The sequence below is a fragment of the Hydrogenophaga sp. PBL-H3 genome, assembly GCF_010104355.1.
In the GTDB taxonomy this organism is placed as follows: domain Bacteria; phylum Pseudomonadota; class Gammaproteobacteria; order Burkholderiales; family Burkholderiaceae_C; genus Hydrogenophaga.
This window is the reverse complement of sequence record NZ_CP044972.1, coordinates 3,488,560-3,544,330: the sequence shown is the minus strand read 5'-3', so window position 1 is coordinate 3,544,330 and position 55,771 is coordinate 3,488,560. Positions and strand designations below refer to the sequence as shown.

Here is a 55,771-nt window from a genome sequence, read left to right as displayed (position 1 = left end):
CAGCGCGTCATTGCCGACGCCGAAGAGCTGATGATGGCCACGGCGCACCAGACCGAAGGCAAGGTGGTGGAGCTGCGCGAGCGCATCAACGACAACCTGCGCCAGGCTCGCCACAAGCTGCTGGACGCGGAAGACGCGATCAAGGAAAAGACCCGCGAGGTGGCCCGCGCCACCGACGACTACGTGCACGAGCACCCCTGGCGTGCCGTGGGCACCGCCGCCGGCATCGGACTGCTGATCGGCTTGCTGATCAGCCGGCGTTGAACGATTCCGGCATGTCGGTGCCCCCGACCCGCCTGTCGGCCTCGCTCAAGGGGCTGACAGCCACCGTGCTGGAACTGCTTCAGCTCCGGCTGGAGTTGCTCAGCGTGGAAGCGCAGGAAGAAGTGCTGCGCGTCGGTGGCCTGCTGGTCTATGGCGCCGTGGCCGTGGCTTTTCTCAGCCTGGGGCTGGGCTTTCTGGCCATGTTGATCACCGTGGCACTGTGGGACACCCACCGCCTTGTGCCGTTGGCCTTGTTCTCTGGCCTGTTCCTGGGCCTGGGGTTCGTGGCGGCCTGGCTGGCGCGCGAACGGGTGCGCAATGGCACCCGGCTGTTCTCGGCCACGGTCAAGGAGCTCCAGCAAGACCGCGAGGGCCTTGGCTCATGAGCGCTGCGCCGGACCGTGCCGAACAACTCGCGCGCAGGCGCGAGTTGCTGGTGCATCGGTCTGGTCAATTGCGCAGCCGTGTGGCTGAGCAGATGCAGGTGGTGCAGCCGGCCTTGGTATGGGCTGATCGCTTGCAGGACGCCTGGCATTGGTTGCGCGCCAACCCCTTGGTGGTGGCGGGCGGCGTGCTGGCTGTTGCGTTGTGGCGGCCGCGCCGAGCGCTGGGGCTGGCCCTGAGGGCGTGGTCTGGCTGGAAGCTGTTGCAGCGTGCGCGCTCGGCGGGCAGCGCGGCGTCTCGCCTGCTCTGATCCACCTGTCCATGCCACCGAAGATTCCGCAATCGGTGCTGGTGGTGATCCACACGCCGGCGCTGGAGGTGCTGCTGATCGAACGCGCCGACGCACCGGGTTTCTGGCAATCCGTGACCGGCTCCAAGGACACCCTGGACGAGCCGTTCGAGCTCACCGCCGTGCGCGAGGTGGCGGAAGAAACCGGGCTGGACGCGCGAGCGAATGGCCACGCGCTTGTCGATTGGGCGCTGGAGAACGTGTACGAGATCTACCCGCAGTGGCGCCACCGTTATGCAGAGGGCGTGACACACAACACCGAGCATCTGTTCGGCCTGTGCATTCCCCGGGCCGTGCCGGTGCTGCTGAGCCCGCGCGAGCACCGCGCCCAGGTGTGGCTGCCCTGGCAGGAAGCGGCCGAACGCTGTTTTTCGCCGTCCAACGCCGAGGCCATTTCCTGGCTGCCCAGAATGATGGCCAGGGTGAACTGATCGCCTCGCGCCGCGCGGTGTGTTGGTGGCATGATTTGCCCATGAGCATTGTTCGCGTCGCCACCTACAACATCCACAAGGGCGTGCAAGGCCTGGGTCCGGCAAGGCGGCTGGAGATCCACAACCTGGCGCACGCGGTGGAACAGTTCGATGCCGACATCGTCTGCCTGCAGGAGGTGCGTCAACACAACCGCAAGCTCGAAAAACAGTTCACCCGCTGGCCCGACCTCGACCAGGCCAGCTACCTCACTCCAGACGGCTACGAGGCGGTCTACCGCACCAACGCCGTCACGCGCCACGGGGAGCACGGCAACGCGCTGCTGTCGCGCTGGCCGGTGATCGAGAGCAAACACTCCGACGTCTCCGACCACCGCTTCGAGCAGCGTGGTTTGCTGCATGTGCAGTTGCTGGTCGATGGCATCGACGTACACGTGGTGGTGGTGCACCTGGGCCTGATCCATGCCAGCCGCGAGCGGCAGGTGCAGCGGCTGGGCGAATACATCGCCACCGAACTGCCTGAGACCGCGCCGCTGATCGTTGCCGGCGATTTCAACGATTGGGGCGCGCAACTGCTGCGGCCCATGGCCGATCTGGGCCTGCGGACGTTTGAAGGCATCCGCCTGCCGACCTATCCCTCGCGCCTGCCACTGCTGCACCTGGACCGCATCTTCGTGCGGGGGCTGCGGCCGCTGTCGGCTCAGGTGCCGCACGGGCGCGCCTGGGCGCGCATGTCGGACCACCTGCCGCTGATCGCCGAGCTGGAACTGTGAACGCCACCAGCGTTTCGTTGCGCCGCTCGCGCGCGGTGCATGGCGCCCTGAGGGGCGGTCACCAGCTGTTGCTGCTGCAGGGTGGCGTGGAGTTCTTTCCCGCCATGGTCGAGGCCATGGACGCCGCGCGCCGCGTGGTGCACCTGGAGACCTACATCTTCGAATTCGCTGGCTCCGCGCTCAGCGTGGCCGAGGCGCTGGAGCGGGCCGCGCAGCGCGGTGTGGTGGTGCGGTTGGTGATCGACGGCGTGGGCACGCCAGCCATACCGAAGGCCTGGCAGGAAAGGTTCGATGCCGCCGGCGTGATGTGGCACATCTATGCGCCGCTGGGCCGCTTCGGCCTGCTGCTGCCCAGCCGCTGGCGGCGGCTGCACCGCAAGCTCTGCGTGGTCGATGGCACGGTGGGCTTTTGCGGTGGCATCAACATCATTGACGACCAGGACGACGTGGCCCTGGGCAAGCTCGACGCTCCGCGACTGGACTTCTCGCTGCGCGTGGCCGGGCCGCTGGTGCGCGACATGGCGGAGACCATGGAGCAGCTCTGGTGGCGGCTGCAGGCCGCGCGCAGCGCACGCCGGCGCGAGTTCAAGGCGGCTTGGGAGGCCTTGCGCGAGTCGCGCCCGGTGGGCGATTTCTCGCGCCTGCTGCAAAAGCTGGACACGGTCCGGACCAGCGGGCAGGGCGTGGGCAGCGACAGCACGTTTGGCGACACGGTCGCCGCACCCCTGGGCGTGGACAGTGCCCGCGCCACCCTGCTGCTGCGCGACAACGTGAGCCACCGCCACGACATCGAGCGCGCCTACCTCAAGGCCATCGGCGCGGCACGGCGCGAGATCGTGATCGCCAATGCGTATTTCATTCCCGGGCGCAAGCTGCGTCGCGCGCTCGTCCTCGCGGCCGCGCGGGGCGTGAGGGTGCGCCTGCTGTCGCAGGGCAAGTACGAGAACTTCTTTCAGTACCGCGCCGCGCGCCCGGTCTACCAGCGCCTGCTCAACGCCGGTATTGAGATCCACGAATACGCGCCGAGTGCGCTGCACGCCAAGGTGGCGGTGGTGGACGAGCGCTGGGCCACGGTGGGCTCGACCAACCTGGACCCGCTCTCGCTGCTGCTGGCGCGCGAGGCCAACGTGATGACCACCGACCAGCGCTTTGCCAGCCTGCTGCGCAGCCACCTCGATGGCCTCGTGCAGAACGCGGGTGACATGATCGATGTGCAGGCACTGAGCAGCCGGCACTGGTCGCAGCGCGTGCTCGACCGGATTGCGTTCGGCATCATGCGCGCCACGCTTTTTGTCACTGGTCATCGCTATTGATGACTGCCCCCACGCTCCACCGCTGCGCGGGTCGCTGCCCCCCGAGGGGGCTGATACGCCTTGGGGCGGCCCGGCGGCGGATCCCCGCATGAACGACGACCTGATCGTCCAGCGCCCGCAAGGCCTGTACTGCCCGCCGGGCGACTTCTACATCGACCCCTGGCGCAAGGTCGAGCGCGCCGTGATCACCCACGCGCACGCCGACCACGCGCGCCCCGGCCACGCGCACTACCTCGCCACCGCGGTGTCCGAAGGCCTGCTGCGCTCGCGGCTGGGGCAGGGCATCACGCTGCAGGGGCTGGCGTATGGCGAGGCGGTGGAGCACAACGGCGTGCGCATCTCGCTGCACCCGGCCGGCCACGTGCTGGGCTCGGCCCAGGTGCGGGTGGAGCACGGTGGCCGCATTTGGGTGGCCAGCGGCGACTACCGCACCACACCCGCCGGCGCCACGCCCGACCGCACCTGCACGCCGTTCGAATCCGTGCGCAGCGATGTGTTCATCACCGAGTCCACCTTCGGCCTGCCCATCTACCGCTGGCGACCGGATGCCGAGCTGTTTGGGCAGATCAACCAGTGGTGGGCCGACAACGCCGAGGCCGGGCGCGCCAGCGTGCTTGTGTGCTACAGCCTGGGCAAGGCGCAGCGCATCCTGGGCGGGGTCGATGCGTCCATCGGGCCCATCGTCTGCCACGGCGCGGTGGAGCCGCTCAACCGCGCCTACCGCGCCGCCGGCGTGCCCCTGCCCGAGACGCTGATGGTGAGCGATGTGACCGACAAGGCCAGCCTGCAGCGCGCGCTGGTGCTCTGCCCCGGCAGCGCACTCGGCACGCCGTGGATCAAACGCTTCGGCGATTTCTCCGACGCGTTCGCCAGCGGCTGGATGCAGGTGCGCGGCCAGCGCCGGCGCGGCGGGCACGACCGCGGTTTTGTTCTCAGCGACCACGCCGACTGGCCCGGGTTGTTGGGTGCCATTGGTGCCAGCGGTGCCGAGCGCGTGATCGTCACGCACGGCAGCGTGCCGGTGCTGGTGCGCTACCTGCAAGAGCAAGGTCTGCAGGCGGAGGGCTTCGACACCGAATACGGAGACGAACACGAAACCCGGGCCGAGATCGTGCCCGCTCCCGCAGCATGAAGCGCTTCGCCGACCTGTTCGCCGACCTCGACGCGACCACCTCGACCAGCGCCAAGGTCATTGCACTGCAGCGCTACCTGAGCGCGGTGGACGACGCCGATGCCGCGTGGGCTGTGTATTTCCTGTCGGGCGGAAAACCGCGCCAGCTGATCAAGACCGCGCAGCTGCGCGCGCTCGCCGAAGAGGCCTCTGGCCTGCCCGCGTGGTTGTTCGACGCGAGTTACCAGGCCGTGGGCGATCTGGCCGAAACCATCGCCCTGGTGCTGCCCGCACCCGCGAGCGCAGACGGCCTGGCGGTGAGCCTGAGCGACTGGATGGAGCAGCGCCTGCTGCCCCTGCGCGGGCAGGGCGACGAGGCGGTGGCTGTGGCCCTGCGCGCCTGGTGGCGCGAGCTGGACGCCACCGGACGTTTCCTGCTGGTCAAGCTGGTGGGCGGTGGCTTTCGCGTGGGGGTGAGCAAACTGCTGGTGCAGCGCGCCATTGCCCAGCATGCGGGGTTGGACGCCAAGCAGGTGGCCGCTCGCATGATGGGCTTCAGCGATGGGAAGCGACTGCCGACCGCCACGCAGTACCGGGCGCTGCTGGCACCGGCCGAGGCGCCGGGCTTCGAGCATGCGCAGCGAGAGCCCAGCCAGCCGTATCCGTTTTTTCTCGCCAGCCCCTTGGGCATGGACGCCAGCGACGATCTGCTGGACATGGAAGTCGCCAGCACCAGCGTCGCACAGGCCATGCAGGCGCGCCTGGGTCCGGTCAGCGACTGGCTGGCCGAGTGGAAGTTCGACGGCATCCGCGGCCAGATCGTCAAACGCGCTGGCCAGGTGTGGGTGTGGTCGCGCGGCGAAGAGCTCATGAGCGACCGGTTCCCCGAGCTGCAGGCGCTCGCGCAGCGCTGGCCCGACGGCACGGTGGTCGATGGTGAGATCCTGGTCTGGCACGACGGCGATGGTGTCAGCGCCTTGCCGGGCAGCGACCGGCCCGGGCGGCCCGGGCCGTTTGCCTTGTTGCAGCAGCGCATTGGCCGCAAGACGCTGAATGCCAAGGTGCTGGCCGACGCACCGGTGAGCTTCATGGCCTACGACCTGCTGGAAGCCTGCGCGCAAGACCTGCGCGCCTTGCCACAGACCGAACGCCGCGACCGTCTGGAGGCATTGGCCATGGCGATGAACGCAGCGACCGGCATGCACCTGTGGCTGTCGCCGCGCGTCGAAGGCAGCGACTGGCCCGCGCTCGCCGAACAAAGGTCAAGGGCGCGCGAACTCGGTGTGGAGGGGCTCATGCTCAAACACCGCCACAGTGCTTACGGCACCGGCCGGCAGAAGCGCTGGGCAGGCCCGGGCACCGACACTGAAGACGCCGTGCTGGCCTGGTGGAAATGGAAGATCGATCCACTGAACATCGACGGCGTGCTGATCTACGCCCAGGCCGGTCACGGCCGCCGCGCTTCGGTCTACACCGACTACACCTTCGCCGTGTGGAACCGCGCGCCGGCCAGCGCCGAAGAAGCCCAGGCCGTGGTGGACGCCATCGCCCGCCGCGAACCCGCTGTGCCAGGCGCGTTGCAACTCGTGGCCTTCACCAAAGCCTACTCGGGCCTGACCGACGAAGAGTTCAAGGCGGTTGACGCGGTGATCCGTCAGCACACGCTGGAGAAGTTCGGTCCCGTGCGCAGCGTGCGGCCCACGATGGTGTTTGAACTCGCCTTCGAAGGCATCGCCCGCAGCACCCGTCACAAGAGCGGTGTGGCGCTGCGTTTTCCGCGCATGCAGCGCATCCGCTACGACAAGCCGCTGCACGAGGCGAGCACCTTGCAGGAGCTGGAGCATTTGCTGGCGAAAACCCCAGCGAAAATCGGTCAAGACGGCTGAGCCTCCCTGGCGGGAAATCGGGTGATAGCATGCCCCATGCTGATGAAATCCGACACCCCCATGACGCCTTCAACCCCCGACGAGGACATCGGAACGCCCGTCTCCGTCAAGATTCGCGAGCGCGTGAAAGCGGCGCGCCAGCGCTTCCATTCCAACGACAACATCGCTGAGTTCATCCAGCCCGGTGAGCTCGATCTGTTGCTCGACGAGGTGGCCGAGAAGATGAAGGGAGTGCTCGAAGCGATGGTGATCGACACCGAGAACGACCACAACACCGGCGACACCGCGCGCCGCGTGGCCAAGATGTACATCAAGGAAGTGTTCAATGGCCGCTACGTCAAAGGACCGGCGGTCACCGAGTTCCCCAACGCCGAACATCTCAACGAGCTGATGATCGTCGGCCCCATCACCGTGCGCAGCGCCTGCAGCCACCACTTCTGTCCGGTGATCGGTCGCATCTGGATCGGCGTGATGCCCAACGAGCACACCAACGTGATCGGCCTGTCCAAATACGCGCGCCTGGCCGAATGGATCATGGGCCGTCCGCAGATCCAGGAAGAAGCGGTGGTGCAACTGGCCGACCTGATCCAGGAGAAGACCCAGCCCGACGGCCTGGCCATCGTGATGGAGGCCAGCCACTACTGCATGGCCTGGCGAGGCGTGAAGGACATGGACAGCAAGATGATCAACTCGGTCATGCGCGGCGTGTTCCTCAAGGACCCCAACCTTCGGCGCGAATTCCTCTCGCTCATCCCACGCTGATCTCAAGCGCATTCAAAGACCATCCAGAAGAAGAACACCATGCTCGTCCGCCTCCTCTACGTCAGCCGCGCTGTCGAAAAAGACTCCCCCCGCGTCATCGAGTCCATCCTCGAATCTTCGCGTTCGCACAACATGGGCTACGGCATCACGGGCGTGCTGTGTTACGGCGGTGGTGTGTTCCTGCAGGCGATCGAAGGCGGGCGCAGCGCGGTCAACACGCTCTACAACCACATCGTGGCCGACGAGCGCCACACCGGTGTGGAGCTGTTGCACTACGAAGAAATCACCGAGCGCCGCTTCGGTGGCTGGACCATGGGCCAGGTCAATTTGTCCAAGCTCAACACCTCCATCGTGCTGAAGTACTCGGAGAAGCCCGAGTTCGACCCGTACGCGGTGTCGGGCAAAGTCTCCCTGGCCCTGCTCGAAGAGCTGATGGCCACCGCGAGCATCATCGGAAGGGCTTGACGCATTGAGGGACTCCCCCCTGCGCCGCTGCGCGGCTTCCCCCCTCTCTGGCGCGCCTGTGGCGCTGGGAAGGGGGACGGCACCTCGGGCCGGCGGAGCCGGACCCTTGTTGCCCCTGGACCAGACTTCCCCTCACGCGCCGTGTCCCTGACCGCGCTCGGTCTGATCGTTCTCGCGGGCCTGATCCACGCCGGCTGGAACATCGCCGTCAAGAAGGCCGGCGGCGATGCGCGCTTCGCCTTCTTCAACGCCTTTCTCATGATGCTGGTGTGGGCGCCACTGGGCTGGTGGGTGGGGCGCGATGTGGTGCCCGGCTGGGGCCGTGTTGAGTGGCTGCTGGTGCTGGCCAGCGGTGTGCTGCATGTTTTCTACTACGTGATCCTGCTGCGCGGCTACCGCAAGTCCGACCTCACGGTGGTCTATCCCATGGCGCGCGGCACCGGACCTTTGTTGTCGTCGCTGGTGGCCATCGTGTTGCTGGGCGAACAGATCTCGGCCCTGGGCGTGGTGGGTGTTGCGGGCGTGGTGGGCGGCGTGTTCCTCATTGCCGGCGGCCCCGGCCTGCTGCGGGCGGCACACGACCCGATGGCGCGCAAGCGCGTGCACAAGGGCATGGTCTACGGTGTGGTCACGGGTGTGTTCATCGCGTCCTACACGGTGGTCGATGGTTATGCGGTCAAGGTGGTGCTGATGTCGCCCATCCTGGTGGACTACATGGGCAACTTCGTGCGCGTGGCACTGCTGGCGCCCAGTGTGCTGCGCGATCTGCCCACGGCTCGCCGGCTGTGGCATGCGCAGTGGCGCTATGCCTTGCTGGTGGCGGTGGTCAGTCCGGTGGCCTATGTGTTGGTGCTCTTTGCCATGCAGCAGGCACCGCTGTCCCACGTGGCACCCGCGCGCGAAGTGTCCATGTTGTTTGCTGCCCTCATCGGTGGTCAGTTGCTCGGCGAAGGCGACCGGCTGGCGCGCCTGCTCGGGGCCATGTTGATCGCTGCCGGCGTGATGGCGCTCGCGCTGGGATGATCGCGGCATGACCGTTCACTCCTTGCCCACCTTGCTGGGCTGCGACTTCACCAGCGCACCGAGCCGCCGCAAACCCATCACGCTGGCCGTGGGCCGCGCGGACCGCCACCGCGTCATCTTGAATGGCATGGAGCGCTTCGAGACACTGGATGCCTGGCAGGCGCGCATGTCCGCGTCCCAGCAGTGGGTGGGTGGGTTCGACCTTCCGTTCGGCTTGCCGCGCGAACTTGTCACCACCCTGGGCTGGCCCACCGACTGGGCGGCCTGCATGGCCCACTACGCCAGCCTCAGCCGAGAGGCCATCCGCGAGTCGTTTGCCGGCTTTTGCAATGCGCGCCCGGTGGGCGAGAAGTTCGCCCACCGCGCCACCGACGGGCCAGCCCGTTCCAGCCCGAGCATGAAGTGGGTCAACCCGCCGGTGGCGTTCATGTTGCACGCGGGTGTGCCGCGCCTCATGGCCGCTGGCCTCACCTTGCCCGGCCTGCTGCCCGGCGATGGTTCGCGCGTGGGCCTGGAGGCTTACCCAGGCCTGCTCGCGCGCAGCGTGCTCGGCACCACGTCGTACAAAAGCGACGACAAGGCCAAGCAGACACCCGATCGGCTGATCGCGCGCAAGACCCTCATCAACGCACTGGAAAACGGCCAGGCACCGCTGCTGCAGGCCAGCGGCCTGCGCTTGAAGCTCACGCACGCCCAGCGTGATCAGCTCGCCGACGACGCCAGTGGCGACAGCCTGGATGCCGTGCTCTGCCTGCTTCAGGCCGCCTGGGCGCAGGCGCAGCACGAAGCGGGTCATCCGCGCTGGGGTCTGCCCGAATTCGATCCGCTGGAAGGCTGGATCGTGAGCGCCTGAAGCACCGTCGCCAACACCCCTGCTCCCTACAATGGCCGCGAGCCATGCGTCACATCCCACACCATGAACACCACCCCGAACGAACTTCCCCATTTGCCCGAATTGCCCACCGGTTTGCGCTTTGCTTTTGTTGAAGCCTCGTGGCATGCCGACATCGTTCACCAGGCGCGCGATGCGTTCTTCGAAGAAATGGCGCGCGGTGGTTTCAAGGCCGATACCATCGATGTTTTCGATGTGCCCGGCGCGTTTGAGATTCCGCTGCACGCACAGCGACTGGCCCGTTCGGGTCGCTACGCTGCGGTGGTGGGCAGCGCGCTGGTGGTGGACGGCGGCACCTACCGCCACGACTTCGTGGCACAGACCGTGGTGCAGGCGCTGATGGACGTGCAGCTGGACACCGGCGTGCCGGTGATCTCGGCCGTGCAGGCGCCGCACCACTTTCACGAACACGTGGAACACCGCCGCTACTTTATGCGGCACTTCGCGGTGAAGGGCACCGAGGCCGCACAGGCCTGCCTGCAGACCGTGGCCGGCTTGCGGCGGCTGGACGGTTTGTTGTCCTCCTGAGGGCGGCCAGTCGGCTGTAAGGCTTTTGGTCGGTCACAGACGAACCAGAGTCTCGTTGGAAGGAATGCAACATGCCCGACACCACCCGCCCCACTCGTCGTCTCCGCACAGCGATGTTCATGGCATCGCACCTGTTGGCCGTGCTCGTGGGCTTTGCCGCCGGCATCTATGCACTGCCCATCCTCATCGCCCCGGACGGTCCCAGTGCGGACCAGGTGGCGCAGGCCGCAGCGGGTGGCATGTACCGCGGCGAGTTCCGCCGCGACTTGAAGGACAGCGACCCCTTGCACTGGGGCGAAGGCATGGTCACGATCAGCCCGCAGCAGATTGCGTTCACCGGGCGACTGGCGCCCGGGCCCGACTACAAGCTCTACCTCTCGCCCGAATTCGTGGAGACCGAGGCCGATTTCCAGCGGCTCAAGCCCACCATGCTGCGCGTGGGTGATGTGAAGACCTTCGAGAACTTCATCGTGACCTTGCCCGCAGGCACCGAGCCTTCGCGCTATACCAGCGTCATCGTGTGGTGCGAAACCTTTGGCCAGTTCATCAGCGCCGCGCGTTACCGCGATCCGACCTGAATGCTTCGGGCAATTGATGCATCATGGCCCCCTGTGCTGCGTCGAGGCCGCTCTGGTCCATCGACGGAAGCGCTTCTTCACGGAACGGAACTTCTCATGAACACAGCCAAACTGGTCGGCATCCTCCTCATCGCTGCGGGCGCCATCGGCCTGATCTACGGCAGTTTCAGCTACACCAAGGACACCTCGGCCGTGAAGCTCGGCCCGCTGGAGCTCACCGTGAAGGAAAAGGAAACCGTCAATGTGCCGGTGTGGGCCGGCGTTGGCGCCATCGTGGTGGGCGTTGCACTGCTGGTGATGGGTGGCAAAAAGGGCTGATGGCCAGGGCATCTGTTTCTCTGCCGATGCCGCGCAAGCCGGCTCTCACGCTCCCACACGAACCATCCACCGCGCCGCCGGCATCCGCGGCGCTCTGGATGGCTTCGCGTCACTGGTCACCCTTCGAATTTCAACGCGACGTCTGGTCTGCCATCGGTGCAGGCCACAGCGGTCTGCTGCACGCCACCACCGGCTCGGGCAAGACCTATGCGGTCTGGCTCGGATTGATCGAACGTCTGCGCCAGACCTTGCCCGCAGACAGACCCGCGCCCATGTCGGTTCTCTGGATCACGCCCATGCGCGCCCTGGCGGCCGACAGCGCGGCGGCCTTGCGTGCTCCACTGGCCGATCTCGCACCCGGCTGGACGCTGGGCCTGCGCACCGGTGACACGCCCAGCGCGGAGCGTGCCCGACAGGACCGGCGCTGGCCCACCGTGCTGGTCACCACGCCCGAATCGCTCTCGCTTCTGCTCGCGCGCACCCATGCACCCGCCGAGCTGGCCGGTGTGTGCGCGGTGGTGGTGGACGAATGGCACGAACTCATCGGCAGCAAACGTGGCGTGCAGGTGCAACTGGCGCTGGCGCGATTGCGACGCTGGCAACCCGGCCTGCTGGTGTGGGGCATGAGCGCGACCCTGGGCAATCTCGATGAAGCCTTGAAGGTGCTGTGTGGTCCGAACGGCGCCCGACTGGTGCGCGGGCGTGTCGACAAGGCGCTGACCATCGACACATTGATCCCCTCCGATCCAGGCCGCTACTCCTGGGCGGGCCACCTGGGTGCGCGCATGCAGGAGCCGGTGGTGCGCGAACTGGACACAGCGAGTACAGCGCTGGTGTTCACCAACACCCGCAGTCAGGCCGAGATCTGGTACCAGATGCTGCTGGCCCTGCGGCCCGAATGGGCCGGGCAGGTGGCCTTGCACCACGGCAGCCTGGACAAAGGCGTGCGCGAGTGGGTGGAGCAAAGCTTGAAGTCGGGGCAGCTCAAAGCCGTGGTCGCCACGTCCTCGCTTGATCTGGGCGTCGACTTTCTGCCGGTCGAACGCGTGCTGCAGATCGGGTCGGCCAAGGGCGTGGCGCGCTTGTTGCAGCGCGCCGGGCGCAGCGGGCATGCGCCGGGCAGGCCGAGCCGGGTCACGCTGGTGCCCACCAACACGCTGGAGCTGGTGGAAGCGGCCGCCGTGCGCGAAGCGGCCCTGGCCAGGCGCGTGGAGAGCCGGCGCAGCCCCGAACAACCGCTGGATGTGCTGGTGCAGCACCTGGTCACCGTGGCGCTGGGCGGCGGTTTCACACCCGATGAACTATTCGACGAAGTGCGCAGCGCATTCGCCTACCGAGACCTGACACGCGAATCGTTTGACTGGGCGCTGGCCTTCTGCGAGCGTGGCGGCGAGAGCCTGAGCGCCTACCCCGACTACCACCGAATCCAGCCCGATGAGGCCGGTGTGTACCGCGTGCCCGACACACCGCAGGGCCGCGCCACGGCGCGCCGCCACCGCCTGGGGGTGGGCACCATCGTGAGCGATGCGTCGCTGCAGGTGAAGTACATGAACGGCGGGCGCATCGGTTCGATCGAAGAGGGCTTCATCGCGCGCCTGCGCAAGGGCGACTGTTTCGTCTTTGCCGGGCGTTTGCTCGAATTCATCCGTGTGCACGAGATGACGGCCTGGGTGAAACGGGCCGAGAAGAGCAAGGGCGCCGTGCCCTCATGGCAGGGCGGCAAGATGCCCTTGTCCACCGAGCTGGCCGAAGCCGTGCTGGCGCAGATGGCCCTGGCCGCTGATGGCCGCTTTGAGTCACCCGAGATGCAGGCGGCGCGCCCCATGCTCGACACCCAGGCCCGCGTCTCACGGCTGCCCAGGGCGGGCGAGCTGCTGCTGGAGCACATGCGCTCGCGCGAAGGTCATCACCTGTATCTGTACCCGTTCGCCGGGCGGAACGTTCACCTGGGGTTGGCCAGCCTGCTGGCCTGGCGGCTGGCGCGTGAGCAGCCCAACACGTTCAGTCTGTCGGTCAACGACCACGGCCTGGAGCTGCTGAGCCGTGAGCCCGTCGACCTCTCGCGCCTGACGGACCGATCGGTGTTCAACCTGGACGATTTGCTGGAGCACGTGATGGCGTCGCTCAACGCGGGTGAACTTGCCCAGCGCCGCTTTCGCGAGATTGCTCGGGTGGCCGGACTGGTCTTCAACGGCTACCCGGGCGCGCCCAGGAGCCTCAAACAACTGCAGGCTTCCAGCGGTCTGTTTTTCGAGGTGTTTCGCCAATACGACCCGGGCAACCTGCTGCTCGGTCAGGCCGAGCGCGAGGTGCTCTCGCAGGAACTGGACATCGAGCGGCTGCGCACTTGCCTGCAGAGCATGGCCGCCCACAAGCTGCACAGCGTGGCGCTGGAGCGCCCGAGCCCGATGAGCCTGCCGCTGATGGTGGAGCGGCTGCGCGAGCGGCTGAGCACCGAACAACTCTCCGCGCGGCTGGACAAGCTGCTGCGCGACATGGACAAGGCAAACGCAAACGCATGAAGGGCTGGTCGACGGGATGGTGTGTGTTGCTGATGGTGATGAGCGCCAGCGCGCAGGAGGCTGTGCCTCAGGACGAGGCCTACAGCGCGCGTGTCAGCCGCGTGTTTGATGGCGACACCGTCTGGGTGAAGCCGTTGGCCGGTGGCAAATACCGCAAGCTGCGCCTGGACGGTATCGATGCCCCCGAGATCTGCCAGGCAGGCGGCGAAGCATCGCGCGACGTGCTGGCGCGTCGGGTGCTGAATCAGGTGGTGGAGGTGCGTGTGCGCGCACAGGACGACTATGGGAGGGGCGTGGCCCGCCTCATGCACCAGGGCGACGATGTGGCGGCGTGGATGGTTTCCAACGGACAGGCCTGGTCGTACCGCTGGCGGCGCAGCCTGGGGCCGCTGGAGGCCGAGGAAACCGCAGCGCGCGAACGCCGTCTCGGCCTGTTTGGTGCGGTTGCGCCCGAATTGCCACGCGATTTCCGAAAACGCCATGGGCCGTGCCCCCTGCCGCCGCGCGGCTGACCGGGTCCGGGAGGCTCAGTGTGGCTGGCCGCACACCGCACATTGCGGGTTTTGCGGCAGGGTGATTTCGGTGAAGGCAAGGTCTCGGCCATCCAGCATGAGCAGTTTGCCGGTGAGGCGCGAGCCCAGGCCGGTGAGCAGCTTCAGCGCCTCGGCCGCCTGCATGGTGCCCACGATGCCCACCAGCGGCGCGAACACGCCCATGGTGGCGCAGCGGGTTTCTTCGAGGTCGGCCGATTCGGGGAACACACAGGCGTAGCAGGGGTTGCCGGGTGCGCGCGCATCGAACACGCTCAATTGCCCGTCCATGCGGATCGCGGCACCCGACACCAGGGGCTTGCCGTGTTTCACGCAGGCCCGGTTGATCGCGTGGCGGGTGGCAAAGTTGTCGGTGCAGTCCAGCACCACATCGGCCTGTGCAATCAGCTCGCCCAGCAAGGCCTCGTCGGCCCGCTGCACGATGGGCGTGACCCGCACGTCCGGGTTGATTGCGGCGATGGCCTCCACGATGGATTCGGCCTTGGGGCGACCCACCCGCGCGAGGTTGTGCGCGATCTGGCGCTGCAGATTGGTCTCGTCGACCACGTCGTGGTCCACCACCGTGATGCGGCCCACGCCCGCACTGCCCAGGTACAGCGCCACCGGCGAGCCCAGGCCACCCGCGCCGATGATCAGTGCGTGCGATGCCAGCAAGGCCTCCTGGCCTTCGACGCCGAGTTCGTTGAGCAGGATGTGGCGCGAGTAGCGCAGGAGTTGTGCGTCGTCCAAAAGCGTCACAGCGGGCCCTCAGCCCGCTGTGTCCTCAGTTTTCTTTTTTCTCTTCCGGACGCAGTGTCTGGCTCTTGCTCACCATGACCGGACGGCCCTTGAGCTGGTTGATGGCCTGCACCAGCTGGAAGTCCTTCTCCGTGCCGAACTCGGGCACCAGGCGCTGCCCCGGGTTCTTGCGGGCTTCTTCTTCGAGCCGTTTGCGCGCCACTTCGCGTTCTTCGCTGCGCGCCTGCTCGGCGGCACGCAAGGCGTCCGTCATGGGCGCGGCGGTGGCCTTGGGGTCTTTGCCGTTGGTCAGGCTGTTCGACAGATCGGCTTCGCGGGTGCGCAGCGCGGAGAACACATTGCCCTCCAGCGTTTCGTCCACCAGCACGTCGGGCACGATGCCCTTGCCCTGGATGGACGTGCCCATGGGCGTGTAGTAACGCGCCGTGGTCAGCTTCAGGCCGGTGTCGGGTCCCAGCGGACGCACGGTCTGCACCGAACCCTTGCCGAAGGTCTGGCTGCCCAGAATGGTGCCGCGCTTGTGGTCTTGCAGGGCACCAGCCACGATTTCGCTGGCCGAGGCCGAGCCTTCGTTGACGATCACCACCAGCGGCACACGCTTGAGCGCGCCTTTGGTGCTTTCAGTCAGGCGCTTGATGGGGTCGGTGCCGCCGCGGCGCAGGTAGTGCTGCGGAATCGCCTTGTAGATGAACTTGCTGTCTTCAAGCTGGCCATTGGTTGACACCACGGTAACGTTCTCAGGCAGGAAAGCGGCGGACAGGGCCACGGCTGCATCGAGCAGGCCACCCGGGTCGTTGCGCAGATCCAGCACCAGACCTTTGAGGTTGGGCTCGGTCTTGTAGAGGTCTTCCACCTTGCGGGCGAAATCTTCGATGGTGCGTTCCTGGAACTGCGACACACGCACCCAGGCGTAGCCCGGCTCGACCACACGAGATTTCACGCTCTGGGTCTTGATCTCTTCGCGGGTGATGGTCACCGGGAAGGTGCGGTCCTCGTCCTTGCGGAAGATGGTCAGCAACACCTTGGTCTTGGGCTCGCCACGCATGAGCTTGACGGCGTCGTTGATCGACAAGCCTTTGACGTTGGTGTCGTCGATCTTGGTGATCAGGTCGTTGGTCTTGAGGCCGGCGCGGAAAGCGGGCGAATCCTCGATGGGCGAGACCACCTTGACCAGGCCGTCTTCCATGGTGATCTCGATGCCCACGCCCACGAATCGACCGCTGGTGCCTTCGCGGAATTCCTTGAACGACTTCTTGTCGAAGTACTGGGAGTGCGGGTCGAGGCTGGACACCATGCCGCTGATGGCTTCGGAGATGAGTTTCTTCTCGTCCACCGGCTCCACGTAGTCGGTCTTGACCATGCCGAACACAGCGGCGAGCTGCTGCAGCTCTTCGAGCGGCAAGGGCGCCAGCGTGCCACGCGCCACCGCCTGCAACTGGACCGTGGTCAGCGCACCCGCGACCGCTCCAATGGCCACCCAGCCTGCAATCTTCAGCTTGTGACTCACCTGTTTTGCCATTGAATTACCCCAGTAATGACGCCCATGCCGGGCTACCTGACCCGGACGCGGGTCAATATACACCTATGAGCATCGGGAATCGGTTCGGTTCCCCAATGCCCGGCCCGGCGCCCGGGCCGTCCCGATCGCCGGTTGTCAGGCCTTGCCTTGCGCCGCCACCGCAGCGGCTGCGCGGGCCGCTGCCTCGGCGTCGCCCAGGTAGTAGCTCTTGATCGGCTTGAGGTCGGCGTCGAGCTCGTAGACCAGCGGAATGCCGTTGGGGATGTTGACGCCCACGATGTCGTCGTCGCCGATGCCGTCGAGGTACTTCACCAGCGCGCGGATGCTGTTGCCGTGGGCGGCCACCACCACGCGTTTGCCGGCCTTGATGGCGGGTGCCATGGCTTCGTTCCAGAACGGCAGCACACGGGCCACGGTGTCCTTGAGGCACTCGGTCAGCGGCACTTCCTCAGGTTTGAGGCGGTCGTATCGGCGGTCACCCCGCTCGCAGCGGGGGTCGGTGGCTTCCAGGGAGGGTGGCGGCGTGTCGTAGCTGCGGCGCCAGACCAGCACCTGGTCATCGCCGTACTTTTTGGCGGTGTCGGCCTTGTTCAAGCCCTGCAGTGCGCCGTAGTGGCGCTCGTTGAGGCGCCAGCTGTGCACCACCGGCAACCAGGTTCGGTCCATTTCGTCGAGCACGTGCCACAGCGTGCGCGTGGCGCGTTTGAGCACACTGGTGTAGGCCAGATCGAAGTCATAGCCCTCGGCCTTGAGCAGCCGACCGGCGGCCAGGGCCTGGTTCAGGCCGGTCGGTGTGAGGTCCACATCGGTCCAGCCGGTGAATCGGTTTTCCAGGTTCCAGGTGGATTCGCCATGGCGAATCAGGACGAGTTTGTGCATGGGGAAGGGGTGGCGTTGGGGGGAGGGAGCGGTGAAAGTCGGCTGCACGGCGGTTCACTTTGGCACAGTGCAGCCCGACATTCTAAAATCGCGGGCTTACTCGAAAGGTGTCCTCGTGAGTTTCTTCATCGATAACTGGATTTTGCTGGCCGTGGCGTTGTCGTCGGGCGCCATGCTGTTGTGGCCCATGGTGTCTGCTGGCGCGCGTGCCGGCACGCTCACCAGCGCGCAGGCCGTGCAGCTCATGAACCGCGACAAGGCGGTGGTGGTGGATGTGAGCGAGCCTGCCGAATTTGCCGCAGGCCACGTGATCGGCGCCAAGAACGTGCCACTGTCCGAGCTGGAAGCCAAGCTGCCCGGCACGGTGAAGAACAAGGCCATGCACTTGATCCTGGTCTGCTCCAACGGGTCCAAGGCCAATCGCGCCGTGGCCACTGCCAGGAAACTGGGCTACGAGAACGCTCAATCCCTGACGGGCGGCATGGGCGCATGGCGCGCAGCCAGCCTGCCGGTGCAAAAAGCCTGATCATTTCGGCTTCGTTTTTCGCACCGACAAGAGGGATCCGATGGCCAAAGTCAAGATGTTCACCAGTGCTTACTGCCCGTATTGCAGCGCCGCCAAGGCCTTGTTGCAAAAGCACGGTGTGGCCGATCTGGAAGAGGTTTTTGTCGACGGGCAGCCCGAGCTGCGTGCGCAGATGAAGGCCATCACCGGGCGCACCAGCGTGCCGCAGATCTTCATTGGCGAGCAACATGTGGGTGGTTGTGACGATCTTCATGCGCTCGACGGCCGCGGTGGACTGGTGCCCATGCTGCAGGCCTGAGTCATCAAGCCGCCTTGTCGGACTGACATAATTCGCCCAGTGCCCGCCGCGGGAACGCTCCCCCGGCGGGTTTGTTTTTTCATTGCACTCTTCGAGACAACACCATGGCAGAAAACCAGGAACCCACCTTCCAGATCCAGCGCGTCTACCTCAAGGAAGCGTCGCTTGAGCAGCCCAATTCGCCCGCCATCCTGCTGGAACAGGAGCAGCCGACGGTGGACATCCAGCTCGGTGTGGAAGCCAGCCCGGCGGCCGACGGCGTGTTCGAGGTCTGCGTGACAGCCACTGTCACGACCAAGATCAAGGACCGGACCGTGTTCCTGGTCGAGGCCAAACAAGCCGGTATCTTCGAAATCCGCAACCTGCCCCAAGAGCAAATGGGCCCGATCATGGGCATCGCCTGCCCGCAGATCGTGTATCCGTACCTGCGCAGCAACGTGGCCGACATCATCCAGCGCGGTGGTTTCCCGCCCGTGCACCTGGCCGAGATCAACTTCCAGGCCATGTACGAGCAGCAGCAGGCGCAGGCTGCCGCCGACGCTCCCCGCATCGTCACGCAATAAGGCCTTGCCCGGCACTGGCCCGATGAACATCGTCGTGCTCGGAGCGGGCGCCTGGGGCACCGCTCTGGCCATCAGCGCGGCCACGCAAGCCGCAGCGTCGCGGCGCGTCACGCTGTGGGCGCGCGATGCCGGCCAGGCCGACGACCTCCGCCAGCACCGTGAAAACCGCCGTTATCTGAGTGGGGTGGCGGTGCCGCAGACGCTGGAGATCGCCACCGGCTCGCTGCACAGTGGTTCAGTCTTGCTCACCAGCGCCGACCTCGTGATCGTCGGCACGCCCATGGCGGGCTTGCGAGACATGCTGGCGCTGCTGGCTGGCCAGCGCACGCCGGTGGCCTGGCTGTGCAAGGGCTTTGAAGCCCCGCTGGACCAAGCCCACCCCACCGGCCTGTTGGGCCACGAGGTTCGCACCCAGGTCGCTCCCGAGCTCAAGGCCGGCGTGTTGAGCGGGCCGAGTTTTGCGCTGGAGGTGGCGCGTGGCCAACCCACCGCCCTGGTGGCCGCCAGCGAGCACGCCAGCGTGCGCGACACGCTCGTCGCCGCGTTCCACAGCCCCACTTTGCGGGTGTACGCCAACGACGACATCGTGGGCGTGGAGGTGGGGGGCGCGGTGAAAAACGTGCTGGCCATCGCCACCGGCCTGTGCGATGGGCTCGGGCTGGGCCTGAACGCACGCGCCGCGCTCGTCACCCGAGGCCTGGCCGAGATGACGCGCCTGGGCCTGGCCTTGGGCGCCAAGGCCGAAACCTTCATGGGCCTCTCGGGCCTGGGCGATCTGGTGCTCACCGCCACCGGTGACCTGTCTCGCAACCGCAAAGTGGGTCAATTGCTGGCCCAGGGCATGACCTTGCAGCAGGCGGTGGATTCGCTGGGCCATGTGGCCGAGGGTGTTTACAGCGCGCGCACCGTGGCCCAACGTGCGCGCTCGCTCGGTGTGGACATGCCCATCAGCGATGCGGTGGTGGCCCTGCTGGATGGTTCTCTGTTGCCCGTGCAGGCCGTGGCCATGCTCATGGGCCGCGACCCCAAGGACGAACTGCTGTAACGGACCGGGCAAGTCGCCTGGTCTGGAGCCGGTTCAAGGCGCCGCACAACCCGCCGGCTTGAACACCCGCTCGGTCGATGCAGGGTTGCGTGCCAGCGCCGCTGCCGGACGGCGCGGGCGGCGCACCAGTTCTCCGCCGCAGTTCGGACAGGTGTTGCTCAGCCGGGTCTCGGCACAGTCACTGCAGAAGGTGCACTCGAATGTGCAGATGCGCGCGTCCAGCGATTCGTTGGGCAGGTCGCGGTTGCAACATTCGCAGTTGGGGCGCAGCTGGAGCACGGTCAAACCTCCCGGTCTCAGACTTCGAAGTTGTCGATGAGCCGCGTCTTGCCCAGCCGCGCGGCGCCCAGCACCACCAGCGGGTCGCCGGCCTGCGGCGCTTGCAGGTCCACACGACGGCGCACCGTCAGGTAATCGGGCTGCCAGCCGCGCGCCGCCAGGTCCTTCATGGCGCGCTCTTCCAGCGCGGGCAGGTGCCGCGCCAGACCATCGGCCGCGGCCAGCGCGTCGCGCCCGAGCTCGCGCAGCGCCAGCGACAGCTGCACCGCTTCGGACCGCTCAGCCTCGCTCAGGTAACCATTGCGTGAGCTCAGGGCCAGGCCGTCGGGTGCGCGCCGGGTGTCGCCGCTGACGATGGTGATGGGCAGCTCGAACTGGCGCACCATGCGCCGGATCACCATCTGCTGCTGGTAGTCCTTCTGGCCGAAAACGGCAAAACGTTCGCCCTTGGCCTCGGACAACACACATTGGAAAAGCTTCATCACCACGGTGCACACACCCGTGAAGAAGCCGGGGCGGAAATGGCCTTCGAGGATGTCGGCCAGCTCGGTGGGCGGCTGCACCTTGAAGCCCTGTGGCTCGGGGTACATCTCTTTCTCAGACGGGGCGAACACCACGTCGCAACCCGCAGCGGCGAGCTTGTCGCAGTCGGCCTGCAAGGTGCGGGGATAGGTGTCGAAGTCTTCGTGCGGTGCGAACTGCAGGCGGTTGACGAAGATGCTGGCCACGGTCACATCGCCCAGCGGCTTGGCGGTGCGCACCAGATCCAGATGCCCCGCGTGCAGGTTGCCCATGGTGGGGACCAGGGCAGGGCTGTTGAACGGGCGAAGTGTGGCCCGCAGGTCGTCAAGGGTGTGGACGATTTTCATGGCAGTGTTCGGTAGGGTGTCGCCCTTTTGAGGGAGGAAGCGTCGAAGACGCTTCGGGGGTGGGCATGATCACCAGGCGTGCAGAGCGGCGTCGGGAAAGGTCCCATTTTTCACGGCTGCCACGTAAGCCGCCATGGCGTCGCGCACGCTGCCGGCGCCCTCCATGAAGTTGCGCACGAACTTCGGGTTCTTGCCGAGATTGACACCTAGCATGTCGTGCATCACCAGCACCTGGCCTGCCGTGCCCTGGCCAGCGCCGATGCCGATGGTGTGGCAGGTGGGGAGCTGGCGCGTGATCTCGGCTGACAGGGCGGCAGGCACCATTTCCAGCACGACCATGGTGGCACCGGCGTCCTGCAGTTCGAGGGCGTGGCGTTTGAGCACCAGGGCGGCCGCGTCGCCGCGGCCCTGCACACGGTAGCCGCCCAGCGCATGCACCGTCTGCGGTGTCAGGCCCAGGTGCGCGCACACCGGGATGCCGCGCTCGACCAGAAAGCGCACGGTCTCCGCCGTCCAGCCCCCGCCTTCCAGCTTGACCATGTGTGCACCGGCGTGCACCAGCTGGGCCGCGCTGCGCATGGCCTGTTCTTTCGATTCGTGGTAGCTGCCGAAGGGCAGGTCGCCCAGCAGCCAGGCCGTGGCTTGCACTCGGCGCAGACCACGCGCCACACTTTCAACGTGGTAGGCCATCGTCTCCAGCGTCACGCCGGCGGTGCTGGCCAGGCCCTGGCACACCATGCCCAGCGAATCGCCAACCAGGATGCACTCCACGCCCGCCGCGTCGGCCACGGCGGCAAAGGTGGCGTCGTAAGCGGTGAGCATGGTGATCTTCTCGCCGCGCTCGCGCATTTCGGCCAGGCGCGGCAGGCTCACGGGTTTGCGCTGGGGAAGCGGCGAGGCCGTGGGCAGCGTGCCATATGGGGTGGCCATGGGCGCGGAGGGGGTGGGGGTGCTCATGCTGGGGTCCCGCGTGTTTCAGGGGTGGGTGAGAATGCGGGACTATAGACCATCCCGGTATGCTTGCGGCCCATGAAACACCTCTCTGAATTCACCCCCCAAGACCTGCAGGAACTGGCCTTGCGCGATGTGGCGCTGGCCCTCGCTGAAGACGTGGACGGGGGTGACCTGACCGCCGCGCTGGTGGACGCCACCAAGCCGGCGCGCGCGCGCATCCTGGCGCGCGAATCGGCGGTGATCTGCGGCACGCCGTGGGTCGAGGCGGCCGTGCTGGCGCTGGACTCTCGGGCCCGGCTGACCTGGCATGTGACCGAGGGCCAGCGTTGTGCGCCCGACCAGACCGTGCTCACCATCGAAGGGCGGGCGCAACCGCTGCTCACCGCCGAGCGCACCGCGCTCAACTTTCTTCAACTGCTCTCGGCCGTGGCCACCAAGACAGCGGTGTTTGTGGACGCAGTGGTGGGCACACGCGCGCAGATCGTGGACACGCGCAAGACCTTGCCAGGCTTGCGGCTGGCGCAGAAATACGCGGTGAAGACCGGTGGTGGCGTGAACCACCGCATCGGCCTGTATGACGCGGTGCTGATCAAGGAAAATCACATCGCCGCGGCTGGCGGCGTTGCGCAGGTACTGCAGCGGGTGCGCGAGACCGCGCCCCAGGCGCGTTTTGTCGAGATCGAGGTGGAAACACTGACGCAGCTCGACGAGGCCCTGACCTGCGGCGCCACCATGGTCTTGCTCGACAACATGGACATCCCCACCTTGCAGGAAGCAGTGCGACGCAACGCAGGCCGCGCGGTGCTGGAGATCTCTGGTGGCGTGAACCTGCAGACCGTGCGCGCGCTGGCCGAGACCGGCGTGGACCGCATTTCCATCGGCGCCCTCACAAAGGATGTGAAGGCCGTCGATTTCTCCATGCGATTCGAGGCGTTCTGAGGCCTCGCGAAGGACAAACCATGAACACCGAAACCAGCGTCATCGACGTCGAATACGAACAACCCGCCTGTCCCACGCAACACGCCTGGGCACGCGTGCCGGTGGAGCCCGGTCCCAAACAACGCGCCGAGCTGAAAGACAAGATCCGCCGCCTGCTGAAAGAGCGCAATGCGGTGATGGTGTCGCACTACTACGTGCACCCGGATCTGCAGGACCTGGCGATCGAGACCGGTGGCATCGTGAGCGACTCGCTGGAGATGGCGCGCTTCGGTCGCGACCATGCCGCGCAGACCCTGATCGTCTCGGGTGTGCGCTTCATGGGCGAGACGGCCAAGATCCTGAGCCCGGAGAAAACCGTGCTCATGCCCGACCTGGACGCCAACTGCTCGCTGGACCTGGGCTGCCCGATTGACGAGTTCAGCGCCTTCTGCGATGCCCACCCGGACCGCACCGTGGTGGTTTACGCCAACACCAGCGCGGCGGTGAAGGCCCGTTCCGACTGGCTGGTCACGTCGAGTTGCGCGCTCGACATCGTGAGCGCCCTGAAGGACAAGGGCCACAAGATCCTGTGGGCGCCCGACAAGCACCTGGGCGGCTACATCCAGCGCGAAACCGGCGCCGACATGGTGATGTGGGGCGGCTCGTGCATCGTGCACGACGAGTTCAAGGCGTTCGAACTGCAGGCGCTGAAGAAGGAGCACCCGAAGGCCAAGGTGCTGGTGCACCCGGAGAGCCCTGCCGACGTGATCGCGCTGGCCGACTCGGTGGGCTCGACTTCGGCCATCCTGCGCGCGGCGCGCGAGATGGACGCACCCGAGTTCATCGTGGCCACCGACAACGGCATGATGCACATGCTGCGCCAGCAGAATCCGGGCAAGGTGTTCATCGAAGCGCCCACCGCCGGCAACAGTGCCACCTGCAAGAGCTGTGCGCATTGCCCGTGGATGGCCATGAACGGGCTGGCCGGCGTGGCTCAGATTCTGGAGAAGGGTCTGAATGAAATCCATGTGGACCCAGCGCTGATTCCCCGGGCGCGGTTGCCGATTGATCGCATGCTGGCGTTCACCGGCGCACAGCGAAGTGGTCAGAATCCTGGCGCGCTGGTGCCGAACATCGGCGCTGCCTGAACGGTCATCGCGCCGACGGCGCCGAGCGCGGCAGGGACGCGCCGCCGGCCTTGGCGAGCGCCCGGTGCTCGGCCTCCTTGTGTTGCTGCCACCAGTTCAGCATGGCATTGAAGTCACCATCGAACTTGAGCTGCCTCAGCGCCTCGGTGAGGCGGCTGCAGGCGATCGCAGAGCCCATCTCGACGAGGCGGGTCGACGCCGCGTAGTCGCAGGCCCAGAAGGCCTTCTCGATCTCTTCCAGGGGCCATTCGGCGCCAGTGGTCGATTGCGCGCTGGTCGGCGCGGACCAGCCTGCCACGCCGGCGACGATCAGCACGGCGGCGGCGGCCTTCATCGCCGACGAACGTCGCCCCCTGATCGCGCGGCAAAGCCGCTCGGTGACGCTCCGGTCCTCGTGTCGTGTGGTGTTCATGGCGTTCTCCGGTGGGTTCAGGCGGAGTGATCCATTGGCAAGGGTGCGAGCTACATCCCGTCGGCGGCGCTGGACGCTCCGGGCAAGTCGGAATCGTGCGCGGTGATGTGTTGATTCACCGCGGAGTGACGGAGCCGGTCAAGGAGCGGCACAGGACCTTGGCGCATGGTCTCAAGCCTCCAGATTTCGGGCAACGACTGTTCCACCATTGCCGGCCCACGTCAAGGCTGCTTGCAACCCGCGGAGCGACCCGCGCAGCGCGCAGGGATCCATCACCTGGCCGGTGGCACCAGGATGGTCGGTTTCGCCACGGGCAGAAGTTCCGGGTAGTCGCGGCTGAAGTGCAGGCCGCGGCTCTCGTGCCGCAGCATGGCTGACATCACGATCAGGTCGGCCACCTGCACCAGGTTGCGCAGCTCCAGCAGGTCTCGCGTGACGTGGAACTGCGAATAGAACTCGTGAATTTCCGCCTGCAGCAACGAGATGCGGTGCGCCGCCCGCTCCAGGCGCTTGTTGGTGCGCACGATGCCCACGTAGTCCCACATGAAGCGGCGAAGCTCGTCCCAGTTGTGTGAAATCACCACCTGCTCGTCGGCGTCGGTCACGCGGCTGTCGTCCCACAGTGGCATGGCCGGCGCATCGGTGCTGGTCGCCGAGCGGATCGCGTTCACCGCGCCCTGCGCAAACACCATGCACTCCACCAGCGAATTGCTCGCCAGGCGGTTGGCCCCGTGCAGACCGGTGCAGGTGGTTTCACCCACGGCGTACAGGCCGGCGATGTCGGTTCGGCCACCGAGGTCGGTCACCAGGCCGCCGCAGGTGTAGTGGGCCGCTGGCACCACGGGAATCGGCTCCTTCGCGATGTCGATGCCCAGCTCGGCGCAGCGCGCCAGGATGTTGGGGAAGTGCTCTTGCAGGAACTCGGGCGGCTGGTGCGAGATGTCCAGGTGCACGCAATCCAGCCCGTGTTTCTTCATTTCGAAGTCGATCGCGCGCGCCACCACGTCGCGCGGTGCGAGCTCGGCTCGCGGGTCGTGATCGGGCATGAAGCGGTGACCACCCAGGTGCGGTGGCAGCTTGAGCAGGCCGCCTTCACCGCGCACGGCCTCGGTGATCAGAAAGCTCTTGGCATGCGGGTGGTAGAGGCAGGTCGGGTGGAACTGGATGAACTCCATGTTGCCCACCTGGCAGCCTGCTCGCCAGCCTGCGGCAATGCCGTCACCGGTGGCGGTGTCGGGGTTGGTGGTGTAGAGGTAGACCTTGCCCGCACCGCCCGTGGCCAGCACGGTGTGGGCGGCGCTGAAGGTGACCACCTCGTCGCGCACGGTGTCCAGTACGTAGGCACCGAAGCAGCGTTCGGCGACCTGGCGGGCTGGATCGTGGCCGGTCAGCTTGCGGTCGGTGATCAGGTCGACCAGCATGTGGTGCTCGAACACCTGGATGGCGGGTGTGTTGCGTACGCGCTCGACCAGCGTGGCCTGCACCGCAGCACCCGTGGCATCGGCCGCGTGCACGATGCGCCGGTGGCTGTGACCGCCTTCGCGCGTGAGGTGCAGTTCGCCGTGCTCCAGCGAAAAAGGCACGCCGAGTTCTTGCAGCCAGGCGATGGCCGCGGGCGCGTTCTCCACCGTGAACTGCGTGGCTTCAAGGTCGCACAGACCGGCGCCGGCCACCAGGGTGTCGTCGACGTGCGAGGCCAGGCTGTCGCCCTCGGCCAGCACCGCCGCAATACCCCCTTGTGCCCAGTTGCTCGATCCATCGAGCAGGGCGCGCTTGGTGACCACGGCCACGCGGTGGGTGGTGGACAGGTGCAGCGCTGCGGTCAGACCGGCCAGGCCGCTGCCGATGATGAGGACGTCGAAGCGGTGAAGATCGGTCATGTGTGGAAAAAGCTAGCTCGGCGTGTAAGCCAGGCGGACATAAATGGGGGCGAAGGCCTCGGCCTGGGTCAGTTCAATGAGCGTCTCTTTGGCCAGTTCCAGCATCGCAATGAACGTGACGACCAGCACGGGTGAGCCCTTTTCAGGATCGAACAGGTCACCGAATTCGACGAACTTGCGGCCCTGCAGGCGGCGCAGCACGATGCTCATGTGCTCGCGCACCGAGAGTTCCTCGCGGCTGATCTTGTGGTGCTGCACGAGCTTGGCGCGCTTTAAGATGTCGCGCCAGGCGCTTTGCAGGTCGAGCGCGCTCACGTCGGGGAAGCGCGGCGCCAGTGCCTGCTCCACATACACCTGGGCACGCAGGAAATCACGGCCGTACTGTGGTGCGTCGGCCAGGCGCTGGGCGGCCAGCTTCATCTGTTCGTATTCGAGCAGGCGGCGCACCAGCTCGGCGCGCGGGTCTTCGGCTTCTTCGCCCTCGGCCGTCTTCTTGGGCGGCAGCAGCATGCGCGACTTGATCTCGATCAGCATGGCTGCCATCAGCAGGTACTCGGCCGCCAGCTCCAGGTTGTTGGCCCGGATCTCGTCCACATAGGTGAGGTACTGGCGGGTCACCGCCGCCATCGGGATGTCGAGGATGTTGAAGTTCTGCTTGCGGATCAGGTACAGCAGCAGGTCCAGCGGGCCCTCAAAGGCTTCGAGAAAAATCTGCAGCGCGTCCGGCGGGATGTAGAGGTCGCGCGGCATGGCGAACAGCGGTTCGCCGTACAAGCGCGCCAGCGCCACGTGGTCGACCACCGTGGGCAGCACCGCGTCCAGCCCTTGAGGCGGTTCGTCGAGTGTGTGGACCTCGTTGCCCATGTCGCTGTGGCGTGAGCGCCGTCAGTTCAGCTGTGATCCGAGCCGGTCTGGTAGACGTAGGGCTGCTGCGGCACACGGGCGGTTTCGGCCTCGGCCTGGAAACTGCGGTCGATCTCCTTGTCCCACAGGAGGGAGCGGCCCTGGCGTTGCGACTGTTCCAGCCCGGGCTTGTCTGCCTTGAGTTTCTCGATGAACTGCGTGGCGTCGGACTTGTAGTGCGGGCGGGCAAAGAAGGACATGGTGGTCGAGGCCTGGTGCGAAGAAAGGCACAATTTTACCGGTCCGGGGCTGTGTGGCTTACTCGCAGGTGTTGAGCCGCGCCGCAAAGCCGGAGCGTTCGATCAGCGAGCGTGGCTGCGGATGCAGGCCCACCATGCCGAGATGCCCGCCGCGTTTGTGGACCGCCTTGTGCAATTGCTCCAGCGCGTCCAGCCCGGTGGTGTCCAGCGAAATCATGTGGCTGGCATCCAGCATCACGTTGACGGGCGTGGGTGACTGTTCCACATCGGCCACGATCGGGTCGATCTTGGCCACGGCGCCAAAGAAGAGCGAACCATAGAGCTTGTAGGTGGCCTGGTGTTCGGTGCGCGCCACCGGCTCCGCCCGGAAAATATCGCTCTGGCGTCGCACGAACAGCACCACCGCGAGCACCAGGCCGAGTTCGACCGCCACCGTGAGGTCAAAGACGATGGTGACGAAAAAAGTGGACAGCATCATCAACCGGTAGTGGTTGCTGAAGTGCTTGAGCCGCGCGAACTCTCGCCATTCGCCCATGTTCCAGGCCACGAACAGCAACACACCGGCCAGCACGGCCAGCGGAATGTGGAAGGCCAGGGGTGCGGCCAGCAGCACCACGGCGGCCAGCGTGACGGCGTGCACCATGCCCGCCACCGGCGAGGCGGCGCCTGCGCGGATGTTGGTCACCGTGCGTGCGATGGTGCCGGTGGCCGGCATGCCGCCGAAGAAGGGCACTACGGTGTTGGCAATGCCCTGCGCCATGAGCTCCTGGTTAGGGTCGTGCTTGGGTGCGTCGCCGAGCTGGTCGGCCACGCGCGCGCACAGCAGCGACTCGATGGCCCCCAGCAGCGCGATGGTGAGCGTGGGCGTGACCAGCAGGCGCACGGTTTCCCAGGAGAAGTCCGGCAGTTCGAACGCCGGCATGCCCTGCGGGATGCCGCCAAAGCGCGTGCCCACCGTCTCCACCGGCAGGCTGAGCAACCAGGCCAGCAGCGAGAGGGTGATCAGCGCCACCACCGGGCCGGGAATGCGGGAGGTGGCCCTGAGGGCGCTCACCGTCTCAATCGATTCCAGCTGGCGGCGGAACTGCGAATCCACCGCCCACAGCCGCGGCCACACCACCAGGCCCAGCACACACAGGGCGCCAAGCCCGAGCGCAAACAGATTGAGGCTGTGGATGTGGCCGGCGATCGCGCCGATCTGACCGAAAAAGCTGGCGGGCATCTTGGCGATGTCCAGGCCCAGCAGATCGCGCACTTGCGACAGGCCAATGAGCACCGCGATGCCATTGGTGAATCCGATCACCACCGTCACCGGCACATAGCGCACCAGCGTGCCCAGGCGAAACAGACCCATGAGGAACAGCAGCACGCCAGCGCTGGCGGTGGAGATCAGCAGGTTGGCCAGGCCGTAGCGCTCGACGATGCCGTAGACGATGACGATGAAGGCACCGGCCGGGCCACCGATTTGCACCGAGGTGCCGCCCAGGGCCGAAATCAGGAAGCCCGCGATGATGGCGGTCCACAGACCGGCTTCGGGTTTGAGGCCGCTGGCGATGGCAAAGGCCATGGCCAGTGGCAGCGCGACGATGCCGACCGTGGCGCCCGCCCCCACGTCACGCGCCAGCTTGTCCCGGGTGTAGCCCTTGAGGTCTTGAATCAGTCTCGGGCGGAACGGGGCGAGGGGCGGCAATCCTTGAAACATGGCGCATGTTACCTTTGGCAACGGTTCACGGTGCTGTCAGTCCAGGCCTCACGCGGTGCGGGTTTAAACTGGATTTTTCACCCTTGGAAAGGTTGTCTGCATGCGTGGATTCACCGATGCCGTTCGCCATGGATCCCTGATCGCCTTGCTGACATTGGCGTCGATGCTGGTGGCGTGCGACGTGAAGAACATCAGCGAACTCGAAGAAGGCGTCTCCACCGAGGCCGATGTGCGCGAGCGCTTTGGTGCACCCGAGGCGGTGTGGGAGGGCGAGGACGGTGCACAGATCTACGAATACAACCGCCAGCCCGCGGGCCATGTGAACTACATGATCACCATCGGCCCCGACGGCCGCATGGCCGCGCTGCGCCAGGTGCTCACCGAACGCAACTTCGCGCGGGTGTTGCCCGGAATGGCGATGGAAGAGGTGCGCCGCATGCTGGGCAAGCCGATGAAGATCACCACCTACGCGCTCAAGCGTGAGACGCACTACGACTGGCGTTACCTGCAGGGCTCCAACCAGAGCGAATCCAAGGTGTTCACTGTCGTGTTCGATACCGACTTGCGCGTGGTCAGGACGATGTCGGTGCCCGATCCGGACCTGGAAAGGAATCGGTAGAAAGCGCCCGTTTTCCCAAAGCTTGCCCTTCAACAAGCCCAGCCCGAACGGGGTGGGGCAATCAACTGACGCGCATGCCAGGCTTTGCGCCCGGCCAGGGGTTCAGGATGTGGATACCTGGCTCGGCGGTTTCATCGGCGTGGCTGGCGGCCAGAACCATGCCTTCGCTCACGCCAAACTTCATCTTGCGCGGCGCCAGGTTGGCCACCATCACCGTGAGCTTGCCCACCAGGTCTTCGGGCGCGTAGGCGCTGGCGATGCCTGAAAAGACGTTGCGGGTTTTTCCCTCGCCCACGTCGAGGGTCAGGCGCAGCAGTTTGGTTGACCCTTCCACCGCTTCGCAGTTCACGATCTGCGCGATGCGCAGGTCGATCTTGCTGAAGTCGTCGATGGTGATGGTGTCGGCGATGGGCTCGCCACCGGGCACGGTGGCCTCCACCACCGGGGCTGGGGGCGGTTCAAACAGCGCGTCGAGTTGCTTCACGTCCACGCGCTGCATGAGGTGCTGGTAGGCGTTGATGGCGTGTCCTGCGCCGAGCAGGCGGCCCGCATCGCTGAAGTGCATTGGCTCGACCTGCAGGAAGGCCTCCACGTTCACGGCCAGCGTGGGCAGCACCGGCTTGAGGTACAGGGTGAGCAGGCGGAAGGCTTCGATGCAGGCGGTGCACACGTCGTGCAGGCGCCCGTCCATGCCCGGCTGCTTCGCCAGTTCCCAGGGCTTGTTCTGGTCCACATAGGCGTTCACGCGGTCGGCCAGCTGCATCACCTCGCGCAACGCCTTGCCGTACTCGCGCTCGGCGTACAGCGCGGTGATCGCGGGCGCGGCGGTCTGCAGGTGGTCGAGCAGGTTGTCACCATCGGCGGAGACTTCGCCGAGCTTGCCCTCGAAGCGCTTGGCGATGAAACCGGCCGCGCGCGAGGCGATGTTGATGTACTTGCCGATCAGGTCGCTGTTGACCCGGGCCATGAAGTCCTCGGCGTTGAAGTCCACGTCTTCGTTGCGGCTGCTGAGCTTGGCCGCCAGGTAGTAGCGCAGCCACTCCGGGTTCATGCCCAGGCTGAGGTACTTGAGCGGGTCCAGGCCGGTGCCGCGGCTTTTGCTCATCTTCTCGCCATTGTTGATGGTGAGGAAGCCGTGCACGAACACCGCGTTGGGGACCTTGCGGCCGCTGAAGTGCAGCATGGCCGGCCAGAACAGCGTGTGGAAGGTGATGATGTCCTTGCCGATGAAGTGGAACTGTTCGGTGGTGGGGTCGGCCATGAAGGCGTCGAAATCCAGCCCCTTCTTGCCGAACCAGTTTTTCAACGAGGCCAGATAGCCCACGGGTGCGTCCAGCCACACATAGAAATACTTGCCCGGTGCGTCGGGGATCTCGATGCCGAAGTAGGGGGCGTCGCGGCTGATGTCCCAGTCGCCCATCTTGGGCTTGCCATCAACGCCAGCCTCGATCCACTCGCTGATCTTGTTGAGCACCTCGGGCTGCACTGCGCCGCTTTGGGTCCACTGTTCCAGGAAGGCCAGGCAGCGCGGGTCGGAGAGCTTGAAGAAGAAGTGCTCCGACTGCTTGAGCACCGGCTTGGCACCGGACAGCGCGGAGTAGGGGTTGATCAGCTCGGTCGGGCTGTAGACCTTGCCGCAGACCTCGCAGTTGTCGCCATACTGGTCCTTGGCGTGGCAGTTGGGGCACTCACCCTTGATGAAGCGGTCTGGCAGGAACATGCTCTTCTCGGGGTCGAAGAACTGCTCGATGGTGCGGGTCTCGATCAGGCCGTTGGCCTTCAGGTCGCGGTAGATCTGCTGTGCCAACTCGTGGTTCTCGGGCGCGTCGGTGCTGTGCCAGTTGTCAAAACCGATGTGAAAGCCATCAAGGTAGGGCTTGCGGCCAGCGGCGATGTCGGCCACGAACTGCTGCGGCGTCTTGCCCGCCTTGTCGGCCGCGATCATGATCGGCGCGCCGTGCGCGTCGTCGGCACAGACGAAGTGCACCTCGTGGCCATGCATGCGCTGGAACCGCACCCAGATGTCGGCCTGGATGTATTCCATGATGTGGCCGATGTGGAAATGCCCGTTGGCGTAGGGCAGGGCGGTGGTGACGAACAGGCGTCGCTGGCTCATGGGGTGGGGCTTTCTGTCGGGGAACCGGAGATTTTAGGCCGGAGGCGTGATGGATGTCCTCATGGCGATTGTGTGAATGACCCCGGTCAGGGTGGGGCGTTAGACTTCAGCCCGTTCGCAAAACCCGATACCCCCATCCCCACTGGAGCTAGTTCCCTCATGGCCGTTGATTCCCAGGCGCTCCTGACCGCGCTGCAAGCCGTCACCGATCCGAACACCGGACGCGACTTCGTCACCAGCAAGGCGCTGAAAAACCTGCAGACGCAGGACGGCGATGTGTCCTTCGACGTGGAGCTGGGGTATCCGGCCAAGAGCCAGATGCCGGCCTTTCGCAAGGCCCTGATCACCGCGGCCAAGTCGGTGGCGGGCGTGGAGAACGTGTCAGTCAACATGACCATGAAGATCACTGCGCACGCGGTGCAGCGCGGCGTGCAGGTCATGCCCAACGTGAAGAACATCATTGCCGTGGCTTCGGGCAAGGGCGGCGTGGGCAAGAGCACCACTGCGGTCAACCTGGCGCTGGCGCTGTCGGCCGAGGGCGCCAAGGTCGGCATTCTGGACGCCGACATCTACGGCCCGAGCCAGCCCATGATGATGGGTGTGGAAGGCCGGCCCGAGAGCGCGGACGGCCAGACCATGGAGCCGCTGGAGAACTACGGCGTGCAGGTGATCTCGATCGGCTTTTTGATCGACCGCGACGAAGCCATGATCTGGCGCGGCCCCATGGCCACCCAGGCGCTGGAGCAGCTGCTGCGCCAGACCAACTGGAAAGACCTTGATTATTTGATCGTCGACATGCCACCGGGCACCGGCGACATCCAGCTGACCTTGAGCCAGCGCGTGCCGCTCACCGGTGCGGTGATCGTGACCACGCCGCAAGACATTGCGCTGCTGGACGCACGCAAGGGCATCAAGATGTTCGAGAAGGTGGGCGTGCCCATCCTGGGCATCGTGGAAAACATGGCGGTGCACGTGTGCGAGAAGTGTGGCCACACCGAGCACATCTTCGGCGTGGATGGTGGCAAGAACATGGCTGCCGAGTACGGCATGGACTACCTGGGCGCGCTGCCCCTGAACATGAGCATCCGCGTGCAGGCCGACAGCGGCATGCCCAGCGTGGTGGCCGACCCGGACGGCGAGATCGCTGCCTTGTACAAGTCGGTGGCGCGACAGCTGGCGATCAAGATCGCGGCCAAGGCCAAGGACTTCTCCAACAAGTTCCCGAGCATCAAGATCTCCAAGGAAACCTGAGGCAGCCCGGAGCGGTCTCCCCAGCAAGAGCCGGCCCAGCGCCGGCTTTTTTGCGTCCGGGCTTTGATCAAACTACTGCCAATGAGGTATGGCGTGGCCGTTGGGTTTGCGATGTGATGCCGTATACCCCCTGGAGCACATCTTGCCCGTTGCGTCTTACGAGATTCGCCGCATGACCCGCGGCCACCTGGCCATCGCGATGAGCTGGGCCACCCGCGAAGGCTGGAACCCCGGGCTGCATGACCTTGAGCCCCTTCACGCCATCGATCCCCAGGGATTTTTCATGGGCTGGCTCGGTGAGCGGCCTGTGGCTTCGATCGCCTGCGTGCGGTACGGTGACGGCCACGGGTTCATTGGCTTGTACATCGTCGAGCCGACACTGCGTCGCCATGGACTGGGCCGCGCCCTCTGGAACGCGGCCCAGGAGCACGTCAGAGGTTGCGTGCTCGGCCTGGATGGTGTGGTGGCACAGCAGGACAACTACCGCCGGGGCGGTTTCGAGCTGGCTTGGTACAACGTGCGCTACAAGGAGTGGGGCCGCGATTCGGTGGCGCAGGACCGCCGGGTGGTGTCGCTGTCGTCACTGCCGTTCGAGCGGCTGGTGGCCTTCGACCAGGCCCTTCATCCTGTGCCACGCCCGGTGTTTCTGCAGGCCTGGATCCAGATGCCGCAGAGCCATGCGCTGGGCTGGTGGGAAGATGGCGAGCTGCGCGGCTACGGCGTCTTGCGGGCTTGCAAGGAGGGCTACAAACTCGCGCCCCTGTGTGCCGACACCCCGGCCATCGCCGAGGCGCTGTTCGATGCGCTGTGTGCACGTGTGCCCAGGGAAGCGCCGGTGTTCATGGACGTGCCCGAATGCAACCTGCAGGCCACCCGGCTGGCGGTGCACCAGGGCATGGAGGCCACGTTCACCACGGCCCGCATGTACCGTGGCCCGGCACCGCAGATTGCGCACTCGCGCCTCTATGGCCTGACGTCACTGGAAGTCGGCTGACTCAGACTTCAGGCGTCTGGTGCCTCTCGCTCACGCAGCCGGAAGCGCTGGATCTTGCCGGTGGCGGTCTTCGGCAGCTCCGGCAGGAACTCGATGAAGCGCGGGTACTTGTAGGGCGCGAGCTTCGCTTTCACAAAAGCCTGCAGCTCGGCCTCGGTGGCCTGCACACCGCTCTTGAGCACCACGAAGGCCTTGGTTTTGGTCAGGCCGTCGGCGTCCGTCTTGCCGATCACGGCGGCCTCCAGCACCGCGGGGTGTTGCACCAGCGTGGCCTCCACCTCGAACGGGCTCACGTAGATACCGCTGACCTTGAGCATGTCGTCGTTGCGCCCGGCGTAGGTGCAGTAGCCGTCGGCATCGCGCGTGTATTTGTCGCCGGCCTTGGTCCAGCCGCCCTGGAAGGTGTCGCGGCTCTTGGCGCGGTTGTTCCAGTACATCAGCGCCGCACTCGGGCCTTTGATGTAGAGGTCGCCGATCTCGCCGTCGGGCACGGGCTGGCCGTCTTCGCCGCGCAGCTCGATCTCGTAGCCCGGCACCGGCTTGCCGGTGGTGCCGTAGCGCACGTCGCCCGGGCGGTTGGAGAGGAACACGTGCAGCATCTCGGTGGAGCCGATGCCGTCGATGATCTCAACGCCGAAGTGGTTGGTCCAGCGCTGGCCGATGTCTTGCGGCAGGGCCTCTCCGGCCGATGAGCACAGGCGCAGCGCCACGTCGCTTTTCTTGGGCAGGTCGGGGCTGGCGAGCATGCCGCCGTAGCCCGTGGGAGCGCCATAGAACACGGTGGGCTTCTGCTCTGTGAAACGTTTGAAGCAGGCTTGCGGCGTGGGTCGTTCGGCCATCAGCACCACGCTGGCTCCCACGCTCAGCGGGAAAGTCAGCGCGTTGCCCAGACCGTAGGCAAAGAACAGCTTGGCGGCGGAAAACACCACGTCGTCTTCGCGCAGACCGAGCACGGCCTTGCCGTACAGCTCGGCGGTCCAGTACAGGTTGGCCTGGGTGTGCACCGTGCCCTTGGGCGCGCCGGTGGAGCCGCTGGAATAGAGCCAGAACGCGGGTTCGTCGCCGTGTGTGTCGACCGCCGCAGCGGGCGGGCTGCTGGCCACCAGGGCCTTGAAGTCGTGCACGCCGGTGGGCAGGGCTTCGGTGGCGCGCGAGGCAATGATGTGCTTGACTTCCGTGGGCTGTGTGGCCAGCGCGGTCTGCAGCGTGGGCAGCAGCGCCGCCGAGACGATGGCCGCCTGCGCGCGGCTGTTGCTCAGCATGTAGCCGTAGTCCTGCGCGGTGAGCAGGGTGTTCACCGCCACCGGCACCACGCCCGCGTGCAGCGCGCCGAGAAAGGCCACCACCCAGTCGCTGCAGTCGTGCATGAGCAGCAGCACGCGCTCTTCGCGGCGCAGGCCCAGCGCGGTCAGCGCGCCGGCAAAACGCCGCACCTGGTCCGCGAGTTCGCCGTGGGTCAGCGTGCCCTGGTCGTCGGTGAGCGCGTTCTTGCTGGCGCGGCCGGCGTTGAGTTCCAGCAGGTGGCGCGCGAAATTGAAGCGCTCGGGCGGCGCGGTGGTGGCTGTCATGGGTTTGTCTCCTCTGCGGGTCGCGGGGTTTGGGCTCAGTACTTCAAGGCTACGGCAGATGCCGCCAGCACGTCCAGCGCAGCGCTGCTGGCCTGCACAGCGCTGCGGCGGTGGTAGAAGCCCAGCGCGCGCAGGCCACCGAGCTCTTCGCCTCCACCGGCGCGGCCGGGACCGCCGTGCAGCGACATCGGCATCACGTTGCCGTGGCCACTCTGGCTGGCTGCCACGTCGGGCGAGATGGCGTGTACGCGGCCGTGGGCCGAGCCGAGTTCGAGCGCGGCGCTGGCGGTGAAGGCTAGGTCGGCGCTGTAGACCGAGCAGACCAATGAGCCTTCGCCACGGTGGATGAGCGCGTAAGCCTGTTCAATGCTGTCGTAGGCCATCAGCGTGGCCACCGGGCCGAACACCTCCACCTCGTGCAGCAGCTTCGCCCGGGCGGGTTCGCGCGAGCCGAGCAGCACCGGCGCAACGCAGGCGGCCACCGAGGCGTCGGCGTCCACCAGCGCTGTGCTGCTGCCGTCGAACAGCACCTCGGCCTCGGTCCGCAGTGTTGCGATGCCCGCCATCACGCTGGCTTTCTGTTCCTGGCTCACCAGCGCGCCCATGCGCACGGACTCGTTGCGCGGGTTGCCCACCGAAGTCCTGGCGAGCTTGGCGCCGATCGCCTGGGCCACCGCTTCATAGAGCGTGCGCGGCACGAACACACGGCGGATCGCGGTGCACTTCTGCCCGGCCTTCACCGTCATCTCGCGCACGACTTCGCTCACCAGCAGGCCGAAGACCTCGCTGTCGGCCGTGGTGGCCGGGTCGAGCAGAGCGCTGTTGAGGCTGTCGGCCTCGATGTTGCAACGGACCGAGCGTTCGGCCACGGCGGGGTGGCTGCGGATGATGCGCGCCGTCTCCGCCGAGCCGGTGAACGAGACCACGTCGAAGGGCTGCAGCTGGTCCATCAGGCCGGCGGAGGAGCCGCAGACCACCGAGAGTGCGCCGGGCGGCAGGATGCCCGCATCGATCACGTCTTTGACCATGCGCTGCGTGAGCCAGGCGGTGGCGGTGGCGGGTTTCACGATCACCGGCACGCCCGAAAGCAGCGCGGGCGCCGCTTTCTCCCACAGGCCCCAGCTCGGGAAGTTGAAGGCGTTGATGAACAGCGCCACGCCGCGCGTGGGGGTGAGCATGTGCTGCGTCTGGAACACCGGGTCCTTGCCCATGCGGATGCGTTCGCCGTCCAGCAATGCATGTGCAGTGCCCAAAGCCTCGCCCTGCTTGGCGTAGTAGCCCAGGGTGAATATGCCGCCGTCGATGTCGACCGCCGAGTCCTTGGTGGTGGTGCCGCAGTTGGCGGTGGCGATCTCGTAATAAGCGTCGCGGTTGGCCTGGAGCACTTTGACGATGGCCCCCAGCAATGCAGCGCGTTCACCGTAGCTCATGGCGCGCAACGCGGCGCCGCCCTGTTCGCGGGCAAAGGTGAAGCCGGCGGCCAGGTCGAGCCCGGCGCTGCTCACGCGTGCCAGCTCGACTCCGAGCACCGGGTCGAACAGCGGCGTGCCCGAGCCGGTGCCGGTCACCCATTGGCCGCCGAGGTGGTTGGGAAGCAGGGGAGTGGTTGTCATGTGCGTGAATTGGGGTGGGCGAGCGGCCGGAGCTGTTCGCGGTTGGAGAATGGCGCTATAAATGCACTATCTTGCGTGCGTCGAGATGTGCATTAAAGTGCATGTTGCGCTGCTTGGCAAGCCCCTTGCCGGTTTTCCCCAAACCCGACGACCCTGTTTGAAAGCTCTGGCACACCATGGATGCAGCCGATTCCGGCCTGATGGCCACCGCCCGGCCAGTGGACCCCGTCCCGACGGATGAAGAGGTGAGAAACCCCTTCCTGGTGGCGCTGGGAGAGCGCGTGCGCACCCTGCGCTCGCGCCGCGGCATGACGCGCAAGGCCGTGGCCGTGGCGGCCGATGTGTCCGAGCGGCACCTGGCCAACCTTGAATACGGCACCGGCAATGCCTCCATCCTGGTGCTGCTGCAGGTGGCCCAGGCGCTGCATTGCTCGCTGGCGGAGTTGTTGGGTGATGTGAGCACGAGCTCACCCGAATGGCTGCTGATCCGCGAGTTGCTCGAAGGCCGCGGTGAGGGTGATTTGCGGCGCGTGCGCGTGGCCATTGGCGGGTTGCTGGGCGGCGGTGCCGTGCCCGGCGGCGATCCTGGGCGAAGTTCGCGCATCGCCTTGATCGGCCTGCGTGGCGCGGGGAAATCCACCCTGGGCCAGCGCCTGGCCGACGACCTCGGTTTCGCCTTCATCGAACTCAGCCGCGAGATTGAAAAATTCGCCGGCTGCAGCATCAACGAAATCCACTCGCTCTACGGCACACCCGCCTATCGCCGCTACGAGCGCCGCGCACTGGAAGAAGCGATCCAGATCTACCCCGAGGTGGTGATTGCCACGCCGGGTGGCCTGGTGTCGGACGCAGCCAACTTCAACCTGCTGCTCTCGCACTGCACCACCGTGTGGCTGCAGGCCGACCCGGCCGACCACATGGGCCGCGTGGCCGCGCAGGGTGACATGCGCCCCATGGCGGCCAGCCGCGAGGCCATGGATGACTTGAAGCGCATCCTTGCCGGGCGCTCGGCCTTCTATTCCAAGGCCGACATGAGCTTCAATACCAGCGCCTACAGCTTGAACGATGCCTTCCTGGCGCTGCGCAGCCAGGTGCGCGAACGTTTGGGCCTGGTTACAAAACATGCATAAAAGTGCATTGACCATTTTGACTTTGTGAATTATTATTCACGTCATTGGGCTCCCGCCGGCAGTTGAATGCCGGTTTGTCGGGGCCTCCACCAGCCCCGCAGCCCCGAGGAGACAAACCCATGAGTGATACCGCCATCGCCACCGCACCCGTTACAGCCGCACCCGTCGCCACCGCCCCCACCACGGTCGACTACCGCACCGACCCCAGCCAGTACCGCCACTGGAAACTGTCGTTCGACGGTGCTGTCGCCACGCTGGCCATCGACATCGATGAGAACGCCGGCATCCGCCCTGGCTACAAGCTCAAGCTCAACAGCTACGACCTGGGCGTGGACATCGAACTGCACGACGCGCTCAACCGCGTGCGCTTCGAGCACCCCGAGGTGCGCAGCGTGGTGGTGACCAGCGCCAAGGACCGTGTGTTCTGCTCCGGCGCCAACATCTTCATGCTGGGTGTCTCCAGCCACGCCTGGAAAGTGAACTTCTGCAAGTTCACCAACGAGACGCGCAACGGCATCGAAGACTCCTCCAAACACAGCGGCCTCAAATTTGTGGCCGCGCTCAACGGCGCCTGCGCTGGCGGCGGTTACGAGCTGGCCCTGGCTTGCGACGAGATCGTGCTGGTCGATGACCGGTCTTCTGCCGTGTCGCTGCCTGAAGTGCCCTTGCTCGGCGTGCTGCCCGGCACCGGTGGCCTGACCCGTGTCACCGACAAGCGCCACGTGCGCCACGACCTGGCCGACATCTTCTGCACCACCAGCGAAGGCGTGCGCGGCAAGAAGGCGGTCGACTGGCGCCTGGTGGACTCCATCGCCAAACCCCAGCAGTTCGCCGCCCACGTGAGCGAGCGCGCCGCCGCCCTGGCCGCGCAGAGCGACCGCCCGGCCAGTGGCAAAGGCGTGGCCCTGCCGCGCATCACCCGCACCGACAGCGCCAACGGTCTGAGCTACGCCTTTGTGAACGTGGCGATCGACCGCGCCAAACGCAGCGCCACCATCACCCTGAAAGCGCCCACCGGTGCGCAGCCGCAAGACATCGCCGCCATCGAAGCCGCGGGCGCTGCCTGGTGGCCGCTGCAAATGGCGCGCGAGCTCGACGACGCCATCCTGTGCCTGCGCACCAACGAACTCGACATCGGCACCTGGCTGCTCAAGACCGAAGGTGATGCCGCCGCCGTGCTGGCCAGTGACGCCGTGATGCTCGCGAACAAAGATCACTGGCTGGTGCGCGAGACGCTGGGCCTGATGCGCCGCACCTTCGCACGGCTCGATGTGTCCTCGCGCAGCCTGTTCGCCCTCATCGAGTCCGGCTCGTGCTTCGTGGGCTGCTTTGCCGAGCTGGTTTTCTGTGCCGACCGCGCCTACATGCTGGCCCTGCCCGACGACGCCGAGAAGGCGCCCAAGCTGCAGCTCGACGAGTTCAACTTCGGCGTGCTGCCCATGGTCAACGACCAGTCGCGCCTGCAGCGCCGCTTCTACGAAGAGGTCGCACCGATGGACGCCGCGCGTGGCGCCATCGGCAAACCGCTGGACGCCGATGCCGCGTTCGCACTCGGCCTGGTGACGGCCGCACCCGACGACATCGACTGGGACGACGAGGTGCGCATGGCACTCGAAGAGCGCGCCTCCATGTCGCCCGACGCCCTGACCGGCCTGGAAGCCAACCTGCGTTTTGCGCAGAAGGAAAACATGGCCACACGCATCTTCGGCCGGCTCACCGCCTGGCAGAACTGGATCTTCATCCGCCCCAACGCCGTTGGCGAAAAAGGTGCCTTGAAGGTCTACGGCAAGGGCGACAAAGCCGCTTTCGATTTCAACCGCGTTTGATGTCCCTTTGATTTTCTGAGCCTTGTTGTGCGGTGGGTTTCCCGGTGGAGCCAGCCGCAACCGAACGACAGTCCACCGCACGAGTATCCGCAGGAGCACAACATGTCCACAGTTGATTACAGCGACAAGATCCCCAACAACGTCAACCTGAGCGAAGACCGCACGCTGCAGCGTGCGCTGGAGCAGTGGCAGCCCAACTACCTCAAGTGGTGGGACGACATGGGCCCAGACGGCTCGCAGAACTTCGACGTCTACCTGCGCACGGCGGTCAGCGTCGATCCGCAGGGCTGGGCGCAGTTCGGCCACGTGAAGATGCCCGACTACCGCTGGGGCATCTTTCTGAACCCGGCCGAGCAGGACCGCAAGATCCATTTCGGTGACCACAAGGGCGAGGCCGCCTGGCAGGACGTGCCTGGCGAATACCGCGCCAACCTGCGCCGCATCATCGTGACGCAGGGCGACACCGAGCCAGCCTCGGTCGAGCAGCAGCGCCACCTGGGTCTCACAGCCCCCAGCCAGTACGACCTGCGCAACCTGTTCCAGGTCAACGTGGAGGAAGGCCGCCACCTCTGGGCCATGGTGTATTTGCTGCACAAGTACTTCGGCAAGGACGGCCGCGAGGAAGGCGAAGCCCTGCTGGAGCGCAACAGCGGCAACGCCGACAACCCCCGCATCCTGGAAGCCTTCAACGAGGAGACGCCGGACTGGCTGAGCTTCTTCATGTTCACCTACTTCACCGACCGCGACGGCAAGTTCCAGCTGTGCGCTCTGGCTGAGAGCAGCTTCGACCCGCTGGCGCGCACCACCAAGTTCATGCTGACCGAAGAGGCGCACCACATGTTCGTGGGCGAGTCCGGTGTGAGCCGCGTGATCAACCGCACCTGCCAGGTGATGAACGAGCTCAAGACCGACGACCCGGCCAAGCTGCGCGCCGCCGGCGTGATCGACCTGCCGACTCTGCAGCGCTATCTGAACTTCCACTTCTCGGTGACCATCGACCTCTTCGGCGCCGACGAATCGAGCAACGCCGCCACCTTCTATTCCACCGGACTCAAGGGCCGTTACGAAGAAGGCAAGCGCATGGACGACCACATCCTCAAGGGCCAGACCTACCGTGTTCTGAACGTGCAGAACGGTCAGTTGGTGGAAAAGGAAGTGCCGATGCTCAACGCGCTCAACGAAGTGCTGCGCGACGACTACATCAAGGACAGCGTGGGTGGCGTGGAGCGCTGGAACAAGGTGATCGAGAAGGCCGGCATCCCTTTCCGCCTGACCGTGCCGCACAAGGCCTTCCATCGCAACATCGGCTTGCTCAAGGGCGTGAAAGTGGCGCCCGATGGCCGCGTGATTTCCGAGTCGGAGTGGGCCGCCAACCGCGACAACTGGCTGCCCAGCGAGTCGGACCGCGCTTTCGTGGCCAGCCTGATGGGCCGTGTGGTCGATCCGGGCAAGTTTGCCAACTGGATTGCTCCTCCTGTCATGGGTGTCAACCGCCAGCCGGTGGACTTCGAATACGTCAGGTTTGGTTGAACTGACTCACCCCCGCGCCGCGCCTGCGGCGCGTCACCCCCTCAAGGGGGCAACGCCTGCGGGCCGGGAGACCCGGACCCGCGGCGTCCTTGATTCGCTCCCCCTCTCCTACACTGTCTCTTGATATTTCGGAGACTCACCATGAACGCCCCAGCCGAACTCGCTGTCATCAAACAGCACCTGATCGATCCCGAGATCTGCATCCGTTGCAACACCTGTGAGGCGATCTGCCCGGTGCAGGCGATCACGCACGACAACGTCAACTACGTGGTCGACGCCTCGAAATGCAACCTGTGCATGGACTGCATTTCGCCATGCCCCACCGGCTCGATCGACAACTGGCGCACCATGCCGCGCCTGCGCGCCTACACGCCCGAAGAGCAGCTCACGTGGGACGAACTGCCCGCCGAGTTGCCGGCGGAAGAGCTGGAGGGTCTGGCCGAAGCAGGGGGCGATGTGGCCGTGGCTCTGGCGCCCGCCGCCACGCCGGCCGTGGTCAAGGACCCAAGCGGCGCGGAGGTCTTCAATTCGTCGACCTTCGGCTCGACCCTGCCGCCTTGGTCGGCCGCACACGTCTACACCAACCTCTACGGCCCCAAGGCCGCGCAGAAGACCATCACCGCCACGGTGGTGGGCAATGTGCGCGTTACCGAGGTCGGCAAGACCGCCGGCAGCGACTACGACACACACCACATCGTGCTGGACTTCGGCGCCATGCCGTTTCCGGTGCTGGAAGGCCAGAGCATCGGTGTCGTGCCGCCCGGCGTCGACGACATCGGCCGCACGCACCACGCGCGCCAGTATTCGATCGCCAGCCCGCGCAACGGCGAGCGTCCTGGGTACAACAACCTGTCGCTGACCATCAAGCGTGTGCTGCAAGACCACGACGGTGAACCGGTGCGCGGCGTGGCCAGCAACTTCATGTGCGATCTGCAGGTGGGCGACAAGGTGGAAGTGATCGGGCCGTTCGGCACCAGCTTCCTCATGCCCAACCACCCCAAGTCCAACATCGTGATGATCTGCACCGGCACCGGCAGCGCCCCCATGCGCGCCATGACCGAGTGGCGCCGGCGCCTGCGGGCTTCGGGCAAGTTCGAGGGCGGCAAGCTCATGCTGTTCTTCGGCGCGCGCTCGCAGGAAGAGCTGCCGTACTTCGGCCCGCTGCAGAACCTGCCCAAGGACTTCATCGACACCAACTTCGCCTTCAGCCGCACGCCAGGCGCGCCCAAGCGCTATGTGCAGGACGCCATGCGCGAGCGAGCCGCCGATCTGGCTTTGCTGCTGCAGGACCCGAACACCTACTTCTACGTGTGCGGCTTGAAGAGCATGGAAGAGGGCGTGGTGCTGGCCTTGCGCGATGTGGCGCAGGGTGCGGGGTTGAACTGGGACAGCATCGGCCCCGCGCTCAAGCGCGAAGGCCGCCTCCACCTGGAAACCTACTGAGGGCCAGGGGCGTCAGGGTTTCCCCGCGCATTCTTGCGCCGCAGGCGGGGTAAAGCGCCGCGCGTTCTTCGTCCCGGAGGAGGATGCCGTACATTCCTGCCTTCGTATGAACAACCCCCATACCCCTGCCCCCACCCGCAGTCGGCCCGCCATCGAGGTCGATGTGGTGATGCGGCGCGAGCCGGTGAGCGGCCCCATGAGCCGCTGGCAACCGTTTCGCTGGGTGCTGGCCGACGTGTTGTTGCGCGGCAGCCCCGAGGAGACCGAGCCCGAGGGTGACGAGCACGACCACGAGCCGCAGGCGGTGGAGCCGGTCGATGCTTCCGAGGACGGTGGTTCAACCACCCACTGGCTGTTCCCGCGTTTTCGCGTAATGCTGTTCCGCGACGATGCCGAAGGCTATTTCCTCAACCTCAACAGCCCGCAGCCGTGCTTCTGGGTGTTCTGGCGCGCTGACGAAGCCCGCCTGCTCGACGGTGAACCCATGGCCGTGCCTCAGATCGTCACGCTGAGTTACCACGACGCCGGCCGCTGGCTGGATGCGCAGGAACGTGTGGACCAGGTGCCCGCCGCGCCCGAGGTGGTGGACTGGATGCGCGGCTTTGTGGACGCCACCTACCAGCCCGAACCCAAGCGCCGTCAGCGCCCGCAAAGTTTTCAGCCGCTGACCGACCGCTTCGGACAGCCGGTGCGCATCAGCACCGACAAGCCGCGCGGCGGTGGCCAGGCGCCAGGACAGTGAGCATGTCCACGAACGACGACGACAACTTTTTCTCGCGCTGGTCGCGCCGCAAGGTGCAGGTGCGCACGGGCGAGCCGCTGCCCGCCGAGCCATCGGTCAAGCCCGCGCCCGCCGTGGTGCCCGTGGCGGTGGTTGCGCCAGCACCCGTGGCCGCACCGGCCGAACCCGAGCCACCGCCCGCGCTCACGTTGGAAGACGTGGCCCGACTCACGCCCGAATCCGACTATTCCGCCTTCGTGGCCAAGAGCGTGTCGCCCGATGTGCGCAATGCGGCGGTGAAGAAGCTCTTCACCGACCCGCACTACAACGTCATGGACGGGCTGGACATCTACATCGACGACTACTCCCAGCCGAGCCCGCTGTCGAAGGCCGACATGGCCAAGATGGTAGGTGCGCAATTCCTCAAACTGGTGGACGACCCGAACGAGCCGAAGCCGGCCGCCAGCGTGTACGCAGAGCCGCAGACCGAGCCACCCACCGAGGTGGCCCACGCCGAGCCAGAGGCCATTGAAGCCCTGCCCGACGACCACAACGACACACCCGTCCCCGAGACACCGGACCCCCACGATGACCACGCTGATCTGCAATTGCAACCAGACCATGGCCCTGAACCCGAAGGTTCTGGGCGAGGCCCTGGATGAAGACCTGACCCTGCACACCACGCTGTGCCGCCGCGACGCCTCCGCCTTCCAGCGCGCGGCGCGCAGCAACGAAGACCTGGTGGTCGCCTGCACCCAGGAAAGCCGCCTCTTCACCGAACTCTCCGAGCAGACCGAGGGCGCAGTGTCGCTTGACGTGCGGCCGATCAAGTTCGTCAACATCCGCGAGACCGGCGGCTGGGGCCGAGAAGGAAAGGACGCCACGCCCAAGATGGCCGCTCTGCTGGCCGCTGCGCGCCTGCCCGACGCCGAGCCGGTGCCCACCGTCACCTACAAAAGCGCGGGCCGCTTGCTGATCATCGGCGCGCTTCAAGATGCCGAGCGCGTGGCCGACCTTGTCTCCGACACGCTGGAGGTCAGCCTCCTGTCCACCGGTGGCAAGGGCATGCAGACCCGCCGCTACCCGGTGATCGCGGGCACCGTCGGCGAGGTACGCGGCTGGCTCGGCGCGTTCACGGTGGACTGGACCACCAGCAACCCGATCGACCTGGACCTCTGCACCCGATGCAACGCCTGCGTGGCCGCCTGCCCCGAAGGCGCCATCGGCCTGGACTACCAGGTGGACATGGACAAATGCAAGAGCCACCGTGCCTGCGTGAAAGCCTGCGACGCGGTGGGCGCGATCAACTTCCAGCGCGATGCGCAGGAACACAGCGAAACATTCGACATGGTGCTGGACCTGCGGGCCGCGCCCGCCTTCTCGCAGCACGCGCACCCCCAGGGCTATTTCCACCTGGCTTCCGGCATCGACAACGCCGCCGGCATGGCCACGGTGCTCAAGCTGCGCGAGCTGGTGGGTGAGTTCGAAAAACCCAAGTTCTTCACCTACAAGCAAAAGCTCTGCGCGCACGGTCGCAACGAAACCGTGGGCTGCAACGCCTGCGTCGAGGTCTGCTCGGCGCTGGCCATCAGCAGCGAGATCAAGCGCAACCAGATCGTCGTCAACCCCAACCTCTGCGTGGGCTGCGGCGCCTGCACCACCGTGTGCCCCACCGGTGCGCTGTCGTACGCCTACCCGCGCGCCAGCGAGCAGGGCGTGAAGCTGCGCACCCTGCTGGCCACCTACGCCAAGGCCGGCGGACAAAACGCCGCGCTGCTGTTGCACAGCCAGGAAGCCGGCACGGCCCTCGTCAACGATCTGGGCCGCGCCGCAGCGCTGGACAGGAAGGTGCGCGGCGTTCCCGCCCGCGTGATCCCGGTGCCCCTGTGGCACACGGCGTCCATCGGTCTGGACGTGTGGCTCTCTGCGTTTGCGTACGGCGCTTCGCAGGTGTGGGTGCTCATGACCGGCGAGGAAGCGCCGCAGTACCGCGAGGCTGTGCGCGAGCAGATGGCGGTGGCGCAGGCCCTCGTGAGTGGCCTGGGCTACAGCGGACAACACTTCCGCCTGATCGAGGCCAGCGACGCGCAGGCGCTCGACGCCGCGCTCGTGGGTGCCCCGGCGCAGACGGTCAAGCGCCGCGCCACGTTTGCCATCCAGGCGGAGAAACGCGCCACCGTCGAACTGGCCATCGACCACCTGCTGCAAGACAGCGCTGCCCAGCGCCCGGCCATGGAAGCCATCGCGCTGCCCGGCGCTTCGCTCTTGGGCACCATCAACGTCAACAAGGACACCTGCACGCTGTGCCTGAGCTGCGTGAGCGCCTGCCCGGCCAGCGCCCTGCAAGACAACACCGAGCGCCCGCAACTGCGCTTCATCGAAAAGAACTGCGTGCAGTGCGGCCTGTGCGCCAGCACCTGCCCCGAAGACGCCATCACCCTGCAGCCGCGCCTGCTGATCGGCGAGCAGCGCAAGCAGTTGCGTGTGCTCAACGAAGCGCAGCCCTACCACTGCATCCGCTGCGCCAAACCCTTCGGCACGCTCAAGGGCATCGAGGTGATGCTGGGCAAGCTCTCGGGCCACGCCATGTTCCAGGGTGAAGCGCTGGAGCGCCTGAAGATGTGCGGCGACTGCCGCGTGGTGGACCTGTACTCCAACCCGGGTGAGACCCGCATCACCGATCTGTGAATCCATTGACGCCATGAACAACAGCATTCCGATCTCGTCCGCCCTGGACGAAGAAACCGCCCGCGCCGAGGTCTATGGCCTGCTGGCCGCGCTGTACTACGCGCCCCCGACGCCCGAGCTCATGGCCCAGCTGCGCGTGGCGGTGACCGAAGCGCCCGCTGCCGGAGGGTTTCTGGAAGAGCCGTGGCGCGACGTGGTGGCTGCGGCCCGCGAGCTGGACGACGCGGCCGTGAGCGCTGAGTACAACGCGCTCTTTGGCGGCGTGGGCAAGCCCGAGGTGTATCTGTTTGGCTCGCACTACCTCAGCGGCTTCCTGAACGAAAAGCCGCTGGCCGCGCTGCGCAGCGATCTGGCCGTGCTCGGCCTGGGGCGGGACGACACCATGCCCGAGACCGAAGACCACGTGGCCTACCTCTGCGAGGTGATGCGCTACCTGATCGCCGGCGACGAGGTGGAAGTGGCCAACCTCACGCAGCAGCAGAAGTTCTTCACCACCCACCTGCAGCCCTGGGTGACGCGCATGTGCGACGACATCGCGGTGCACCCCAAGGCCCGCTTCTACGCCACCTTGTCGGCGTTCACGCGGGCGTTTGTGGGTGTGGAGGCGCAGGGCTTTGACATGCTGGCCTGAGCCGGCACTCGTCCTGCCTCACTGCGCACCGGGCCGCCCGTCGTTCGTCGGTGCAGCCGTTGGCGCAAGCGGCTCGGTCAACAAGCGGACAGTGAACACGGCGCCGCTGTCGTCGACGCGGTTGGCCGCCGAGATGCTGCCGCCGTAGCGTTCCACCAGGCCCTGGCTGATCCACAGGCCCAGGCCGTTGCCGTCGTTCTTCGTTGTGAAGAAAGGACGGAACAAACGCTCCTGGGCTTGCTCACTCAGCCCCAGGCCGGAATCTTCCACGCGCAGCAGCGCGCCGCCCGCGTGCACGCCGTGTGGCCCGTCGGGCACCCAGTCTTGAGTGACCAGCCGCAGCACACCACCTCGCGGCATGGCCTGGATCGCGTTGATCAGCAGGTTGATGATCACCTGCTGCAGTTCTTGCCGGTTGCAGCCCACGCGGCGCGTGCCCTGCAGGTCCCGCTGCACCGTGATGTGGGTCTGGGCCAGCAGGTGTCCCACCAGCACCAGGCAGTCGTTGACCGTGCGGTTGAGGTCCAGCGATTCCACGTAGCCCGCGTACTCGGTGGGGCGGGCGTACTGCAGCAGTTGCGTGACGATCAGGCGCATGCGCTCGACCTGCTCGTCGAGCAACTGAAGTTCGCCAATCACCGGCTGCGCCTGGGCGCCCAGGGTCTCGCGCATCAGGTCGAGGTTGCCCTGCATCACCGCGATGGGGTTGTTGATCTCGTGCGCGATGCTGGCGGTGAGCTGGCCGATGGCTGCGAGCTTCTCGCTCTTGACCAACTGCTGCTGTGCCATCTGCAGCGAGGCGTTGCTCATCTCCAGCTCGTGGGTGCGCTCGGCCACCTTGTGGTCGAGCTCCTCGCCCCAGCGCCGAAGCGCGGCGGTCTTGTCGTCGATGACGTCGAGCAGCTCGTCCAGGTGGCCGGCCAGTGCGCCCAGCTCATCGCGCGCCGAGATCTCACCCACGCGCGCGCGCGGCTGGCCTTCTTCCACCAGCTGCATGGTGCGGTTCATGCGCTGCACCGGCTGAAAGATGCTGCGCGCCCAGCGCAGGGAGAACCAGGCCGAGAGCGCCATCACACCGAGGAAGATCAGGCCCATCGCCGCCAGCATGGCGTAGCGCACCAGGCGAAACGGTGCTTCGGTGAATCCCACGTAGAGCATGCCGATGCGCGCGCCGGTGGCGTCCTGCAGGGGCTCGTAGGCAGACACGTACCAGTCGTTCACCACGAAGGCGCGGTCCAGCCAGGTGTTGCCGCGGCCGAGCACCGCGTCGCGCACCGCCTGTGACACCCGGGTGCCGATGGCGCGCTGGTCCTGGAACAGGCGCACGTTGGTGGTGATGCGCACATCGTCCATGAACAGCGTGGCCGTGCCCTGGCTGCCGAAGGGCAATGCACCGTCGGGGTAAACAATGCGGTTGATGTGGTCGATGAAGCCGAGGTTCTGGTTCAGCAGCAGCCCGCCGGCGAGCAAGGCGATGGTCTGGCCCCGAGCGTCCAGCACCGGGTGGGTGGACAGCATCACCATGGCGCGGTGCTCGGCCTCGCGCGTGGCGGGCGCGGCATTGCGCGTGGCCACCAGCGGGATGCGCAGGCGCGCAGACAGATGGGGTGCAAACGCGTCCAGGCCATCGGGCTCCAGCAGCAGCAACCGGGCCCGCGCACTGGTTTGGCCAGGCGGCAAGGCTGCGCCGAGCGCTGCGGGCATGGGCGGGATGGACGCGGTGGCATCGGCGCTGCTGAGGCCCGTGGGCACGGCGCGCGCCAGCGGTTTGCCCTGCGCGTCGTAAAGCAGCAGGAAGTCCAGACCAAGCCGTTCGCGGGACAACGCGAGTTGTTCGCTCAAGCCCTTTTTGTCGGCCGGTGTGGCCAGTCGCAGCGCGGCGTAGAGCGCCTGCGAGCCGGCCACCCCCAGCGTGCCCGAACCGACCTCGCCGAGCACCTGTTCGAAATAGCCGTGCGCCACCGCCAGGTCGCTGCGCACCTTGGTGATCAGGAGCCGGTCGTAGGCCACGTTGCCCCACAGCGCCAGCGCGATCACCAGCATCGGAAATGCCACCAGCAGCGGCAGCAAGGCCATGGCCAGCAGCTTGTTGCGGACCGAGCCCGCGAGCCATCGCGGCGTGCGCCAAAGCGTCACGGGCTCGCCCACTCCGCCACTCTTCGTTCGAGTGTGCGGCGCGACACGCCCAGCAACTGGGCGGCACGTGTTTTGTCGCCCTGCACCGATTCGAGCACGGTGAGGATGTGCAGCTTCTCCATCGCGTGCAGATCGGTCGGCATGGTCGGTGCCGTGGCGTTGTCCAGCGCCTTGTTCACGCCCGGATACAGCGCCGACACGTTGAGCGCGCCCAGGATCAGCGAGCGTTCGATCAGGTTGCGCAGTTCGCGCACATTGCCTGGCCAGTCGTACTGGGCGAGAAAGTCCATCTCCTGCGCGCTGATGGTCAGCGGCTCCACGCCCAGCGAGGGCGCGAGCTGCGCCACGAAGTGGGCCACCAGCTCGGGGATGTCCTGTTTGTGCGCGCGCAGGGGCGCGAGGTTCAAGTCGACCACCTGCAGGCGGAAGAACAGGTCCTTGCGGAAACGGCCGGCCTCCACTTCAGCGCTGAGCTGGCGGTTGGTCGCCGCGATGATGCGCAGGTTCAGCGGCACCAGCTGCTCGCTGCCCACCGGGCGGATCTTCAGGTCTTCGATGGCGCGCAGCAGCGTGGCCTGGATGGGCAGCGGCAGCTCGGCGATCTCGTCGAGAAACAGTGTGCCGCCCTGCGCGTAGTGAAACAGGCCATCGCGCGCGCGAGTGGCACCGGTGAACGCGCCCCTGGCGTGGCCGAACAGCTCGCTCTCGATCAGTTCGGGCGAGACCGCCGCGCAATTCACCGGCACGAACGGCCCGCTGGCGCGACTGCTCTGGGCGTGCAGTTCGCGCGCCACCAGCTCCTTGCCGGTGCCCGACTCGCCTTGCAGCAACACCGTGCTGTTGACCGGCGCCACGCGAGCAATGGACGCGCGCAGTTGCTGCAGGTCGGGCGACTGGCCCACCAGCGCGCTGCCTCGCCCGGGGGACTGCGACACGGCGCGGCGCAGCACGAAGTTTTCGCGTCGCAGGCGCGAGCGCTCGTAGCAGTGCTTCACCGCATTGAGGATCTGCGGCACACGAAACGGCTTGAGGATGAAGTCGGATGCGCCCGCGCGCAGTGCCTCGATGGCGGTGTCCAGGTCGGCAAACGCCGTGATCAGGATCACCTCGCCGGTGAAGCCTTGCTCGCGCAGTTCCTTGAGCCAGACCACGCCGCTTTTGCCGGGCAGCGAGATGTCCAGGATGATCAGGTCCACGTGGTGGCCACGCAGCCACTGTGCGCCGTCTTCGGCGCTGCCCGCGCTCATCACGAAATGGCAACGCGGGGCCAGGGTCTTCACCAGAAAGTTCAGCATGCCCTGTTCGTCATCAACGATCAGGATCGACCAGTCGGGCCAGCCTTCCAGGGTCTTGTCGGGCCCCGAGGGCAAAAGTGATGTTTCCACCGGGCTGGATTCTACGGACGTAGCCTACGAAAACAGTGGGGTATTGGCGCAAACCCCACGCTGGTGCAGGGCGTTGAAACCCGGATGCATCCCACCCCATGTGCGACAAGTTGTCGCGATGGCGTGTGACAAGTTGACGATGCCTCGCGCCGATGCGTGCCGCCCACATCCGGGTATTCCCGAGGTTTTCGGGGTGCCCGCAACACGATCGTGAGTGTGCTCAAGGTCGCCAGCGCCGATGCTGTTTCCGGGCAGGGCAACGCACCAGTACCTTTGGCTTATGGCACGCTTCTGGCTATGAAAAGCGCAGCAAGCAGCGATGCTGCGATGCCACACGAGGAGTGTTCGGTGCATCAGGGCCAAAACATGTTTTGCTACGTATGAACCACCTTGCAACCCATACCGGGTGGGGTTAGATTCCACGTATGCAAAAGGTCCGCACGTTGTGTTGGCGGACCCATTTCAACCTGGAGATCTGCATGACCAAGCCCTCCCGCCCGACCGCAGGTGAAGAACGTTCCGGCCTCAACCGGCGCACCCTGTTTGCCGGTGCATCCACGGTTGGCGCACTCGCCGCTGCGGCAGCCTTGATCCCGCGCGCACCGGCCGAAGAAGCTGCCGCGGTGCAAGCCACGCCGGCGCCCACCCATGGTGGTGGCTACAGCCTGAGCGATCACGTCAAACAGTATTACCAGACCACCCGCATCTGAGCGGACGGCTGTTCCTTGAATCCCCACGTTCTCGTTCGTTCGCTGCCCCGCACAGGGGCGCAGGCCGCTGTTCAAGTGGCTTCCCAGGAGGCAAAACCATGCTGCTGACCAAAAAATCATCCTCCGTGGGTGGACACGCATCGCGTGTGCATTCCACCTTTGTCCACAACCTGCAGCGCGGCCTGTCTTCGGCCTTGCCCACCATGGACCGCCGCGCGTTTTTGCGCCGCTCGGGGCTGGGTGTGGGCGTCGGACTGGCTGCCTCCCAGCTCGTGCTGGTGAAAAAGGCCAAGGCGGCTGAAGGCAAGTCGATCGACGGCACCGGCAAGATCGAAGTCAAGCGCACCATCTGCACCCACTGCTCGGTGGGTTGTGCCACCGATGCCATCGTGGAAAACGGCGTCTGGGTGCGTCAGGAACCGGTGTTCGACTCCCCCATCAACCTTGGCGCCCACTGCGCCAAAGGCGCGGCCTTGCGCGAGCACGGCCACGGCGAGTACCGCCTGCGCTACCCCATGAAGCTGGTCAACGGCAAATACCAGCGCATCAGCTGGGATGTGGCCCTGACCGAGATCACCGCCCGGATGAACGAACTGCGCGAGGCCAGCGGTCCCGACTCGGTGTACTTCGTGGGTTCTTCCAAGCACAACAACGAGCAGGCGTATCTGCTGCGCAAGTTCGTGAGCTTCTGGGGCACCAACAACTGCGACCACCAGGCCCGCATCTGCCACTCCACCACGGTGGCCGGTGTTGCGAACACCTGGGGTTATGGCGCCATGACCAACTCGTACAACGACATGCAGAACAGCAAGTGCGCGTTGTACATCGGCTCCAACGCCGCTGAAGCGCACCCCGTCTCCATGCTGCACATGCTGCACGCCAAGGAAAACGGCTGCAAGATGATCGTGGTCGATCCGCGCTTCACCCGCACCGCGGCCAAGGCAGACGAGTTCGTGCGCATCCGCTCCGGCACCGACATTCCTTTCCTGTTCGGCATCCTGCACCACATCTTCAAGAACGGCTGGGAAGACAAGAAGTACATCAACGACCGCGTCTTCGGCATGGAAGCCGTCAAGGCCGACGTGATGGCCAAGTGGACGCCCGCCGCTGTTGAAGAGGCCTGTGGCGTCAAGGAAGACCAGATGTTCAAGGTGGCGAAGATGCTGGCGGAAGCCAAGCCCGCCACCATCGTGTGGTGCATGGGCCAGACCCAGCACACCATCGGCAACGCCATGGTCCGCGCCACCTGCATCCTGCAGCTGGCCTTGGGCAACGTGGGCAAGAGCGGTGGCGGTACCAACATCTTCCGCGGCCACGACAACGTGCAGGGCGCCACCGATGTGGGCCCGAACCCCGACTCGCTGCCCGGCTACTACGGCCTGGCCGCCGGATCGTGGAAGCACTTCGCCGCCACCTGGGGCGTGGACTACGACTGGATCAAGTCCAAGTACGCCGACGGCATGATGGAGAAGCCTGGCATCACGGTCTCGCGCTGGATCGACGGCGTGATGGAGAACAACGAACTGATCGATCAGGGGCCGAACCTGCGCGGCGTGTTCTTCTGGGGCCATGCACCCAACTCGCAGACCCGCGGTCTGGAGATGAAGCGTGCGATGGACAAGCTCGACCTGCTGGTGGTGGTGGACCCGTATCCGTCGGCCACCGCGTCCATGGCGGCCATGCCCGGCAAGCCGGAAGACCTGAACCCCAACCGCGCCGTGTACCTGCTGCCGGCCGCCACCCAGTTCGAAACCAGTGGTTCGTGCACCGCGTCGAACCGCTCGCTGCAGTGGCGCGAGAAGGTCATCGAACCGCTGTGGGAGAGCCGCAGTGATCACATGATCATGCACCAGTTCGCTGAAAAACTCGGCTTCGCCAAGGAGCTCAGCAAGAACTACAAGATGCAGCAGGTCAAGGGCATGGACGAGCCCGTGCCCGAGGACATCCTGCGCGAGATCAACAAGTCGGTCTGGACCATTGGCTACACCGGCCAGAGCCCGGAGCGCCTGAAGGCCCACATGCGCAACATGAACGCCTTCGACGTGAAGACGCTCAAGGCCAAGGGCAAAGTGGTCGACAAGGAAACCGGCTACGACATGACCGGCGACTACTTCGGCCTGCCATGGCCTTGCTACGGCACGCCCGAGATCAAGCACCCGGGTTCGCCCAACCTGTACGACACCTCCAAGCACGTCATGGACGGCGGCGGCAACTTCCGCGCCAACTTCGGCGTGGAGCGAGATGGCAAGAGCTTGCTGGCCGAAGACGGATCGTTCTCGGTGGGCTCCGAGATCACCACCGGTTACCCCGAGTTCGACCACGTGCTGCTCAAGAAGCTGGGTTGGTGGGAAGACCTCACCGAGGCCGAGCGCACCAAGGCCGAAGGCAAGAACTGGAAGACCGACCCGACCGGCGCCATCATCCGCGTGGCCATGGCCCACGGCTGCCACCCGTTCGGCAACGCCAAGGCCCGTGCCGTGGTGTGGAACTTCCCCGACGCGATCCCGCAGCACCGCGAGCCGATCTACGGCACGCGCCCCGATCTCGTGGCCAAGTACCCCAGCCACGACGACCAGAAGAGCCGCTGGCGCATGCCTGTGCTCTACAAGTCGCTGCAGGCCAAGAACGTCGAGAACAAGCTGCACGAGAAATTCCCGCTGATCATGACCTCGGGCCGCCTGGTCGAGTACGAAGGTGGTGGCGAGGAGACCCGCTCCAACCCATGGCTGGCCGAGCTGCAGCAGGAAATGTTCGTCGAGATCAACCCGGCCACGGCCACCGAGCGCGGCATCCGCAACGGCGAGCGCGTGTGGGTGAGCAGCCCGACGGGTGCGCGCATCAACGTGCAGGCGCTCGTGACACCGCGCGTGGGACCGGACACCGTGTTCCTGCCGTTCCACTTCTCCGGCCGCTGGCAGGGCGAGGACATGAAGCCCTACTACCCCGACGGCGCGATGCCGGTGGTGCGTGGTGAGGCGGTCAACACAGCGACCACTTACGGCTACGACATCGTCACGATGATGCAGGAAACCAAGACCACGATCTGCAACGTGGAGCGTGCGTAAGCACCCGCCCCGCTGCACCAGGAGAAAAACATGGCAAGAATGAAATTCATCTGTGATGCAGAGCGATGCATCGAATGCAACGGTTGCGTGACCGCCTGCAAGAACGAGCACGAGGTGCCGTGGGGCGTGAACCGCCGCCGCGTGGTCACGCTCAACGACGGCGTGCCCGGCGAAAAATCGATCTCGGTGGCCTGCATGCACTGTAGCGACGCGCCCTGCATGGCCGTGTGCCCGGTGAACTGCTTCTACCGCACCGACGAAGGTGTGGTCCTGCACGACAAGGACGTGTGCATTGGCTGCGGCTACTGCTCGTACGCCTGCCCGTTCGGCGCGCCGCAGTTCCCGTCGCAAGGCACCTTTGGTGTGCGCGGCAAGATGGACAAGTGCACCTTCTGCGCCGGCGGCCCCGAAGCCCATGGCAGCCAGGACGAGTTCGAGAAGTACGGCCGCAACCGCCTGGCCGAAGGCAAGCTGCCGGCCTGCGCCGAGATGTGCTCGACCAAGGCTCTGCTCGCCGGTGACGGCGACGTGGTGGCCGACATCTTCCGCAACCGCGTGCTGCAGCGTGGCAAGGGCGCCGAAGTCTGGGGCTGGGGCACCGCCTACGGCACCGCACAAGGGACCAAATCATGATCCAGCGTTTCACACTCTCCATCGTGGCAGTTGCTCTGGCGTTGGGTCTGGCCGCGTGCGGCGACAAGCCTCAGGAAATTTCCGGCTCCGGCGTCAAGCAGGACGGCACGCCTTACAGCGGCGTGGGCAAGAGCCAGTACGCCCAGGGTGGCTGGAGCGTGGGCGACAAGGCCAGCTGGGAGCAGCAGCTCAAGGCGCGCGCGCAGTACGGACAAAACGACTACACCCGCATGTCCAAGTGACGAGGAACGCTGTATGCAACGGTTTTTGACCGCTGGCTTGCGCCAGCTCGCATCGCCTGCTTTTCTGGCTGCGGCCTTGCTGGCGCTCAGCGCCGGCTTGGCCAGCGCACAAGCCGTGAAGCCGGCGACAGCGCAGGACGACCCCGCTCCTGCGGCCGTCACTGCGCCTGCCGCCGCCCAGCCGGGAGGCGTTCGCAGCGCCAACATCTTCGAGATCGCGCCCGACGCGGCCACCGATCCGAAATACAGCGAACAGACCAACGCCGAACGCGGCAAGGTTCAACCCGGCAATAACGCACCCATGTGGCGCGATGTGGGCAAGGGCGTCACCGGCTATTCGAGCCTGCCGTACCCGGAAGCCGGCAACATGATCCAGGGCTTCGTGCAGTACCCCGGATCGCGCCTGACCAACGCCGGTGAAGCCTGGCGCCAGGTGCGCAACAACTGGATCATTCCCTACGGTGGTTCTTTGCTGCTGATCGCAGCGGTG

At 66.1% G+C, this 55,771-nt stretch carries 55 protein-coding genes (2 of these 55 running past the window's edge); 39 read left to right on the top strand and 16 right to left on the bottom strand.

Annotated elements, in window-relative coordinates:
* From F9Z44_RS16470 to F9Z44_RS16390, 17 genes are all read left to right on the top strand, one after another.
* Positions 1–264 carry the 3' portion of a DUF883 family protein gene (locus F9Z44_RS16470; protein ID WP_159607808.1) on the top strand. Its footprint begins 57 nt before the window's first position, so only the last 264 of its 321 coding nucleotides appear in the window; its start codon lies beyond the left edge, outside the window; the stop codon is at positions 262–264.
* A gap of 11 nt (positions 265–275) precedes the next feature.
* Positions 276–650 carry a phage holin family protein gene (locus tag F9Z44_RS16465; RefSeq protein ID WP_159607807.1) on the top strand — a complete coding sequence of 125 codons (375 nt, stop codon included), beginning with the start codon at positions 276–278 and terminating at the stop codon, positions 648–650.
* Positions 647–958 (top strand): YqjK family protein, encoded by a 312-nt coding sequence (locus tag F9Z44_RS16460; RefSeq protein WP_159607806.1) that lies wholly within the window; start codon positions 647–649, stop codon positions 956–958. The genes F9Z44_RS16465 and F9Z44_RS16460 overlap by 4 nt, the downstream gene beginning before the upstream one ends.
* Before the next feature lie 11 nt (positions 959–969).
* Entirely contained in the window at positions 970–1,428 is a 459-nt protein-coding gene (gene nudB / locus F9Z44_RS16455; protein WP_159607805.1) for a dihydroneopterin triphosphate diphosphatase, read from the top strand.
* 41 nt (positions 1,429–1,469) lie between these two features.
* Positions 1,470–2,198, top strand: coding sequence for an endonuclease/exonuclease/phosphatase family protein (locus F9Z44_RS16450; RefSeq protein ID WP_159607804.1), 729 nt, complete (start codon positions 1,470–1,472; stop codon positions 2,196–2,198).
* Positions 2,195–3,511, top strand: coding sequence for a cardiolipin synthase ClsB (gene clsB / locus F9Z44_RS16445; RefSeq protein WP_442907209.1), 1,317 nt, complete (start codon positions 2,195–2,197; stop codon positions 3,509–3,511). The genes F9Z44_RS16450 and clsB overlap by 4 nt, the downstream gene beginning before the upstream one ends.
* An 88-nt stretch (positions 3,512–3,599) precedes the next feature.
* The gene (locus F9Z44_RS16440) at positions 3,600–4,643 is read left to right on the top strand and encodes a ligase-associated DNA damage response exonuclease (RefSeq protein ID WP_159607803.1); all 1,044 of its coding nucleotides are present in this window, start codon (positions 3,600–3,602) and stop codon (positions 4,641–4,643) included.
* Positions 4,640–6,508, top strand: a complete 1,869-nt coding sequence (locus F9Z44_RS16435; RefSeq protein WP_159607802.1) for an ATP-dependent DNA ligase — start codon at positions 4,640–4,642, stop codon at positions 6,506–6,508. Before F9Z44_RS16440 ends, F9Z44_RS16435 begins: the two co-directional genes overlap by 4 nt.
* A gap of 36 nt (positions 6,509–6,544) precedes the next feature.
* Positions 6,545–7,270, top strand: a complete 726-nt coding sequence (gene folE / locus F9Z44_RS16430) for a GTP cyclohydrolase I (RefSeq protein ID WP_159607801.1) — start codon at positions 6,545–6,547, stop codon at positions 7,268–7,270.
* Between the two features lie 39 nt (positions 7,271–7,309).
* Positions 7,310–7,735 (top strand): BLUF domain-containing protein, encoded by a 426-nt coding sequence (locus tag F9Z44_RS16425; RefSeq protein ID WP_159607800.1) that lies wholly within the window; start codon positions 7,310–7,312, stop codon positions 7,733–7,735.
* A 141-nt stretch (positions 7,736–7,876) separates the two neighbouring features.
* On the top strand, positions 7,877–8,758 hold the full coding sequence (locus F9Z44_RS16420; RefSeq protein WP_159607799.1) for an EamA family transporter: 882 nt from the start codon (positions 7,877–7,879) through the stop codon (positions 8,756–8,758).
* A gap of 7 nt (positions 8,759–8,765) precedes the next feature.
* The gene (locus F9Z44_RS16415; RefSeq protein ID WP_159607798.1) at positions 8,766–9,611 is read left to right on the top strand and encodes a DUF429 domain-containing protein; all 846 of its coding nucleotides are present in this window, start codon (positions 8,766–8,768) and stop codon (positions 9,609–9,611) included.
* A gap of 63 nt (positions 9,612–9,674) precedes the next feature.
* Entirely contained in the window at positions 9,675–10,178 is a 504-nt protein-coding gene (locus F9Z44_RS16410) for a 6,7-dimethyl-8-ribityllumazine synthase (RefSeq protein ID WP_159607797.1), read from the top strand.
* Between the two features lie 71 nt (positions 10,179–10,249).
* Positions 10,250–10,756 (top strand): DM13 domain-containing protein, encoded by a 507-nt coding sequence (locus F9Z44_RS16405; RefSeq protein ID WP_159607796.1) that lies wholly within the window; start codon positions 10,250–10,252, stop codon positions 10,754–10,756.
* A 96-nt stretch (positions 10,757–10,852) separates the two neighbouring features.
* Positions 10,853–11,074 carry a hypothetical protein gene (locus F9Z44_RS16400; RefSeq protein ID WP_159607795.1) on the top strand — a complete coding sequence of 74 codons (222 nt, stop codon included), beginning with the start codon at positions 10,853–10,855 and terminating at the stop codon, positions 11,072–11,074.
* A 98-nt stretch (positions 11,075–11,172) separates the two neighbouring features.
* Entirely contained in the window at positions 11,173–13,596 is a 2,424-nt protein-coding gene (locus F9Z44_RS16395) for a ligase-associated DNA damage response DEXH box helicase (protein ID WP_236574166.1), read from the top strand.
* Positions 13,593–14,108: a thermonuclease family protein gene (locus F9Z44_RS16390; RefSeq protein WP_159607794.1), complete on the top strand. Its 516-nt coding sequence runs from the start codon at positions 13,593–13,595 to the stop codon at positions 14,106–14,108. The genes F9Z44_RS16395 and F9Z44_RS16390 overlap by 4 nt, the downstream gene beginning before the upstream one ends.
* Positions 14,109–14,123: 15 nt before the next feature.
* Here the strand turns inward: F9Z44_RS16390 and F9Z44_RS16385 are convergent, their stop codons facing one another.
* From F9Z44_RS16385 to gpmA, 3 genes are all read right to left on the bottom strand, one after another.
* Positions 14,124–14,876, bottom strand: coding sequence for a HesA/MoeB/ThiF family protein (locus tag F9Z44_RS16385; protein WP_159608773.1), 753 nt, complete (start codon positions 14,874–14,876; stop codon positions 14,124–14,126).
* A 34-nt stretch (positions 14,877–14,910) separates the two neighbouring features.
* Complete coding sequence (locus F9Z44_RS16380; RefSeq protein ID WP_159607793.1) at positions 14,911–16,392, bottom strand: S41 family peptidase; 1,482 nt, start codon at positions 16,390–16,392, stop codon at positions 14,911–14,913.
* A 147-nt stretch (positions 16,393–16,539) separates the two neighbouring features.
* Complete coding sequence (gene gpmA / locus F9Z44_RS16375) at positions 16,540–17,283, bottom strand: 2,3-diphosphoglycerate-dependent phosphoglycerate mutase (protein WP_159607792.1); 744 nt, start codon at positions 17,281–17,283, stop codon at positions 16,540–16,542.
* A gap of 115 nt (positions 17,284–17,398) precedes the next feature.
* On the opposite strand from gpmA, the gene F9Z44_RS16370 reads away from it, so the two are divergent.
* From F9Z44_RS16370 to F9Z44_RS16355, 4 genes are all read left to right on the top strand, one after another.
* Positions 17,399–17,809 (top strand): rhodanese-like domain-containing protein, encoded by a 411-nt coding sequence (locus F9Z44_RS16370; RefSeq protein WP_159607791.1) that lies wholly within the window; start codon positions 17,399–17,401, stop codon positions 17,807–17,809.
* A 40-nt stretch (positions 17,810–17,849) separates the two neighbouring features.
* Positions 17,850–18,107 (top strand): glutaredoxin 3, encoded by a 258-nt coding sequence (grxC, locus tag F9Z44_RS16365; RefSeq protein ID WP_159607790.1) that lies wholly within the window; start codon positions 17,850–17,852, stop codon positions 18,105–18,107.
* A gap of 104 nt (positions 18,108–18,211) precedes the next feature.
* Positions 18,212–18,670, top strand: a complete 459-nt coding sequence (gene secB, locus F9Z44_RS16360) for a protein-export chaperone SecB (protein WP_056272968.1) — start codon at positions 18,212–18,214, stop codon at positions 18,668–18,670.
* Positions 18,671–18,692: 22 nt separating this feature from the next.
* Entirely contained in the window at positions 18,693–19,715 is a 1,023-nt protein-coding gene (locus F9Z44_RS16355) for an NAD(P)H-dependent glycerol-3-phosphate dehydrogenase (protein ID WP_159607789.1), read from the top strand.
* Between the two features lie 33 nt (positions 19,716–19,748).
* On the opposite strand, the gene F9Z44_RS16350 is transcribed toward F9Z44_RS16355, so the two are convergent.
* The 3 genes from F9Z44_RS16350 to panB all read right to left on the bottom strand — a co-directional run bounded on the left by F9Z44_RS16350 (position 19,749) and on the right by panB (position 21,820).
* Positions 19,749–19,994, bottom strand: a complete 246-nt coding sequence (locus tag F9Z44_RS16350) for a DUF1272 domain-containing protein (protein ID WP_159607788.1) — start codon at positions 19,992–19,994, stop codon at positions 19,749–19,751.
* A gap of 17 nt (positions 19,995–20,011) precedes the next feature.
* On the bottom strand, positions 20,012–20,863 hold the full coding sequence (panC, locus tag F9Z44_RS16345; protein ID WP_159607787.1) for a pantoate--beta-alanine ligase: 852 nt from the start codon (positions 20,861–20,863) through the stop codon (positions 20,012–20,014).
* Between the two features lie 69 nt (positions 20,864–20,932).
* Entirely contained in the window at positions 20,933–21,820 is an 888-nt protein-coding gene (gene panB / locus F9Z44_RS16340) for a 3-methyl-2-oxobutanoate hydroxymethyltransferase (protein WP_159607786.1), read from the bottom strand.
* Positions 21,821–21,892: 72 nt separating this feature from the next.
* Between panB and nadC the strand changes: the two genes are divergently transcribed.
* On the top strand, positions 21,893–22,756 hold the full coding sequence (gene nadC / locus F9Z44_RS16335) for a carboxylating nicotinate-nucleotide diphosphorylase (protein ID WP_159607785.1): 864 nt from the start codon (positions 21,893–21,895) through the stop codon (positions 22,754–22,756).
* Between the two features lie 20 nt (positions 22,757–22,776).
* Entirely contained in the window at positions 22,777–23,883 is a 1,107-nt protein-coding gene (gene nadA, locus F9Z44_RS16330) for a quinolinate synthase NadA (protein ID WP_159607784.1), read from the top strand.
* Between the two features lie 4 nt (positions 23,884–23,887).
* Here the strand turns inward: nadA and F9Z44_RS16325 are convergent, their stop codons facing one another.
* The 5 genes from F9Z44_RS16325 to F9Z44_RS16305 form a co-directional block, all read right to left on the bottom strand.
* Positions 23,888–24,295, bottom strand: a complete 408-nt coding sequence (locus tag F9Z44_RS16325; RefSeq protein WP_159607783.1) for a hypothetical protein — start codon at positions 24,293–24,295, stop codon at positions 23,888–23,890.
* Positions 24,296–24,567: 272 nt separating this feature from the next.
* A complete protein-coding gene (gene nadB, locus F9Z44_RS16320) occupies positions 24,568–26,175 on the bottom strand; it encodes an L-aspartate oxidase (RefSeq protein ID WP_159607782.1) in 1,608 nt (535 codons plus the stop codon).
* Positions 26,176–26,187: 12 nt separating this feature from the next.
* Positions 26,188–27,039, bottom strand: a complete 852-nt coding sequence (locus F9Z44_RS16315) for a segregation and condensation protein A (RefSeq protein WP_159607781.1) — start codon at positions 27,037–27,039, stop codon at positions 26,188–26,190.
* Positions 27,040–27,065: 26 nt separating this feature from the next.
* The gene (locus tag F9Z44_RS16310) at positions 27,066–27,278 is read right to left on the bottom strand and encodes a DUF3460 family protein (protein WP_159607780.1); all 213 of its coding nucleotides are present in this window, start codon (positions 27,276–27,278) and stop codon (positions 27,066–27,068) included.
* A gap of 58 nt (positions 27,279–27,336) precedes the next feature.
* Positions 27,337–28,980, bottom strand: a complete 1,644-nt coding sequence (locus tag F9Z44_RS16305; protein WP_159607779.1) for a SulP family inorganic anion transporter — start codon at positions 28,978–28,980, stop codon at positions 27,337–27,339.
* Between the two features lie 100 nt (positions 28,981–29,080).
* Between F9Z44_RS16305 and bamE the strand changes: the two genes are divergently transcribed.
* Positions 29,081–29,599, top strand: coding sequence for an outer membrane protein assembly factor BamE domain-containing protein (gene bamE / locus F9Z44_RS16300; protein WP_442907208.1), 519 nt, complete (start codon positions 29,081–29,083; stop codon positions 29,597–29,599).
* A gap of 61 nt (positions 29,600–29,660) precedes the next feature.
* Here bamE and metG read toward each other — a convergent pair whose 3' ends face one another.
* Entirely contained in the window at positions 29,661–31,715 is a 2,055-nt protein-coding gene (gene metG, locus F9Z44_RS16295) for a methionine--tRNA ligase (RefSeq protein WP_159607778.1), read from the bottom strand.
* A gap of 159 nt (positions 31,716–31,874) precedes the next feature.
* Between metG and apbC the strand changes: the two genes are divergently transcribed.
* Both apbC and F9Z44_RS16285 read left to right on the top strand, forming a co-directional pair.
* Positions 31,875–32,966 carry an iron-sulfur cluster carrier protein ApbC gene (gene apbC / locus F9Z44_RS16290; protein ID WP_159607777.1) on the top strand — a complete coding sequence of 364 codons (1,092 nt, stop codon included), beginning with the start codon at positions 31,875–31,877 and terminating at the stop codon, positions 32,964–32,966.
* A gap of 142 nt (positions 32,967–33,108) precedes the next feature.
* Positions 33,109–33,960, top strand: coding sequence for a GNAT family N-acetyltransferase (locus tag F9Z44_RS16285; protein WP_236574165.1), 852 nt, complete (start codon positions 33,109–33,111; stop codon positions 33,958–33,960).
* Between the two features lie 8 nt (positions 33,961–33,968).
* Here the strand turns inward: F9Z44_RS16285 and F9Z44_RS16280 are convergent, their stop codons facing one another.
* Positions 33,969–35,528, bottom strand: coding sequence for a benzoate-CoA ligase family protein (locus F9Z44_RS16280; RefSeq protein ID WP_159607776.1), 1,560 nt, complete (start codon positions 35,526–35,528; stop codon positions 33,969–33,971).
* A 35-nt stretch (positions 35,529–35,563) separates the two neighbouring features.
* On the bottom strand, positions 35,564–37,141 hold the full coding sequence (locus tag F9Z44_RS16275) for a 3,4-dehydroadipyl-CoA semialdehyde dehydrogenase (protein WP_159607775.1): 1,578 nt from the start codon (positions 37,139–37,141) through the stop codon (positions 35,564–35,566).
* 176 nt (positions 37,142–37,317) lie between these two features.
* Between F9Z44_RS16275 and F9Z44_RS16270 the strand changes: the two genes are divergently transcribed.
* From F9Z44_RS16270 to F9Z44_RS16235, 8 genes are all read left to right on the top strand, one after another.
* Positions 37,318–38,271, top strand: a complete 954-nt coding sequence (locus F9Z44_RS16270; RefSeq protein ID WP_159607774.1) for a helix-turn-helix transcriptional regulator — start codon at positions 37,318–37,320, stop codon at positions 38,269–38,271.
* Between the two features lie 119 nt (positions 38,272–38,390).
* Positions 38,391–40,097: a 2,3-epoxybenzoyl-CoA dihydrolase gene (gene boxC / locus F9Z44_RS16265; protein WP_159607773.1), complete on the top strand. Its 1,707-nt coding sequence runs from the start codon at positions 38,391–38,393 to the stop codon at positions 40,095–40,097.
* A gap of 102 nt (positions 40,098–40,199) precedes the next feature.
* On the top strand, positions 40,200–41,627 hold the full coding sequence (gene boxB, locus F9Z44_RS16260) for a benzoyl-CoA 2,3-epoxidase subunit BoxB (RefSeq protein WP_159607772.1): 1,428 nt from the start codon (positions 40,200–40,202) through the stop codon (positions 41,625–41,627).
* Between the two features lie 141 nt (positions 41,628–41,768).
* Entirely contained in the window at positions 41,769–43,070 is a 1,302-nt protein-coding gene (gene boxA / locus F9Z44_RS16255) for a benzoyl-CoA 2,3-epoxidase subunit BoxA (RefSeq protein WP_159607771.1), read from the top strand.
* 106 nt (positions 43,071–43,176) lie between these two features.
* A complete protein-coding gene (locus tag F9Z44_RS16250; RefSeq protein ID WP_159607770.1) occupies positions 43,177–43,812 on the top strand; it encodes a DUF3305 domain-containing protein in 636 nt (211 codons plus the stop codon).
* A gap of 2 nt (positions 43,813–43,814) precedes the next feature.
* The gene (locus tag F9Z44_RS16245; RefSeq protein ID WP_159607769.1) at positions 43,815–44,453 is read left to right on the top strand and encodes a DUF3306 domain-containing protein; all 639 of its coding nucleotides are present in this window, start codon (positions 43,815–43,817) and stop codon (positions 44,451–44,453) included.
* Positions 44,380–46,479, top strand: a complete 2,100-nt coding sequence (locus F9Z44_RS16240) for a 4Fe-4S binding protein (protein WP_236574164.1) — start codon at positions 44,380–44,382, stop codon at positions 46,477–46,479. The genes F9Z44_RS16245 and F9Z44_RS16240 overlap by 74 nt, the downstream gene beginning before the upstream one ends.
* Before the next feature lie 13 nt (positions 46,480–46,492).
* Positions 46,493–47,110: a TorD/DmsD family molecular chaperone gene (locus F9Z44_RS16235; protein WP_159607768.1), complete on the top strand. Its 618-nt coding sequence runs from the start codon at positions 46,493–46,495 to the stop codon at positions 47,108–47,110.
* Between the two features lie 18 nt (positions 47,111–47,128).
* On the opposite strand, the gene F9Z44_RS16230 is transcribed toward F9Z44_RS16235, so the two are convergent.
* Both F9Z44_RS16230 and F9Z44_RS16225 read right to left on the bottom strand, forming a co-directional pair.
* Entirely contained in the window at positions 47,129–49,246 is a 2,118-nt protein-coding gene (locus F9Z44_RS16230; RefSeq protein WP_236574163.1) for a sensor histidine kinase, read from the bottom strand.
* Positions 49,243–50,631: a sigma-54-dependent transcriptional regulator gene (locus F9Z44_RS16225; protein WP_159607767.1), complete on the bottom strand. Its 1,389-nt coding sequence runs from the start codon at positions 50,629–50,631 to the stop codon at positions 49,243–49,245. The genes F9Z44_RS16230 and F9Z44_RS16225 overlap by 4 nt, the downstream gene beginning before the upstream one ends.
* Positions 50,632–51,110: 479 nt before the next feature.
* Here F9Z44_RS16225 and F9Z44_RS16220 point away from each other — a divergent pair, with 479 nt between their 5' ends.
* The 5 genes from F9Z44_RS16220 to F9Z44_RS16200 all read left to right on the top strand — a co-directional run.
* Positions 51,111–51,341, top strand: a complete 231-nt coding sequence (locus F9Z44_RS16220; RefSeq protein ID WP_159607766.1) for a formate dehydrogenase — start codon at positions 51,111–51,113, stop codon at positions 51,339–51,341.
* A 98-nt stretch (positions 51,342–51,439) separates the two neighbouring features.
* Positions 51,440–54,406: a formate dehydrogenase subunit alpha gene (locus F9Z44_RS16215; protein ID WP_159607765.1), complete on the top strand. Its 2,967-nt coding sequence runs from the start codon at positions 51,440–51,442 to the stop codon at positions 54,404–54,406.
* A gap of 30 nt (positions 54,407–54,436) precedes the next feature.
* Entirely contained in the window at positions 54,437–55,039 is a 603-nt protein-coding gene (gene fdh3B / locus F9Z44_RS16210; RefSeq protein ID WP_056272861.1) for a formate dehydrogenase FDH3 subunit beta, read from the top strand.
* Positions 55,036–55,281 (top strand): hypothetical protein, encoded by a 246-nt coding sequence (locus tag F9Z44_RS16205; RefSeq protein WP_159607764.1) that lies wholly within the window; start codon positions 55,036–55,038, stop codon positions 55,279–55,281. Before fdh3B ends, F9Z44_RS16205 begins: the two co-directional genes overlap by 4 nt.
* A 13-nt stretch (positions 55,282–55,294) precedes the next feature.
* Positions 55,295–55,771: the 5' end (the start) of a formate dehydrogenase subunit gamma gene (locus F9Z44_RS16200; RefSeq protein WP_159607763.1), read on the top strand. It continues 744 nt past the right edge of the window; 477 of the gene's 1,221 nt are visible here — the first part of the coding sequence; the start codon lies at positions 55,295–55,297; its stop codon lies beyond the right edge, outside the window.

Bases quoted from the DNA above. Each gene is read 5' to 3' on its own strand.
- F9Z44_RS16465 (WP_159607807.1), top strand. From the start codon at position 276: ATGTCGGTGCCCCCGACCCGCCTGTCGGCCTCGCTCAAGGGGCTGACA.
- F9Z44_RS16460 (WP_159607806.1), top strand. From the start codon at position 647: ATGAGCGCTGCGCCGGACCGTGCCGAACAACTCGCGCGCAGGCGCGAG.
- nudB (WP_159607805.1), top strand. From the start codon at position 970: ATGCCACCGAAGATTCCGCAATCGGTGCTGGTGGTGATCCACACGCCG.
- F9Z44_RS16450 (WP_159607804.1), top strand. From the start codon at position 1,470: ATGAGCATTGTTCGCGTCGCCACCTACAACATCCACAAGGGCGTGCAA.
- F9Z44_RS16440 (WP_159607803.1), top strand. From the start codon at position 3,600: ATGAACGACGACCTGATCGTCCAGCGCCCGCAAGGCCTGTACTGCCCG.
- F9Z44_RS16435 (WP_159607802.1), top strand. From the start codon at position 4,640: ATGAAGCGCTTCGCCGACCTGTTCGCCGACCTCGACGCGACCACCTCG.
- folE (WP_159607801.1), top strand. From the start codon at position 6,545: ATGCTGATGAAATCCGACACCCCCATGACGCCTTCAACCCCCGACGAG.
- F9Z44_RS16425 (WP_159607800.1), top strand. From the start codon at position 7,310: ATGCTCGTCCGCCTCCTCTACGTCAGCCGCGCTGTCGAAAAAGACTCC.
- F9Z44_RS16415 (WP_159607798.1), top strand. From the start codon at position 8,766: ATGACCGTTCACTCCTTGCCCACCTTGCTGGGCTGCGACTTCACCAGC.
- F9Z44_RS16410 (WP_159607797.1), top strand. From the start codon at position 9,675: ATGAACACCACCCCGAACGAACTTCCCCATTTGCCCGAATTGCCCACC.
- F9Z44_RS16405 (WP_159607796.1), top strand. From the start codon at position 10,250: ATGCCCGACACCACCCGCCCCACTCGTCGTCTCCGCACAGCGATGTTC.
- F9Z44_RS16400 (WP_159607795.1), top strand. From the start codon at position 10,853: ATGAACACAGCCAAACTGGTCGGCATCCTCCTCATCGCTGCGGGCGCC.
- F9Z44_RS16395 (WP_236574166.1), top strand. From the start codon at position 11,173: ATGGCTTCGCGTCACTGGTCACCCTTCGAATTTCAACGCGACGTCTGG.
- F9Z44_RS16390 (WP_159607794.1), top strand. From the start codon at position 13,593: ATGAAGGGCTGGTCGACGGGATGGTGTGTGTTGCTGATGGTGATGAGC.
- gpmA (WP_159607792.1), bottom strand. From the start codon at position 17,283: ATGCACAAACTCGTCCTGATTCGCCATGGCGAATCCACCTGGAACCTG.
- grxC (WP_159607790.1), top strand. From the start codon at position 17,850: ATGGCCAAAGTCAAGATGTTCACCAGTGCTTACTGCCCGTATTGCAGC.
- secB (WP_056272968.1), top strand. From the start codon at position 18,212: ATGGCAGAAAACCAGGAACCCACCTTCCAGATCCAGCGCGTCTACCTC.
- F9Z44_RS16355 (WP_159607789.1), top strand. From the start codon at position 18,693: ATGAACATCGTCGTGCTCGGAGCGGGCGCCTGGGGCACCGCTCTGGCC.
- panC (WP_159607787.1), bottom strand. From the start codon at position 20,863: ATGAAAATCGTCCACACCCTTGACGACCTGCGGGCCACACTTCGCCCG.
- panB (WP_159607786.1), bottom strand. From the start codon at position 21,820: ATGAGCACCCCCACCCCCTCCGCGCCCATGGCCACCCCATATGGCACG.
- nadC (WP_159607785.1), top strand. From the start codon at position 21,893: ATGAAACACCTCTCTGAATTCACCCCCCAAGACCTGCAGGAACTGGCC.
- nadA (WP_159607784.1), top strand. From the start codon at position 22,777: ATGAACACCGAAACCAGCGTCATCGACGTCGAATACGAACAACCCGCC.
- F9Z44_RS16325 (WP_159607783.1), bottom strand. From the start codon at position 24,295: ATGAACACCACACGACACGAGGACCGGAGCGTCACCGAGCGGCTTTGC.
- nadB (WP_159607782.1), bottom strand. From the start codon at position 26,175: ATGACCGATCTTCACCGCTTCGACGTCCTCATCATCGGCAGCGGCCTG.
- F9Z44_RS16315 (WP_159607781.1), bottom strand. From the start codon at position 27,039: ATGGGCAACGAGGTCCACACACTCGACGAACCGCCTCAAGGGCTGGAC.
- F9Z44_RS16310 (WP_159607780.1), bottom strand. From the start codon at position 27,278: ATGTCCTTCTTTGCCCGCCCGCACTACAAGTCCGACGCCACGCAGTTC.
- F9Z44_RS16305 (WP_159607779.1), bottom strand. From the start codon at position 28,980: ATGTTTCAAGGATTGCCGCCCCTCGCCCCGTTCCGCCCGAGACTGATT.
- bamE (WP_442907208.1), top strand. From the start codon at position 29,081: ATGCGTGGATTCACCGATGCCGTTCGCCATGGATCCCTGATCGCCTTG.
- metG (WP_159607778.1), bottom strand. From the start codon at position 31,715: ATGAGCCAGCGACGCCTGTTCGTCACCACCGCCCTGCCCTACGCCAAC.
- apbC (WP_159607777.1), top strand. From the start codon at position 31,875: ATGGCCGTTGATTCCCAGGCGCTCCTGACCGCGCTGCAAGCCGTCACC.
- F9Z44_RS16280 (WP_159607776.1), bottom strand. From the start codon at position 35,528: ATGACAGCCACCACCGCGCCGCCCGAGCGCTTCAATTTCGCGCGCCAC.
- F9Z44_RS16275 (WP_159607775.1), bottom strand. From the start codon at position 37,141: ATGACAACCACTCCCCTGCTTCCCAACCACCTCGGCGGCCAATGGGTG.
- F9Z44_RS16270 (WP_159607774.1), top strand. From the start codon at position 37,318: ATGGATGCAGCCGATTCCGGCCTGATGGCCACCGCCCGGCCAGTGGAC.
- boxC (WP_159607773.1), top strand. From the start codon at position 38,391: ATGAGTGATACCGCCATCGCCACCGCACCCGTTACAGCCGCACCCGTC.
- boxB (WP_159607772.1), top strand. From the start codon at position 40,200: ATGTCCACAGTTGATTACAGCGACAAGATCCCCAACAACGTCAACCTG.
- boxA (WP_159607771.1), top strand. From the start codon at position 41,769: ATGAACGCCCCAGCCGAACTCGCTGTCATCAAACAGCACCTGATCGAT.
- F9Z44_RS16250 (WP_159607770.1), top strand. From the start codon at position 43,177: ATGAACAACCCCCATACCCCTGCCCCCACCCGCAGTCGGCCCGCCATC.
- F9Z44_RS16245 (WP_159607769.1), top strand. From the start codon at position 43,815: ATGTCCACGAACGACGACGACAACTTTTTCTCGCGCTGGTCGCGCCGC.
- F9Z44_RS16240 (WP_236574164.1), top strand. From the start codon at position 44,380: ATGACCACGCTGATCTGCAATTGCAACCAGACCATGGCCCTGAACCCG.
- F9Z44_RS16235 (WP_159607768.1), top strand. From the start codon at position 46,493: ATGAACAACAGCATTCCGATCTCGTCCGCCCTGGACGAAGAAACCGCC.
- F9Z44_RS16220 (WP_159607766.1), top strand. From the start codon at position 51,111: ATGACCAAGCCCTCCCGCCCGACCGCAGGTGAAGAACGTTCCGGCCTC.
- F9Z44_RS16215 (WP_159607765.1), top strand. From the start codon at position 51,440: ATGCTGCTGACCAAAAAATCATCCTCCGTGGGTGGACACGCATCGCGT.
- fdh3B (WP_056272861.1), top strand. From the start codon at position 54,437: ATGGCAAGAATGAAATTCATCTGTGATGCAGAGCGATGCATCGAATGC.
- F9Z44_RS16205 (WP_159607764.1), top strand. From the start codon at position 55,036: ATGATCCAGCGTTTCACACTCTCCATCGTGGCAGTTGCTCTGGCGTTG.